Genomic DNA, 57,078 nt, shown 5'->3' with positions numbered 1-57,078 from the left:
ACGATTATCGGTAAACTGAAGGAACAGAACTACATCGACGACGCCAGCTTCGCCGCACAGTGGACGGAGCAGCGCATTTACTCGCAGAAGAAAGGGCGTCAGCTCATCAAGCAGGAGCTGAAGATGAAGGGAGTCGCTCCCGCTACCATTCAGACTACGCTGGATCAGGTGCCGCCGGAGGAAGAGGAACGTCTGGCGTATGAGCTTGGGCATAAGAAGTGGAAGGCGACGAGCGGTACAACGATGGACAAAAAACGCAAGACGGCGGCTTTTTTGATGCGGCGAGGCTACTCGTCCCGAATTACCGGCAACGTCATACGCCGGCTGGCGGATACGTACCGGGATGAGGCGGACGACAGCGACGCTGAAGATATGTTCGATTGGCCGGAGACGTAAGCGTCCAGGAGCTTAGGACGATTCAGGGTTTTGGGGCTCCCCGCAAAGTATGTGGAGTAACTTCGAAGTCCAGGCTTCACTTTGTGGGGTCATTTAGCGGCGAGCGGGCCGTCATATTCGATAAGGCGGAGGTTGGGCGAGTGACGAAAACGATACGTTGGGGAATCATCGGCTGCGGCAATGTGACCGAGGTGAAAAGCGGCCCCGGCTTTCAATTGGCCGAGCGTTCGGAGCTGGTTGCCGTCATGCGCCGGAACGGCGAGCTGGCGGCAGACTATGCGCGGCGGCATCAGGTCGGGAAATGGTACGATAACGCGGATACACTGATAAACGATCCGGAGGTGGATGCCGTCTACATTGCTACGCCGCCTTCGACCCACAAGCCGTATGCGCTTGAGGTAGCCAAAGCGGGCAAGCCGGTTTATGTGGAGAAGCCGATGGCGCTGAACGCCGACGAATGCGCCGAGATGATCGAAGCGTGCCGGGAAGCGGGAGTGCCTTTGTTCGTTGCTTATTATAGAAGAGCGCTGCCGCGTTTTCTGAAAATCAAGCAGTTATTGGACATGGGCACGATCGGTGACGTTCGCTTTGTAACGACCGTACATAAGAAGAAGCTGACGGAGAATCCGGACAGCTTGCCCTGGCGCGTGATGCCGGACATAGCGGGCGGCGGCCACTTTTTCGATCTGGCCAGCCATACGCTGGATATTCTCGACTTTTTACTCGGACCGGTCCGGGATGCGTCCGGACAATCCGGCCGTCAAGCGAAGGCGTACGAGGCGGAAGATATCGTAAGCGGATCGTACGTGTTCGAATCGGGAGTGCAGGGTACCGGCATCTGGTGTTTTACGGCCTACCAGGGCGGTGAAGTGAACGAAATTGTCGGCACCCGGGGCAAGCTGACGTTCTCCACGTTCGGCAGCGAGCCGATCCGGCTAACGACGGAGGATGGCATCGGCGACTATCAATTGGAGCAGCCGAAGCATATTCAACAGCCGCTGATCCAGTCGATCGTGAATGAGCTGTGCGGCATCGGCTCCTGTCCGAGCACTGGCGTTTCCGCGCTGCGAACGGCAAGAGTGATGGACGCGCTGACCAAGAGATAAGGCGCGAATACGAAGCGAGCTTCATATGAAGGATTCGGCCGGGGAGAACCTCCCGGCTTTTTTGTCGTTTCGTCCGAACATCAGCGCAACAATTCCAAGTTAAACGATATGATTACTAAAGTAAAATTCATTTTGGTTTAAAGATTGTCAGATAATTATGGAATTAGGGCGAATGTACCTGAAAAATGAAACGGAAACGAAATAAGGCCAACATCTTTATTCCGAAATGATATAAAGTGCGCTATAATGGATGTATCGAGGAATGAGGAGAGATCGTGATGGCAACCAAGGAAACGACATGGAGCGGGCTGTGGGCCATATTTTGGACGTTTTGCCGCATCGCCCCCATCACGTTTGGCGGCGGATACGCCATGATTCCGGTGCTGGAGCGCGAAGCGGTACATAAACGCCGCTGGATCAAGCAAGAGGATGTCGCCGACGTGTTGGCCGTCTCGCAGACGATTCCGGGCGCTGTGGCGCTGAATGCGGCATCGTTCGTAGGTTACCGCGTCGCCGGAGTGGCGGGGGCGATTACGGCTGTTATCGGGATGATGCTGCCGACTTTTTTGATCGTCATCGGGCTTTCGATTTTGCTGCTTACCTTTAACGATAACCCGAAAGTCGCGGCGGCGCTGCAAGGGATGAAACCTGCCGTTATTGCGATGATCGTATTTGCCGGATTTCGGATGGTGAAGACGTCGATTGTCGACAAATCGACGATCGTTTTTGCGGTTATAGCTGCCTTGCTGCTGCTGCTGACGACTCTTTCGCCCATACTCGTCATTGTGATCGGCGCGGCGGCCGGCCTTGGAGTAGGCACATGGAAGGTCAAGCACGGTATTCCGCAAACGGTGCAGCGCTATTACACGGAACCGGATTATTTTATCGGGGACGGCATATAAGAACGGACGGGGCGGATCAGAGCGAGGGAGCTCGCGTACACAGACTTTTTGCGTTGGGGGTGTAATCACCTATGCTATGGGACATGTTCCTTACCTTTATGCTGATCGGCTTCGTTTCGGTTGGCGGCGGTTATTCGATGGTGCCGGTTATCGAACGCGAGGCGCTTTCGCACGGATGGATGAACGCGCAGGCGTTTTCTGATATGATTGCAGTAGCGGGAGCATCGCCGGGACCGATTGCCACGAATACGGCCATTATGGTCGGTTATCATGCGGGCGGTTTTCCCGGTGCGGCCGTTTCCGCGATCGGCATGACGCTGCCGTCGCTGCTGCTCGTTATCGCAGCCGGCATGCTGTTCGCCAAATATCAGCATCATCCGCTTGTGGAGTCCGCGTTTTACGGCCTGCGGCCGTTTGTGACGGCACTGGTGTTTTATGCGGCTTACCGGCTGCTGATGGCGGGCGGCGTTTCGCTTGCGATCGATTGGAAAACGGGATGTTTCATCGCTATATTTGCCGGAGCTTTGATCGCCCTGATGCGCTTTCGGGTGCATCCGCTGGCGGTGATCGCGGTTTCCGGCCTGGTGGGTGTAGCGCTTTATGCCTAATGTGGAAGACTGGATCTCGAACCGGAAGGCGAAGCCTATATTCGCCGAAATCCGGCGTAGAGGCGTCGTATCCAAATTCGATTTGCTCGAATGGAGCGGTCTAACCTCCAGTACATTGACCCGGATGCTGGAGGAGCTGGCTACGAACGGATGGATCGCCGAGAGCGGCTTCGGCGAATCCTCGGGGGGAAGAAGGCCGCTGCTGTACCGCTTGAAGCAGGACCGGGGATACGCGTTCGGACTTGATATTTCCCGGTCGGCTACGAGACTTGTTTTATGCGATTTGCAGCTGGAAAAGCTTGATTCGGCTTCCTGGCCGATGACGGAGCGGATGACGCCGGAGATGCTGATAAAGGAAGTCGTGCAGGCGGTCAGGCGTATGGCGGCCAAGCGGGGCATCGAGCCCGATCGGCTGATCGGTATCGGCATAGGCGCTGTCGGTCCGTTGGACCGGACGACGGGCGTCATGCTTAATCCGCTCTATTTTCCGGCCGAGGGCTGGCATCAGGTGAATCTTGTGCAGAAGCTGGAGTCGGAGCTTGGCATTCCCGCCATGCTCGACAATGGGGCTAATACCGCTCTGCTCGCCGAATATTGGGCCGGAGCGCCGCAGCAATACAGACATCTGTTATACGTTCGCGCCGGTGTCGGGCTTCGTTCGGCGATGATGTCGAACGGCCAGCTTGTTTATGGCGCAGTCGACATGGAAGGCTCGGTCGGCCATATGATTATTCAAACCGACGGTCCCCCGCATCCGGAGCGGCCGCATGTGTTCGGCTGTCTGGAATCGTTCGTATCGATTCCCGTGCTCGAGAAACAAGCTGCGGCGCGGCTGAAGCAGGGGCGGCGAAGCGTGCTCGCCGACATGGTAGAGAGTCCGGACGAAATCGACTACCAGCATTTGCTCCGAGCGCTTTCTGCGGACGACCGGCTCGCGACCGAGCTTTTTACGCAGGCGGCGACTTACTTCGGCATCGGTTTGTCCAACCTGCTCAACATTTTGCATCCCGAGAAAGTGATACTCGGCGGACCGCTCATCACGACAAACGAGCTGTTTTATCAAATCAGCACCCAGGTAGCGCTCAAAAATACGCTTTACTATCCGACGTATCCGGTAACGTTTACACGCGGCAAACTGTCGGATGATGCGCTTGCCGTAGGAGCCGCCGCAATGATCGTGGACCGGCTTACTTCGTAGGCGCAAGACGAAGCGCTTTCTTGTTGCTTGACAAGCCTATTTTGCAAAAGCTAAAATGGGTGTGTACACCACTGTTTTCGCAGAATTTCGCAATCTTTTTCCTTCTTGCAGATTTTCGCTGCCGCGTACGGCCGAAATTCTCGCGAAACCGTTCCCGTGGGAGAGTACACCCGGAATTGGATTGAAAAAGTGGAAAGCAAACCGGAATAAAAAACCGAATATCCCAAGCTAACCCCTTGGAGGCTTCAACGAGGAGGTGAACAAGATGACTTACATCTGGATCGCGATCGTTCTCGTTGTTGGCGCAATATGCTTTGGGATTGGTTATTTTATCCGCAAGTCCCTCGCCGAGGCGAAAATTTCCAGTGCCGAAGAAGCGGCCCGCCAAATCATCGAAGCGGCGAAGAAAGAAGCGGACGCACAGAAAAAAGAAGCGGTGCTGGAAGCGAAGGACGAAATACACAAACTTCGCGCCGAAGCTGAAAAAGACATTCGTGAACGTCGGAATGAATCTCAACGGCAAGAAAGACGATTGTTGCAAAAAGAGGAAACGCTGGATAAAAAGCTGGAATCTCTGGAGCGTAAAGAGGAACAAATCGCCAACAAAGAGAAACGGATCGACGAGACGCAGGCACAAATCGATGGGCTGTACCGCAGTCAAGTAGCGGAGCTTGAACGGATCTCCAGTTTGACGATGGATGAGGCGAAACATATTATTTTGACCTCGGTCGAACAGGAAGTACGTTACGAGACAGCACAGCTGATCAAGGATATCGAGAACCAAGCGAAGGAAGAGGCGGAGAAGAGGGCTCGCGAAGTCATCACACTCGCCATTCAACGTTGTGCGGCGGATCATGTGGCGGAGACGACCGTTTCCGTTGTATCCCTGCCGAACGAAGAAATGAAAGGCCGGATCATCGGACGCGAGGGCCGCAACATTCGCGCGCTCGAGACGCTGACCGGGATCGACCTTATTATCGACGATACGCCGGAGGCGGTCATTTTGTCCGGCTTCGATCCGATCCGCAGGGAAATCGCCCGGACATCGCTTGAGAAGCTGGTGGCAGACGGCCGTATTCACCCGGCGCGCATCGAGGAGATGGTCGAGAAGTCGCGTAAGGAAGTAGACGAGCGCATTCGCGAATACGGCGAGCAGGCGACGTTCGAAACCGGCGTGCACGGCTTGCATCCGGATCTGATCAAAATTTTGGGCCGTTTGAAGTTCCGTACGAGTTACGGGCAGAACGTGCTGAAGCACTCGATGGAAGTCGCCTACCTCGCGGGACTTATGGCCGGCGAGCTCGGAGAAGACATTACCCTTGCCAAACGGGCGGGTCTGCTTCACGATATCGGCAAGGCGCTCGATCACGAAGTCGAAGGCTCGCACGTCGAGATCGGCGTAGAGATCGCCAAGAAGTACAAGGAGCATCCGGTCGTAATCAACAGTATTGCCTCCCATCACGGCGATTGCGAAGCGACGTCGGTTATCGCGATGCTCGTAGGCGCTGCGGACGCCCTTTCGGCGGCAAGACCCGGCGCACGCCGCGAAACGCTGGAAACGTACATCAAACGTCTCGAGAAGCTGGAAGAGATCACCGAGTCGTTCGATGGCGTCGAGAAGTCGTATGCGATTCAAGCGGGCCGCGAAGTGCGCGTCATGGTGCAGCCCGAAAAGATCGACGATACCGAGGCGTTCCGTCTCGCTCGCGATATTACGAAGAAGATCGAAAGCGAACTGGACTACCCGGGACATATTAAAGTTACTGTCATCCGGGAAACCAGGGCGGTTGAATACGCGAAATAAACGCGCAGCGACGTTTCAGAAATTGCGCCTTCGAGAAGTGGCTAACCGGCCACTTCTCCTTTGCTTTTGCGAAAGATGAGACATTCGAGGGGGAGACATCCATTCGTATCTTATTCATCGGCGACATTGTCGGGGGCTCCGGTCGGAGAGCCGTCAAGACGCTGCTTTCAGAGCTCAAAAAAAAGTATGACCCTGCCTTCATTATTGCCAACGGCGAAAACGCGGCAGGCGGACGGGGGATTACCCAGCAGATCGCCAAAGAGCTGTTCGAGCAAGGCGTCCATGGCATTACGATGGGCAATCATACTTGGGACAACAAGGACATTTTCAATTTTATCGACGATGAGGAGCGTTTGATCCGGCCGGCCAATTATCCCGCCGGTACGCCGGGCAAAGGTTTTACCGTACTCCGCAACGCCTCCGGCAAAGAGCTGGCGATCGTAAACATCATGGGACGCACGTTTTTGCCGCCGCTGGATTGCCCGTTCCAAGGCGTGGACGGTATCCTGGAAAAGCTGAAGAAGAAGCATAAATACATCTTCGTCGATTTTCACGCCGAGGCGACTTCGGAAAAAATCGCGATGGGCTGGCATTTGGATGGAAGGGCGTCGGTCGTAGTCGGCACGCATACGCATGTGCAAACGCATGACGAGCGGATCTTGCCCCGCGGAACCGGTTATGTGACCGACGTCGGCATGACGGGCGCGCGGGACGGCGTACTCGGCATGGAGCGCGAGGCGGTGCTGCAAAAGTTCAAAACGCAGCTGCCGGTCCGGTTTACGGCGGATGAAGGCCCGTGGCAGTTCCATGCCGTTGCGGTCACGCTCGACCCGGAAACGGGCATGACCCGGAAGATCGAGCTGGTTCGCCGCTTCGAAACGGAAGCGCTGTTCGACTAATTCGCGCCCGAGAATCAGGGGTGGCGGGGCCGGTCCGAGCGGAAGATGGAATGATTCCAGACGTGCACGAATAGTGTAATAGTGGAATTCATCCAAACATTCCCGAGGAGGTCTTGCCATGGAAGTATTAAAGGTTTCAGCAAAGTCCAATCCGAATTCCGTCGCTGGCGCACTGGCCGGCGTTTTGCGCGAACGTGGGGCGGCCGAGCTGCAAGCGATTGGCGCCGGCGCGTTGAACCAAGCGATTAAAGCCGTGGCGATCGCAAGAGGCTTCGTCGCGCCCAGCGGCGTCGATTTGATCTGCATCCCGGCATTTACGGATATAGTGATCGATGGAGAAGATCGGACCGCGATCAAGCTGATCGTGGAGCCGAGGTAATAACGCCGCAATACTTCCATAGCAGCCCCATTCGGATAAAGCTCCTGGCGCGGGAGCTTTTTTGCTTTGTTTCGGAGCCTCATAACTTCGGAGCAAAGACTCTACTTTGTGGGTGTTTTGCTTTGCCTGCCCGTATAAGCGCTTTAAATATGGGATAACATGGTAAGGCGACGTGCCGCTGAAAACGGATGAAGCATCTTTGCTAGACTGCCGAGAGCAGAATGCTAGTCGTGAAATCAATCTAATTTTGAGATAGATTCGATCTAAAATAACTATGTTTAAAATATGTGAATTTCCTTGCTTTTTCAATAGCCAAAGCATATGATCTTTACGAATGATAAGCATTTTTATACAAAAGAAGGCGCTTTCCAGATTCTAGGGGTGTCGTCTGTTTATTGACGCGCGACTATTCCTGTTTTCCTCCAAGATCTGATGATTGATCGTAATAAGGTATCGATTCTTGCGAGGGTCTTTTGCGGCGTTTGTTTTTTGGTTTGTCCGGGAAACGGGTTTGAAGACCGTTTGTCCAGCAAGCATGGCTTCGGCTTTGTCAGCAGGACGAATACCGGGGCGCTGCGACTCTACTTGCGAAAAATGACGGCCTTGTCATTTTTCTTTCATCCCTGTAAAACTTTTGTAACGCGTACAAATCGTTAGGACATAGTTCAAAGGAGTGGACGTTGTGATCGAGCAATTGTCATGGAAAGTCGGGGGGCAGCAAGGGGAAGGGGTCGAAAGTACAGACCGGATTTTCTCCACCGCCCTGAATCGTCTTGGCTACTATCTGTACGGCTATAGACATTTCTCTTCCCGGATCAAGGGGGGACATACGAATAATAAAATCCGTATCAGCACAAAGCCGAAGAGAGCGATATCCGACGATCTGGACATTTTGGTCGCTTTCGACCAGGAGACAATCGATTTGAACGCGCACGAGCTTCGTCCGGGCGGCGTTGTCGTCGCTGACGCGAAGTTTAATCCGACATTACCGGAAGGTATCGACGCGCGACTGTTCCCGGTTCCGATTACGGCGATCGCCGAAGATTTGGGAACGGCGCTGTTTAAAAATATGGCTGCATCCGGCGCATCCTGGGCTTTGCTCGGGTTGCCGCTCGAAGTGTTCAACAAAGCGGTGGAAGAAGAGTTCGGACGCAAAGGGCCTGCTGTCGTAGAGAAAAACGTCGAAGCGGTCAAACGCGCGGCCGACTATGTCATCGAGCTGGCAGGCGGTCCGCTTGAGGAGTTCAAGCTGGCTGAGGCTGACGGCGAGCAAAAGCTGTTCATCATTGGAAACGATGCGATCGGTCTTGGCGCGGTTGCAGGCGGCTGCCGCTTCATGCCGGCTTACCCGATCACACCGGCTTCCGAGATTATGGAATATTTGATCAAACGTTTGCCGAAATTCGGCGGCACCGTCATTCAAACCGAGGACGAGATCGCGGCCGTTACGATGGCGATCGGCGCCAACTACGGCGGCGTACGCGCGCTGACGGCATCCGCTGGCCCCGGCTTGTCGCTTATGATGGAAGCGATCGGTCTGGCCGGCATGACGGAAACGCCGGTCGTTATCGTCGATACGCAGCGCGGCGGTCCAAGCACGGGTCTTCCGACGAAGCAAGAGCAGTCCGACATGAACGCTCTTATTTACGGAACGCACGGGGAAATCCCGAAAATCGTCATCGCTCCGGCAACAGTTGAGGACTGCTTCTACGACACGATCGAAGCTTTCAACCTGGCTGAAAAATACCAATGTCCGGTCATCATTATGACGGACCTGCAATTGTCGCTCGGCAAGCAGTCGTCCGAGCTTCTGGATTACGACAAAATCGTCATCGATCGCGGTAACCTCGTTACAGGCACGGAGAAGATCGAGGATGGCAAGCTGTTCAAACGTTACGAATTGACCGAAGACGGCATTTCTCCGCGCGTACTGCCGGGCGAACTGGGCGGTTTGCATCACGTGACCGGCGTTGAGCACGACGAAACGGGACGTCCGTCGGAAAGCCCGATCAACCGTCAGCAAATGATGGATAAACGTTTGAACAAGCTGAAAAACCTGAAGCTTGTGAATGCGGTCCGTGTGGACGCTCCGCACGAGGATGCGGATCTGCTCATTATCGGCATGGGTTCGACGGGCGGCACGATCGACGAAGCGCGCGTGCGTCTGGCCGAGGACGGCATTAAGACCAACCATGCGACCGTCCGCTTGATTCATCCGTTCCCTGCGGAAGAAGTTGCGGCTCAAGTGGCGAAAGCGAAAAAAGTGCTTGTCGTCGAGAACAACGCAACCGGCCAGCTTGCCGATCAAATCAAGCTGCACGTCGGACACGATAAAATTACGAGCATGCTGAAGTATGACGGAACGCCGTTCCTTCCTTCGGAAGTCTACTCTCACTGCAAGGGGCTGAAATAAGATGGCTACATTAAAAGATTTCAGAAATAATGTAAAACCGAACTGGTGCCCGGGTTGCGGCGACTTCGCCGTACAAGCAGCCATTCAGAGAGCAGCCGCTAACGTCGGACTGGAGCCTGAAAATTTGGCGATCGTATCCGGTATCGGATGCTCCGGACGTATTTCCGGTTATATTAACTGCTATGGCTTCCACGGGATTCACGGTCGTTCGCTGCCGATCGCCCAAGGGCTGAAGATGGCGAACCGCGAGCTGACGGTCGTCGCATCGGGCGGCGACGGAGACGGCTTTGCAATCGGTCTTGGCCATACGGTTCACGCGATTCGCCGCAACATCGACCTGACCTACATCGTCATGGACAACCAAATCTACGGGCTGACGAAGGGACAAAACTCCCCGCGCAGCGCGAAAGGGTTCGTCAATGCAAAATATACGCCGCAAGGCTCGATCGAGTCCGAGCTGGCTCCGCTCGAAATGGCGCTTGCCGCCGGAGCAACGTTCGTTGCCCAATCGTTCTCGAGCAACCTGAAGCAGCTGACGCATGTAATCGAAGAAGGCATGAAGCACCAAGGCTTCTCCTTCATCAACATCTTCAGCCCGTGCGTTACGTTCAACAAGACGAACACGTACGAATGGTTCAAAGAAAATATCGTCGATCTCGAACAGTTCCCGGATTACAATCCGAACGATCGCGTCATGGCGATGACGAAGATTATGGAAACGAACGGGATGCTGACCGGTATCATTTACCAAAACAAAGAAAAACAAAGCTACGAGCAAATGGTTCCGGGCTTCAAACCGGAAGGGCTCGCGAAGCAAAACCTCAAACTTACCGAGGCGGAGTTCGAGAAGCTGGTAGCCGAGTTCAAATAAGGTTCACAATTCAGCGAAAGACGTGCGGTTTCCTGCCGCTCGTCTTTTTCTTTTGAAACCGATTCGGCTATAATGAGAGGAACCATCAAGAGAAGAGGCGATCAGATGAGTGATAAAATCGTTCCGGTAGGCGTGTCCGCCCGGCATATCCATCTATCGAAAGAACATATAGCCGCTCTATTCGGTGAAGGCTACGAACTGAAGCCGCTGAAGCCGCTCTCGCAGCCCGGACAGTTTGCTGCGGAGGAGACGGTCCAGGTGATCGGGCCGAAGGGACGTTTCGATACAGTTCGTATTTTGGGTCCGGCCCGCAAAGCTTCGCAAATCGAAATTTCCAGAACCGACTCGTTCCAGCTCGGCGTGTTGGCTCCGGTGCGGGAGTCGGGAAATATCGAGGGAACGCCGGGGCTGACGGTAATAGGACCGGCTGGAGAAGTGACGCTGGAGCGCGGCGTTATCGTTGCAGCGCGCCATATCCATTTCCATACTAGCGAGGCAGAGCGTTGGGGAATAGCCGATAAACAGCTGCTTCGCGTTCGGGTAGAGGGGGAGCGGGCGGTTGTGTTCGAGAACGTCATCGCTCGCGTGTCCGATCAGTTTGCGCTCGATATGCACATCGATACGGACGAGGCGAATGCTGCCGGTATCCGGAATGGCGATAAGGCCGTTATTGTAGAGTAAGGCAGTTGATTGGTCCAAGTTCCTGAGCAGCCGATAGGTAAACTATCGGTTTTCTTTTCGGCTGCAAACCTTTTGTCATGGAGGGGCTTGTAATGGTATAATGGTGAAATGACTGAATGCAGAAAGGAAGGTAATGAATGAAGGAACCACAAAATCCGACGGTCCAAAAGCCCAATAAGTCCGACAAGGATTATTCCATATATTTTCAACCCCCTTCCTTGAAGGACGCCAAAAAACGCGGCAAGGAAGAAGTGTCCGTCCACTACGAGTCCGCCATCCCTGACGAGATGAAGACGATCGGCGCAGGCAAACGTTATTTAATCCGGACATACGGCTGTCAGATGAACGAGCACGATACCGAAGTGATGAAGGGCATGCTGGAGGAAATGGGCTTTGCGTCCACGGACGAGAAGCTAGAGGCCGACATCATCCTGCTCAACACTTGCGCCATTCGTGAAAATGCCGAAGACAAGGTGTTCGGCGAGCTGGGCCATCTAAAGACGCTGAAGCAGGAAAAGCCGGGGCTTATTCTCGGCGTTTGCGGCTGCATGTCGCAGGAAGAATCGGTTGTAAACCGGATCATGCAAAAGCATGCGTTCGTCGATATCATCTTCGGCACGCATAACATTCACCGGCTGCCAGCGCTGCTGCGGGAAGCGTATTACAGCAAAGAGATGGTCGTCGAAGTATGGTCCAAGGAAGGCGACATCATCGAGAACTTGCCGAAGAAGCGCGAAGGCATGAAGGCTTGGGTTAACATCATGTACGGCTGCGACAAGTTCTGCACGTACTGCATCGTGCCGTATACGCGGGGTAAAGAGCGCAGCCGTCGTCCGGAGGACGTCATCGCCGAGATTCGCGAATTGGCGCGGCAAGGGTTTAAAGAAATTACGCTGCTCGGCCAAAATGTCAACGCATACGGTAAAGACTTTGCCGATATGACGTATTTGTTCGGCGACCTGATGGACGATGTGCGCAAGATCGATATTCCGCGCATCCGCTTTACGACGTCACATCCGCGGGATTTCGACGATCATCTCATCAAGGTGCTGGCGAAGCGCGGCAATCTCGTCGAGCATATTCATTTGCCGGTGCAATCCGGCAATACGGAAGTGCTCAAGCGGATGAGCCGCAAATATTCGCGGGAGCAGTATTTGGAGCTCGCGGCGAAAATTCGCACGGCAATCCCGGACGTCATGCTGACTACGGATATTATCGTCGGCTTCCCGGGCGAGACGGAAGAGCAGTTCCAGGATACGCTCACGCTTGTGAGCGAGGTTCGTTACGATTCGGCCTTTACGTTCATCTACTCCCCGCGCGACGGCACGCCGGCGGCGGCGATGGAGGACAATGTGCCCGAGGCAGTGAAGAAGGACCGGCTGAAGCGGCTGAACGATCTGATGACGGTTATCGCCAGGGAACAAAACGAGCTGCTGCGCGGCCAAACGGTCGAGGTGCTCGTCGAGGGCGAAAGCAAGACGAACCCGGATGTGCTGTCGGGGCGGACGAGAACGAACAAGCTCGTTCATTTTACCGGTCCGAAGGAGCTTGCCGGCCAGTTTGTGAACGTTATGATTACGGAGCCGCAAACCTGGCTGCTCAAGGGTGAGCTGATCGAGGAGCAGAAGGCCCGGGTCGTCTAATCGGCAAACGTAGATGCAGAAATCGCGTAGGAGTGAATAAAAGATGACAAACAGCCAAGAGGCGCATGTTCACGGACATGACCACGAGCATGGGCACGATTGCGACACGCATAGAAATATGGAGAAATATACGGCGACGGAACTGATCGTTCGCGCGGACATTATGGACAAAGCGATGGAGCTCGCCTCGCTGCTCTCGACCTCTGACGAAGTCGCTTTCTACCAGAAGGCCGAGAAGCAGGTGCAGTCGAACGCCGAAATCCAGGATCTGATCAAGCTGATCAAGAAACGGCAAAAGGAAGTTGTCGCATTCGAGAAGTTCCAAAATCAGAAAATGATCGATAAAATTAACGGCGAGCTTGAAGAGCTTCAGGACAAGCTGGACAATTACCCGATCGTATCCCAGTTCAAGCAGGCACAGGAAGATATCAACTATTTGCTCCAGCTCGTCGTCGGCGTGATTCGCGATACGGTTTCGGAGAAAATTCAAGTGGAAGATGCGGCTCCGGCAGTCGAAAGCAATTGCAGCGACTGACGAATCGGCCGATGCGGGAGTGACCGGACAGGCTGTTCGGATGTACAATGTTTTACGAGCGATCTAGCGGTGCTTAACGAAATATCCATCTGCTTTTTCTGGGGAGATTAGGGTGCCTTACGGGGTTCCAGAAAAAGAAAGGCATTTGATTTCGTTAAGCATCCGGACGCGTAAAGCATTGTACTTTTTTTGTGCTCGTAACATTTTCGAAGCCGGCAGGAGGCTGGGCGTATGATCTGGTTCGTGGTCAATCCAATGTCGGGCAACGGTAGAGGGATGCGGATATGGCAGCAGGTCGAGCGGGTCCTCGCGGAAAGGCGAATCGAATATGGCTGTCGATTGACCGAGCGGCCGGGACATGCCCGCCAGATCGCGGTCGAGTTGGCTGGAGGGGATCAAGCGGCGGCGATTGTGGCGGTCGGCGGCGACGGAACCGTGCACGAAGTGGCGAACGGCCTGATCGGGACGCCCGTAGCTATAGGCTTCATACCGGCCGGTTCAGGGAACGATTTCGCCCGAAGCCTAGGCATTCCGGCGAAGTGGCAAGAGGCGCTGGAGCGCGTGCTTTTGCTGCAGCGGACTCGCATCGATGCCGGGGCGGTCAACGGGCGGATTTTCGCCATATCCTCGGGGATCGGCTTTGACGGTGACGTAGCGTACTACACGAACCGCTCGTGGTATAAAAGATGGCTGAACCGGTTTGGACTTGGCAGTTTGTCGTATGTCGTCACCGTACTGCGCCTGCTGATCACCTACAAGCCTAGTGATATCGAGCTGGACATCGACGGGAACCGTTCGGTGCATCGCGGCGTTTGGCTGATCGCGATCGCGAATATGCCTTACTACGGCGGAGGGATGAAAATATGTCCGGAAGCCCGGCACAATGACGGCATCTTGCACATGTGCCTCGTGGCGAATATCGGCAGGCTGGAGCTGCTTCGTTTTTTTCCGCGCGTGTACAGGGGGACCCACACGACCCATCCGTCGGTCACGATGCTGGCAGGCAGCCGAATCCGGATCGAAGCATCCGTCCCGATGACGATCCATACCGATGGCGAATTCGGCGGATCGACGCCGGCGCATATAGTCGCGCTGCCACAGCAGCTTTATGTATTGTGACCTTGAATTTTGCCTTTACGGAAAGGAGAATGGCCGAACGTGATATCTGTGCTTTTTGTTTGTTTGGGCAATATTTGCCGTTCGCCGATGGCGGAAGCGGTATTTCGCCAGCAAGTGAAGGAGGCGGGGCTGGAGGATCACATTCGGATCGATTCGGCCGGTACCGGAGACTGGCATATCGGACATCCGCCTCATGAAGGAACCCGCAAGCTGCTGGACCAGAAACGTATAGCTTGGAGCGGAATGGTGGCCCGGCAAGTAACGCAGGAGGATATGCGGCAATTCGATTACATCGTAGCGATGGACGACAGCAATAGGCGCAATCTCCGCGCCATAATCGCCAAGCAGACTACCAGCTCCGATCAGCGCGGCGAGCTCGAAGCGAAGCTGTTCCGGCTTCTTGATCTGGTACCGGAGAACAAAATCGAAGACGTGCCGGACCCCTACTATACCGGCAATTTCGATGAAGTGTACGATCTCGTCGCGGCCGGCTGCGCGGCGCTGCTTCGCAAGATTAAGACGGAGCGGTTAAGCTGACGGTCCAAGTGATTCAGGCCTCCGCATCGTCGCGGTTTAAGGTGAAGATCGTCCACGGAAGTAAAGCCGCAAAGCAGCTCCAAAGCAGGTAGGGCATAATAAGTCCCGCCGCCAGCTTCGAGTAAGGGATCGTTTCGATCAGCAACAGGCAGGCGGATGCGGCAACTGCGAAGCTGGCGAGAAAGCCGGCGAACAGTTTCTTTTGATGAAACTCGAAGTAGTGGTATGCCTGGTTGCAGCCGTAGTTCGCGAACAACGCTATGATCCATACCGGGGCTATGTCCTGAAACGAATCCGACTTGACATACACCATCGCTACGGATGCGGCAAGAAGCGCGTACAGGACGACTTGCGCGATGCCGTTCCATTTGGCCGGAGGGGACCAGACCGGCTTGCTGAGGCTGGCGTACCAGGAACGATCGGCAGGCCAGAGCAGTCCGGATAGCGAAAACAGTCCGAGCGTAACGGCGAATACAATGTACGGGTACCACATGGATACTCCTCCTCGAGGCGGCTGAGCCTATAGTGGCGAAACGTGATCGATTTCGGCGGCATGTTTCGTCTCGTACATCCTATGCTTGACCTGCCCGTTTATACATGAAGCCGTACTGCTCCGAACGCGAACGTTCTCGGAAGCGGTACGGCTTGTGGTTTAGATAAGCAGCATGGCAACAATCGTCGTGACGACCAGACCGATTACGACCGGCTTCAGGTTGCGGCGGGCCAGTTCGAACGGATCGACACCGCATATGGCTGCTGCCGGGATGAGCGCCCACGGAACGAGCGTGCCGCCGCCGACCCAGATGGCGGCAATTTGCCCAAGCGCGGTCAAGGTGGCTATGCCGGAGCCGATGGCGGCGGCAAACAGGTGAGCGATCGAGCCGGCGAGCGAAATGCCGGAAAAGCCCGAGCCGTCGAGACCGGTAATGGCGCCGACAACCGTTAAGGTGACGGAGCTGACGCCGGTATTGATCGGCACGGTTTGCGCCAGGGCGAGGCCGAGATCGTTCACGATGCCGTGTGACGATTCGGGCAGCACTTTGCCGAAAATATCGATGAACGCCGAGTCGCCCAAATAAAAGAAGGCGGCAATCGGAATAACCGGACCGAACACTTTAAAGCCGAACAAAAAACCGTCGATCAAATAGGCGGTCGATTTCTCCAGACCGGCGTTTTTATGGGTGATGAGGGACAATACGATCATGATCATCATGGCCGTTCCGCCGATCAGGGCGGTCGCATCGCCGCCTTGCAGATTAAACTGGAACATGGCTACGATATCGAGTGCGAACAATAGCGGAATCACAATCGCGGCTCCAAGCCTGACGGAGGGCGAGAGCGCCGCGTCAGAAGAAGGGGAGGCCGCCGCTCCGGATTCCACTAGAGGGGACGCTGTTCTCCCCGTCGACACGATCAGCCTGCCGAGCTTCATATCTCTGCGCATAAGCCAGTAGGCAGCAATCGTCGTTACGAGCCCCATGACGATGACAAGCGGGATGCTGGCCGTAATGACATCGGATACGGGGATGCCAGCGGCGTCGGCGGTCAGCTTCGGAGCGCCCTGGATCACATAATCGCCGGATAAGGCGATGCCGTGCCCGAACAAGTTCATCGCCATCGCTACGCCAAGCGCGGGCAAGCCGACGCGCAGTGCGACGGGGAGCAGTACCGCGCCGACTAGTGCAACGGCGGGAGACGGCCAGAAAAACCAGGAAATAACCATCATCACGATCCCGATGACCCAGAAGGCGAGAGCGGGGGAGCGGATGAGCCTCGTAACGGGAGAAATCATCACTTCATTGATCCCGGTAGCGATTAGCAGCTTGCTTAAGGCTACGATCAGCGAAATAACCAGAATCGTACCGATCAGTTCCTTAATGGCATAAATCAAACTGGAAAAGACGCCGCCGACAGATTCGCTGAGTGAATGAGTGGACAAAAGACCGAGAGCGACGATGCCGACAACGCAGACGACAGTCGTATCGCGGCGCATAACCATGAAGCCGATGATCAGCAGCACAAACGCAAGATAGACGAAGTGCAGCGGTAAAAGCGAGACGTCCATACGGTACACCTCCAAGTAAGGGGTTACATGTGTGCTATAGTGTATGCGCGGGCAAGTATTGTGTGTTTGCGGATAGACTATAGCCTGCATTTGACTGATATTAAACGAAATTATATAATATCTATAATAATATAGACAAAAGGAGTATTCGTTTATGAAAATAACGGTTGAATCGTTTTGGCAGGCGAGTTTGGACGATTTGAAGAAAGGCTATCGGTATGAGCCGGATACGGAGCATTTCGTATGCCTTGTCTGCGGGGAACGGTTCGAGAAAGGCGCCGTTTATCCGGTCGAATCGCGGTTTTATGAAGCGGAGAAAGCGGCGGCGCTGCATGTGGCCGCAGAGCATGGTTCGATGTTCGATGTTCTGCTGCAGCTGGACAAGAAGCTTACGGGATTATCGGATTTGCAGAAGCAGCTGCTTCGCTTGTTTTATGACGGAGTAAGCGACCGGGATATCGTCGCTGAACTGAACGGAGGCAGCGCCTCCACGATCCGCAATCATCGGTTTATGCTGAAGGAGAAGGAGAAGCAGGCGAAGCTTTTTCTCGTGATGATGGAGCTGCTGCAAGAGAAAAAGGAATCGAAGGCCTCGGCTTCGCCGGGCGCCCGCTTCGCGCAGCGGCAAAACGATAGTATGGATACGGACGCTCAAGAGCGGGATGCGATCTTGGCGAAATATTTTCCGGATGGGCCGGAGGGCGGGTTGACCGAATTCCCGCGCAAGGAAAAGCGCAAGCTCGTCATCTTGGGCGAGATTGCGAACCGTTTCGAGGCGGACCGGACGTATACGGAGAAGGAAGTAAACGAAACGATCAAGTCCGTCTACCATGATTACGTGACGATTCGCCGTTATTTGGTCGATTACGGATATATGGACCGCAAGGAGGACGGAAGCGAATACTGGATCAAACCGGCTGCGACAAGCGGAAACGGGGAGCGGGGCGGCGCCAAGGGGAGAGGCAGAATGAAAGCGGAGCCGGTCGGCGACGGACATGCCGGCGTTTTCATGCTGCTTAACAAGGCAAACGGCAAAAAACTCGTCGAAAGCACGCCGAATATGCACGGCGCCTGGAATCGCATTCGCTTCGGGCTGCAAACCGGCTATGGCGACAATCCGCAGCTTCAGCGCGACTGGAACGAATACGGGGAGGAGCAGTTTGTTCTCGAGATACTGGAGACGTACGAGCCGGAGGCTGGGGTGAATCCTACCGGCAAGGAGCGGAGAGAACGGTTGAAGGAGATGGAGCGCCGTCATCTGGAGCGGTTGCAGCCCTACGGCGACAATGGTTACAACAAACAACCGAAAACGCCCGCGGGCACGTCCCGCAAGTCCGGCGAATAACCGGAAATGAAACCTTTGTCCGCCAATTTCGTCTAATGATGGGATAAGGTCTATATGGGGGCTGCTGTGTACCTTTTGCGGACAGTGAACGTTCAATAGCCGGACACAAGCGAAGATGCGGCAGTTACTTGGAAGGGGGACTTATGAAAAAGTTTGTTTTAACGGCGGTTTTGGCGTCCGTATGCCTTGGTCTGCTGGCCGCTTGCGAGGACAAAAAAAGCACGACACCGCCTCCGGTCGACTTGTCGAAGCCGGATGTGGTCATCGTCGGCTCAGAGGTCGAAGGCATGTATTTGGCCCGGGCTGCGAGAGACGAGGGGCTTGCCGTGGTCGTCATCGACCCGCGGGAGAAGCCGGGCGGCCAGCTCATTCAAGGCGAAATGCAATATTTGGACGAGCCGTCCGACGGCAGCGGGAAGACGCTGCTGCAAGGCCGGGTGAAGCAGCTGTTCGATTCGTACAAGAAGGGGACGATCCGCAAGAGCGGCGAGTTTCAGAGCTACTTCGATACGCTGACCGATGGCATTCCGATTGAGTCCGGCATCACGATCACGAATATCGCGATCGAGAAGCAAGCCGGATCGGACAAGCAAAAGATCGGTTCTGTCTCTTATCGGACGAAGGACGGGACGCAGAAAACCGTTACCGCCCGTTACTTCGTCGACAATACCGACTTTGCCGCCGTGACCAGCAAGCTCGGCTTGAAGCGGATTCCCGGAATCGAAACGGTATTCCCCGGATCGAAGCCGGTCGACCATATGGCAGCCTCGCTTATGATGAAATTTAAGGGCGTCGACTGGAGCAAGTTCCAGAAGGAGATCGGCAAGCTGAGCAAAAAAGAACGCGAGGAAAAGTACGGCTCGGAAACGACCGTTACCGATACGTTCACTTGGGGACTTGGCAACGTCGGCTCCAGATTCAAGCCTAGTTCTCCGGAAGTATTTTTGCGCGGGCTTAATACGATCAACCAGCGCGACGGCGATGTGCTCATCAACGCCTTGCTGCTGTATAACGTAGATCCCGCTAATCCGGAAAGCGTGAAGAAGGCGGTCGAGAACGGAAAAAAGGAAACGGACCGGATCGTCGCCCATCTGAGGCAGGAGCTGCCGGGCTGGGAGCAGGCCGAAGTAAACGGTTATCCTAACTATTTGTACATTCGCGACTACGATCGCTATGAAACGGAGTACGTGCTGCAAGCGACCGACTTGATGAGCGCGACGATGTATTGGGATAACGTCAGCATCGCCGGCTATCCGCTCGACCTGCAAGGCACGATGGAGCATACATGGGGCGAACGGAAGGGCGTTCCCGATAAATACGGCATGCCGCTTCGCTCGTTTATCCCTAAAGGTTATGCGAACGTGATTGTAGCCGGTAAAAATGTAGGCGCCTCCGCCGTCGCCTATGGCAGTGCGCGCATTCAGCCTAACACGTCGCTGGCCGGCGAGGTCATCGGCATTATGATGGCGAAGGCCGGCAAAGATCGGCTGCTGAGCGAAGTGACGGAGAAGGAAATGAAGGAGCTTCAGCAATACGTAGAGAAAAAGTACGACATTCGCATAACCGGAGTGAAGGGCAAAGACAAAATCGCCGGCTTGTCCGACGAACAGCGCCGCCAGTTCAACGAAGGCAAGTTGGTGCTGCCTTGACCGAGAGCCGCGGGCGGCAGGGGGAAGCGATGAAGCAGGTACTCATTACGGGCTTCGAGCCGTTCGGAGGCGAGAAGCAAAACGCCGCCTGGGAGGCGGTGCGGCGCCTTGCGGAATACGCGCCTGAAGGAACGAACGTTACGATCAGGCAGCTGCCGACCGTTTTCGTCAGGTCGGTAGAAGCGCTGAAGCAGGCGATTCGCGACATACGGCCGGACGTCGTTCTGTGCGTCGGTCAGGCGGCCGGACGCAGGCAAATAACGCCGGAGCGGATCGCGATCAATATCGACGATGCCAGAATACCGGACAACGACGGTCAGGCGCCGATCGATAAGCCGATCGTTCCCGGAGGACCGGCGGCATACTGGTCCACGCTGTCGATCAAAGCGATCGTGAAGGAGATTCGGGCAGCAGGAATCGAGGCGGCCGTTTCCAACTCGGCAGGCACGTATGTGTGCAACCATCTGTTTTACGGCCTCGCCCATCTGATCGCTACCGAGTACCCGCATATTCGCGGCGGCTTTATTCATGTCCCGCAGCTTCCGGAGCAGGTTCATGCCGATTCGGATTGGCCCGGTATGCCGCTGGACAGCATCGTCCGCGGGCTGGCCATCGCGGTGGAGACGAGCGTTCGCACCGAGCGGGATATCGAGCAATCGGGCGGGCTGGAAAGCTAGACTTCCGCTGTCACACGAACTCCGCGAAAGCGGAGCGGCGAAAAACAAGAAACTTCAAACGAATCAAACATGCGGGCCGTCGATACGTCGACGGCTTTTCGGTGTGATCATTTCCGCTCCGCCATTCGTCTGTACTGAGAAGGGGATAGGTGGACGGTTTGCTTGAAGACGCGATTAAAATGCGCCAGGTTTTCGAAGCCGACCTGTGCGGCGATCGAGAGCACGAGTTTGTCGGTTTCCCGAAGCAGGCGCTTCGCTTCGCCGATGCGGGCGTACGTCAAATACTGAACGAACGAGAAGCCGGTCATTTCCTTGAACACCCGGCTAATGTAATACGGGCTCCAATAAAACGTTTCCGATAAATGGGCGAGCGTGAGCGGGTACATATAGTTGGCGTTAATGTATGCCGCGATTTCCGATATTTTGCGGTGCAGATGCGATTCGAACGGGGAGACTGCGGCCTCGTACTTTTCCATCCGCCGGCCGACGAACAGCAGCAGATCAAGGACAAGCACTCTCATTTGCAGCGCCATAACGTCAGGCTGCTCCTTCAGATCCTGAACGATCCGGAATACGATGCTCTCCAGCGCCTGCCGGTCATCCGGCTCCAGCCTTACTGTATACAATCCCGCCCGGTAAGGGCGAAGCAAATATTCGGCATACCCGGTGTCCATAAACGTTGTCAGCAGCTCTTCCTTGAAATGGATGACGAGCCGGTCGTGCTGCGTCGTATCGGCGGCCAGCGTTCGGTGCAGCTCGTCCTTCGGCACGAAAACGAGGTCGCCTTTCCGAATCGGGTACAGCCGGTCCTTAATGAAGTAATTCCGGCGACCGGACATGAGGTAGTACAACTCGTGCGTGTCGTGAAGATGATTGTCGGTCATGTCGAACATGCCGAAGTATTGCGAATACCCGACAAGCAGCTCCGAATCCTCATAAACATAATGCTTTGGCTGCTGTTTCCCCGGCATGGCCACGGGTAATCCCCTCCTCAAGATTCAATGTACCAAATTTTCCCTCATCCGAACAGCAAGAATTGCAGGGGAGAAGTATACAATTGCAAGCTTGCATACAGATTCGTCCTGCCCGATCCAGTATGATCGTAGTGGAGAGGAAGTGAATGCGCTTACTATGAGAATAAGCTTCTCAAATCTTGCACCAGGAAGGCACCGAATGAATCCGGTCGGAAAGGGAGGGTCAACCATGAACAAGTGGACAAAAAACGCGTATTCCGTCTCAGGGATCGCCGCGTTGACGCTGCTTGCAGGGCTGCTAGGAGGGTGCGCCGCTAAAAGCGGAACGCCGGGAGGGGAGAGTGTACAGCCGCCTGCGACAGCCGATACAGTTAAAAAAGCGCCGGCGATTGACACAAGCCCGGTTACGCTCAAACTGTTTTTCACTACCGGCTTCGACGACAAGGACATTCAATCGTTAATCGTGGAGCCGGTTGCCAAGAAGCACCCGAATATTACGGTGAAGGTCGTTAAACCGGGCACGGGGACTACGATTCAGGAACTGGTTGCCGCCGGAGATATTCCCGATATCGTGTTTACATGGAACGGGGATTTGGGCTTGTTCAAGGAACTAGGTTTGCTCGAAGATTTGACGCCGCTGGCGGGTAAAATTGGACTTGACCTGAAAAAGTTCGATCCGACCGTTCTGGACGCGATCCGCATCGTCATGGACAATCAGCTGTCGGCGATTCCGTTTGCGGTTAATTTTAACGCTACCTATTACAACAAGGACATCTTCGACAAATTCGGGGTCGCCTATCCGAAGGACGGGATGTTCTGGGACGAACTGATTCCGCTGGCGGAGAAGCTGTCCCGGAGCGAAAACGGCATCCGGTATCGCGGGCTCGATCCGGAAAACATCAACCGGATGTCGATGCCGCTGTCGCTTACGATGCTCGATCCGAAGACGGACAAACCGGTTGTTTCGAGCGATTCGTGGAGAAGCGTCTTCGAGCTGGCAAAGCGGATATGGGACATTCCGAACAATAAGCCGGATAAGCTGAACGGGACGGGCAGAACGCAGTTTATGAACGATAAAAACGTAGCGATGCTGCCGGTGCAAAATATTTTGAATCTCGGTCTCGAGGCGGCGGAGAAAAACGGTTTGAACTGGGATATGGCCCAATACCCGAGCTACAAAAACAAGCCTAACGTTTATGGGCATGTGGACACGCATATTTTCGCCGTAACCAAGACGAGCAAATACAAGGACCAGGCAATGCAACTGCTGGGCGTCATTACGTCCGACGAGGTCCAGCGTCTGAGCACCCGGACGACGGCGCGCCTGTCGTCGCTGAAAGATATGGAGCTTCGCAAGCAGCTTGGAGCGGACATGGCGTTTTTGAAGGGCAAGCATCTCGAGGCCGTGTTCAAAAGCACGCCCGCTCCCGCTCCGGCGTTCTCGACGCTCGAAAACAGCGCGCGGCCGCTCCTGCATAAGGGATTTGAAGCTTATTTCAACGGTACCGACGTCAATACGGTCATCCGGGATACCGAAGCGGAAATGAATCAGCTGGTTTCGGCATCGCGGAAAAAAATAACGTCGGGAATCGGTCGATAACAGGATCTTGAAAGCTGGCCCAAGCGGACAGCTTCTTTTTTTGCAAAAAAAGGTTGTAAGTTTCGCTCGATGTGTTACTATTTGGAATATAGGGAGACTATGGTCATACCATAGTATTAATATAAATAAGAAGTGATTCGGATCGGCCAGAAAGCATTTTGTAAAGGGAGTCCTCACGGGCTCCTTGAAAGGATAACCACTAACAGTACCAGGAGATGAACCCGTATGATCCAAAAAGGAAAAATCGTTCTTGATCTGCGGCCCGGCGAAGGCAACCCGCGCAACAGCGAAGGCGCATTTATCGATCTCCGCGATGGACGTATCCTGTTCGTGTACAGCCGTTTTATCGGGACATCGTTTGACGATACGGCCAAGGCGTGCCTCGCCGCTCGCTACTCCTCCGACGGAGGCGAGACGTGGTCGGACGACCGCATTGTTGCCCAGCCGGAAGACTACAGCGCGCTCAACATTATGAGCGTCTCGCTGCTGCGGCTCGGTAATGGCGATATCGGCCTGTTCTATTTGCCGCGCTATGGCTGGCACGACATGCGTCTGAACTTGAGACGGTCTTCCGATGAAGGCGCAACGTGGAGCGATCCGGTCGTCTGCGTGCCCGGCAAAGGGTACTACGTCACGAACAACGACCGCGTTATTCGGCTCGCCTCGGGCCGGCTTGTCGTCCCGGCGGGTTATCACCGGATGAAGGCGGGCAGCGATACGGAGTGGGGCTCATTCGACGGCAGGGCGATCACGTTTTTCTTCTTGTCGGACGATGATGGATATACATGGCGAGAGGCGAAAAACTATTGCTCGACCGGGGTGCCGAGAACGAAGAGCGACATGCAGGAGCCCGGCGTCATCGAGCTGGCGAACGGGTCGTTATGGGGATGGGCGAGAACGGACCTCGGGTGCCAATACGAGGTATTCTCCCATGACGGAGGCGAATCCTGGAGCCAGCCGGCTCCCTCCGCCTTTACTTCGCCCTGCTCGCCGCTATCGATGAAGCGGAATCCGGCCAGCGGCGAGCTGCTTGCGATCTGGAATCCGATACCAGCCTACAATACCCGCCCCCTGGACAAACATAGCTGGGGCCGAACGCCGCTCATCGGCGCCGTCAGCAGCGATGAAGGGAAGACGTGGGGCCGCCATTTTGCCGTAGAGCGGGAAGAGGACCGCAACGGCTGCTGTTATGTCGCGATCCATTTTTCCGGGGACGACGTGCTGCTGGCTTACTGCGCGGGCGAAGCCGAGGACGGCATCTGCCTGTCCCGACTGAAAATCCGCAAAATCCGCGCTTCCGAGCTATAAGCGGCGGAGGGTTATACGAGCAGTTTAAGGCCGACGGCCGCGCACAGCACCATAGCGATGAACAGCAGCCGTCTCCAGTCCTTCGATTCGCCGTAGGCGAACATACCGAGCATGGCGCTGCCGACGGTGCCGATACCGGTCCATACCGCGTAGGCCGTGCCCATCGATATCGTGTTCATGGCGTAGGATAATAGCAGCAGGCTGAGCGTGAAGCCTCCGAACAATATCGCATAGGACAGTAGGCTTTTCGAGCGGTTTACGCGGTTAATGCCCGACACGCCGACGACCTCGAAGCATCCGGCCAATACGAGAGCGAGCCAATCCATCCTAGTGCACCTCCTTCGAGCCGGTTTCGCTCGTAATCACTTTGAGGCCGATGACGCCGGCCAGCAGCAGCAGAATGAGCAGCATTTTCGCTATTTTGAACGGTTCGCCGAATACGAGCATTTCCATCAGTACCGTTCCCGCAGTCCCGATGCCGGTGAATACGGCGTACGTCGTGCCGACGGGAAGCCGCTTCGATGCGCGAATGAGCATATCCATGCTAATGAGAATCGCTAGGACCGTACCGATCCAGGTCCAGACGTTATAAGCGTGCTTGAGGCCGCTGACCCAGGCGATTTCGAACAATCCGGCGACAAAAACAAGCGTCCAGTTACGATTCATGAACAGATCCACCTCTTTCTTGAAGTCTAGTATCCGCCAATCGCAGGCAGATTAATAAAAACGGAAAAGCCCGGCAGATATCATGGCAGCATGATATCCTCCCGGGCTTTTTTCCCTCCGTGTACGCAGACGTATCGGTCTGCGCGTTTTCTCTCGGACCAGGCCGGCCTTGCGCCGCGGAACCCTAGAAAACAGTAACGATACTAATCGTACGTGATTAGAGGGGGACAGTCAAGACATTTGTTCGTTTCATCCGCATATAAAGACCCAATTCGGTCTCTATTCGCTTGGCGCGTATGGTATAATGATGGGACACCCATTCTCGCAGCCGTGTGGCGGATGAAGGAGGAAGCAGTCATGTTTTCGATTCCGGATCATCTCGGTTACGACCTTGCGGTTTTATTTATTGGCTTTAACCCGAGCATACGGTCCGGCGAGACCGGGCACCATTATGCGAATCCGAGCAATCGTTTCTGGAAAATCTTATACGACGCCGGCTTGACGCCGCGCAAATACAAGCCGCAGGAAGACGGGGAGCTGCTGAAGCTGGGATACGGCTTTACGAATATCGTCTCCAGACCGACGAAAACGGCGGCGGAAATTACGAAGGAAGAGTACAAAACGGGCCGCCTGAAGCTGATGGCCCTGCTTCAAGAGTATCGCCCGAAAGCAGCTTGTTTCGTCGGCAAGGGCGTGTACGAGCAGTACAGCGGCCTGGGACGGATCGAGTGGGGCGAACAGCCGCATCCGCTCGTTCATGGCGTGGTCGAATTCGTCGCACCTTCATCCAGCGGGCTCGTACGGATGCCGACGGATGAAATAACGGAAATTTTTCGCGGTTTATTGCCATATGTTGAACAATTCCGCCAGGAAAAAGGTGGGAAATCATGATCGTCGGCGTGTTGTCCGATACGCATCTATCCGGCCGCTCTCGCGGGCTGCCACGCACTATGATGACCGCTTTTCGCGAAGTCGATGTCATTCTCCACGCAGGCGACTGGGTGACGTTGGACGTATACGAGGAGCTCTCGAAGCTGGCGCCCGTGTACGGAGTGGCCGGGAACGGAGATCCCGAGGCGATTGTCCAAAGGTTCGGGCTGAAAACCACGGTCGAATGCGGCGGGGTGCGAATCGGGCTCGTCCACGGCCATACCGGTCCGGGCAAAACGACGCCCGAGCGGGCGATCCGGGCTTTTGCGGACGACAAGCCGGATCTGATCGTGTTCGGTCATTCCCATATCCCGCTGCTGGAGAAATCGGGACAGACGGTGCTGTTCAATCCAGGCTCGCCGACGGCGAAAAGGCGGCAGCCGGCTTATTCGTACGGCCTCGTGACGATAAACGGAACCGCGTTCGAGGCTAAGCATGTTTTTTTCGCGGATCCATTATAACCCTACACCTACACATAGAGAGAGGAACGATCATCATGAACATTGTCCATTATTCGAAACCGAGTCCGCAGAAAAAAGAGGGCGAAGATGCGATCGTGCTCAATCCGGCCGCTCGCGTATACGGGGTCATGGACGGGGTGACTCCGATCGTCGATTACAGGGACGAAGACGGACATAATGGAGCTTATCTCGCCTCGAATACGATTCGGGTGTATTTGGAACGGCTGCAAGGCAGTATAAACTTGAAGGAGTCGATGGTTGCAGCGAACGGGGCGATCCGTCAGGCGATGCTGGACAGCGGCATCGATCTGAACGTCAAACACGGGCTGTGGGCGTCCTGCTTCGCCGCTGCGTATGTGGACGAAACGGGCGGCATCTCGTATGCCCAGATCGGGGATTGTATGGCCATCGCCCGGTATGCGGACGGCCGGGTTCAGGTGCTGACGGAAAATCGCGTATCGGGCGTCGCCGCAAGGGCGAAGGTGAAACGGGCGAAGGAGCGCGAGATGGGCAAGACTGTCGAGGACGAAAGCTATTTCGAGAACGTTCACGCCAGAATCGTTTACCACCGGACGTTTATGGCGAATACGGCGGAAGGTTACGGAGTGGCGAACGGAACGCCGGAGATGGAGTCATACATCCAGGCCGGAGTCGTTCCTGCGGAAGGGCTCACGCATCTGCTGCTCATCTCGGACGGCATGTTCCACCCGGGATTGCCGCTGGAAACGACGATGGAACGCATCGTTCAGGAAGGCTTTGAACCGTATGTCGAGCAGGTGGAGGCGGCCGAGAAGGAGAAAGGGATGAATCCCGACGACCGCTCCGCCGTTCTGTTCACTTTCTAGTGCGGTTGTAGCGATCCCGCAAATAAAACGGCAGAGGAGGTCGATTGCCATCAATCGCGATTTCATCAAGTTGAAGCCGCTCGCCGGGGAATTGAAAGTATCGCACAAAAAAACGAACTTCGGCATCTCCGTCTCCACGAAGGAAGTGGTACTGCACAAGCCTCATGTCAATTATTATATGAACTTTGAGGATATCGTCAGCATTACTCCTTTCGACACGACGGAGCTCAAGCAAATCCGCTTCGTAAGCCGCCATGTCGGCGGACACGAGGTCGTTCAAGCGGGAGACGGGATGCCGTATTACAACGTATACGCCAAGCAGGTAACGGTTCATAACCGCAGCGGCTTGTTCCAGCACGGCGCGATGCGGTTCATCATCCCGATCGACCCGGATTTGATGCGATCGATCGGAACGTATGGCGCCTGGGACGTTTCACTGGATATGTAGCGTTATGGCGAACCGAACAGCCGTCTGTCAGGCGTCCAGCTTCAGCGCTTGTTCCCAGATCGCTTCATCCACCGGTATGCCTTCGCGCAGGTTGCGCTCGCGTACGCGTAAGGTCTCCTCGCCGGGATAACGGGCTCTGCCGCCGTTCTCGTCCGGTGACGCCGCATGCAAATCGTCGATCATGGCCAGCACTTTGCGGTCCAGCTCGTCGCGGTCCGGCAGACGCGCCGCGTCTATGGCGATAAACACCTGGGACAAGTTCCGCTCGGCTCCCAGCTTGCCCATATCCATCGACGAATTGCCGCCGGACAGCATCGTCACGATCAGATCGAGCATGAACGACAGGCCGGAGCCTTTCCAGAAGCCGATCGGCATCGAGCGTCTCGTCTCGATAATGGCCGCGGCATCCTGGGTCGGGTTGCCTTCCCGATCAAAGCCGCCGTAGACGGGCAGCGGTTCGCCGCTCGCGGCATGAATGCCCATTTTGCCGTAGGAAAACTGGGACATGGCGATGTCGAGCACGATCGGCTCTCCGCCGGTGCGGGGGGCGGCGAAAACGACCGGATTGTTGCCGAGCTTGCTGTCCTTGGCTCCCCACGGAGGCATGTTCGGAATCGTATTCGTCCAGCATATGCCGACGCAGCCCGCTTCGGCCGCCTGCCAGCCGTAGCTGCCGGCGCGCATCCAATGGTTCGTGTTGCGGATCGCCACGCAGCCGACGCCGTGCTGCTTCGCCAGCTCGATCGCGCGAGTCATCGAAGCATGCGCGTTCAGGTTGCCGGGACCGGAATGGCCGTCCCAGCGCTCGAGAACGCCCATGCTTTCCGCCAGCTCGGGCTCGGCCTCCACGCGGACGTAGCCTTTACGGATGTAGTCGATAAAGGTGGGAAAGCGGTTTAGTCCGTGGGAATAGACGCCATCGCGGCTCGTTTCGGTGAACAGGCGCGCGCAAAGCTCGGCCCGGTCGGCGCGGAAGCCGTTTTTTACGAGAACGGACCGGAACAGCTCGAACATGGTTTCAAACGGAATTCTCAAATGCTATCAGCTCCTTTACTTTGCAGTATATCAAATCAGCCGGGCTTCGTGGCGGAAAGGGCGGAAAAAGCTTGGATTTTTCGAACAAGGTTGTGATTGTCACCGGCGCGGGCAGCGGAATCGGGCAAACGGTGTCGCGCGAATACGCCTTGCGGGGCGCTCGCGTCGTCGTAGCCGAACGGGACGAGGAAACGGGACGTCGTCACACGTCAGCTCTGGTAGATGCCGGCGGCTCTGCGCTGTTCGTCAAGACCGATGTCCGTAGGGAAGCGGATATTATATCGCTTGTGAACGAGACGGTGAATCATTTCGGTACGATTGACGTTTTGATCAACAATGCCGGCGTGTCCCGCTTCAAACCGATATACGAGCTGACGGCGGACGAATTCGACGATGTGCTGTTTACGAATTTGCGCGGAACGTTTCTGTGCGCGAAGGAAGCGGCCAAAGTGATGCGCGGCAATCCGTCAGGCGGCGCGATCGTGAATATCGGCTCGACGCGAGCGCTCATGTCGGAGCCAAATTCGGAAGCGTATGCCGCTTCCAAGGGAGGCATCGCAGCGTTGACGCACGCGCTGGCGCTTTCGCTCGGGGCGGATCGCATCCGGGTCAACTGCATCAGTCCGGGCTGGATCGAGAACGGCGATTACGGATCGCTTCGGCAGATCGATCACGCCCAGCATCCGGCAGGACGCGTAGGCAAACCGGACGATATCGCCAAAGCTTGTTTGTATTTGACCGATCCGGAAAATGATTTCGTCACGGGCGCCCATCTGGTTGTCGACGGCGGAATGACGCGCAAAATGATATACGAACCATAGGACGGAAGGTTGGACACTCGTTTGGAGTGTCCTTTTCGTCTCGAGTACTGCCTGTTGCAAGTAATGGCGCGATCCGGGAAAATGGAGCATAGGGATTTCGGGACAAAAGGAAGGAGCATCACAATATGAGAATAGAACGGATGAAAACGCCCCGTATGGAGAGAGCCGCGGACACAGGCGGCGCTTCCGGTTATCGCGAACCGGAGGGGGCGGATGCGATCCCGTATTTCGGACTGACGATGAAGCGATCGCATTTGCTGCACATTCCAAGCGCAGAGCTTCTGGAAGGTTACTCAATCCGTCCGTTCGTCTCTGGCGACGAGGCGCATTGGGCCCGTATCGAATGTCTGTCCGGCGAGTTCAAGACGGAAGAGGAGGCGCTGCGGCATTTTCGCAAAGAGTTCGGGGAGCATATAGCGGAGATGGAGTCCCGCTGTTTGTTCGTTGTCGATCAAGACGGGCTTCCGGTCGGTACGACGACTGCATGGTACGGTACGTTTGACGGCCGACCGATCGGACGCATCCACTGGGTTGCGGTCATTCCCGACCATCAGGGCAGGAAGCTGGCGAAGCCGCTCTTCACGGAGGCGCTGCGAACGCTGGCGTTGTTTCACGAGGAAGCCTATTTGACGACACAGACGACCAGCTATAAAGCGGTAGGCATGTATTTGAACTACGGCTTCGCTCCTGTGCACCAAAAGCCGGAGTGCCGCGAGGGGTGGGCATGGATCGAGCGGCTGCTGGGCAGAAGCGTCGAAACGGAAAGGATGAACGATCAATGACGGCGGAGCATAGCCGTAACCGGAAAAGCAGATGGTTCGTTATGACAAGCATCGTGCTGGCCGTTCTGATCTCTTCGATCGATTCGACGATTACGAACACGACGGTGCCGCACATCGTCAAGGAATTGGGCGGCTTCGAGCTGTACGCATGGAGCTTTGTCGCTTACATGATTACCTCAACCGTGCTGACTCCGATCGCCGGGAGGCTGTCGGATCTGTTCGGCCGGAAAAGAGTGTTCGCGACCGGCATGCTCGTTTTTATGCTCGGCTCTCTACTGTGCGGCAGCGCGCAAACGATGCTCGGCCTTGTGCTGTTCCGCGCCGTGCAAGGGATCGGTGCCGGGATCATGAATCCGTTCCCGGCTATTATCGCGGGCGACCTGCTTTCGGTGGAGAAGCGCGGATCGGTGCAGGCGCTGTTTTCCGCGATGTGGGGGATCTCTGCCGTGATGGCGCCGCTGCTTGGCGCCGTATTCGTCGAATACGCAAGCTGGCGCTGGATTTTTTACGTAAACGTTCCGGTCTGTATTGCCGCCATACTGCTGCTTATTCCGTACAAGGAAGTTTATGAGCCCAGACGCGCGCCTGTCGATGTAGCCGGGGCCGTTTTGTTTACGGCCAGCATCAGTTTGCTGCTGCTGCTCACGGTCGTGAGCAAAGGACTTCTGCTGTACGGTGCCGCCGGCATTTTGCTGCTCGCCGTATTTATCGCGTACGAACGGAAGCACCGCTCGCCGCTTATCCCGTTATCGTTGTTCCGCATAAGGAATGTGGCCTGGATGATCGGCAACATTTTTCTCGCTTGCGCCGCGTTATTCGGCACGTCCAGCTACATCCCGCTGTACATGCAAGAGGTGCACGGGTACGGACTGTTCATGAGCGGACTTCCGCTGCTTGGCCAGGCGGCGGGTTGGATGCTCGTCTCCGTGCCGGCCGGCAAATGGGTCATTCGCTACGGATACCGCCGCCTGCTGTTGTCCGGCAACGCACTGCTGATCGTGTGTGGCTTCGCAGCGTACATGCTTCATGCCGACAGCGCCTTCTGGTATGTGTTCATGATTATGTTCGTGCAAGGGCTGGCGTACGGACTCATCTTCACGGTCACTACGATCGGCGCACAAGAGCTTGTTGAGCCCCACCGGAAAGGCATATCGACCTCGATGATGTTTTTCTCGCGCAATATCGGGACGGCAGTGGGCACGACGCTCATGGGCGCGTTTTTGACCAAAGCGGCGGATACGATGACCGGCATTCATCAATTGCTGACGTATGGCTTCTGGATGTCGCTGCTGGCATTCGTATCGTGTCTGTTCATCCAGTCGGCCCAGGCGGCGAAACGGAGCGAGCGGACGGCTTAGCGGGTGCTGGTCAAAATCGATTACAGCGATTTTCGCCCTTACTTCATTACGGAGCTTTCCTCATAATGGAACTAGGATACACTTGTGTCCGAACCGAATGAAGTAAGGGGGAGGTTTATGAGCAAGCCGCATAATGCAGAGCTTGTTAAGTCAATGTGGGATCAATATCATCCGGTTTACATGGAGTGTATACTCAAAGATCGTCCCGATTACCATCAATTTTTTGCCGATGGAGGGGTAGACGATCAATTCGAATTCCGCTTGCTTGGCGATGTTTCCGGTCTGACGCTTCTGGATACCTGCTGCGCCTGCGACGCTTCGCAAGCTTTTTCCTGGACGAATCTGGGGGCTATAGTCACTGCCTGCGATATTAGTCCCGTTGCGATTCGAATCGCCGAGGAAAACGCCCGCAAAATAGGCTGCGACGTTCGCTTTCAGGTGGCGGATGCACAAACGCTGCTGCCGATAGCGGACAACGCGTTTGATATCGTATACGCAACCTATATTTGCTGGTATGCGGATGTTGAAGCGGCATTCCGTACTTGGCATCGAGTGCTCAAGCCCGGAGGGAGGCTGCTATTTACAAGCTCTCATCCGGTTACCAATTGTCTCGATGTGCAGGACGGAGCCATCACGCTTACATGGAACTACCATAATCGAGAGCCCGATTATTATACGTTTGATGCAACGCCGGCGGGGAGAAAGTATGGGATCGACATGAATCTGCCGACCGTGAACTTTCATCACACCCTGTCCGATATCGTAAACGGAATCGCCGCTGCCGGCTTTCGGATCGAGCGGATGGCGGAGTCGGAAGCGGAGCAAACCGGGGAGCCATTACATGGATTGCCCGGTGCTATCGCAATTGTTGCCAGAAAATAGACTGCGGGGCAGGAGCATAGAACCAGTAAGTAGTTTCTACTCGGCAGACATAGCGAAACGAAGCGGCAGTCCAGGAACTGAGCAGGTTCCCGGCTGCCGCTTCGTGTTGTTTCGCGCGGATGATAACAGCTATGCTTTTGGAATTTGAGACGTTTCTTGCCGGAAACCATGCCGCCCTGCAAAAGGCCCCGGACCCTACATTTTGCAACATAGTGCAAAAATACCGTACAATTTTGTACGTACTTGTGCAAAAAGTTCGGGCTAGACTACAAAGATTTTTCCGCCTGCAAGAGGTAAAATAAGGGCAAGATGTGAAAGCGGTTACATAAAAATGGAGGCGGAATTGATGGACGATCGTGCTAGTCAAGGCAGAAAGGGACATTCTAACCAATCCAGAGAAGAACAAGCAGTAGAATCGTCGTGGAGCGAGCTGAATTCGATTGCCGTGCAAAAAATGACGCGGCGCAAGCTGCTCATGCTGGCCTCGGTCGGAGCCGCCGGAGCGGCCGTGTCATTGTACGGAGCAACGAGTAGTATGGCGGGAGCGGGTACCGGCCAATCTACGGTTAACAGCAGCGTCTATGGAGCTGGAGCTTGCGACCCGGAGACAGGAAACGATTTTGTGAAAACGACGATCGAAAGTCTCAGAGCAAGCAGCGTTCCTTGTTCGGACGTGCTCTACTACGTAACGAATCCGGGACAGGAAGGGTTTTTCTACTACGATCCGGGCGATACGCTGTCGGCCGACAACACCGGGCTTATTCTCGTCTCGTCGTCGGGCGCCCGCTACAAGCGTATTGTCGAGAACGACCGCTACAGCGTGAAATGGTTCGGCGCGAAGGGCGACGGAGTGACAGACGATCTGGATATCATCCAGGCAGCGATTGATGTCGTCTTTGCTCTTGGCGGAGGAATTGTCTTTTTTCCGAAAGGGACGTACATCGTCTCGCCTCTGCTGCAAACCCGCCGGATCGTACCGAAAAATAACGTCCATCTGCTCGGGGAAGGACCAAACTCCGTCATCAAGGTCAAAAACGATGCGGGCGACTACTGGACGATCATCGGCAACTTTCAAACTTGGCCGAAGGTGAAGAACGTTTCGATCCGCGGCTTGCGCTTCGATCAAAATCCGTCCGGCAACACGACGTGTAATATCGACCATCGCCGCACCGACTATTACTGGACCCAGTACTGCATCGGATTGTTCGATTATGAGAATATTGTCATTGAGGACTGTACGTTCGATCCGATCTGCGGCTGGAACACGGTCGTACTGAATAACGCATCGTCGACGGGCGCGGTCGTACGCAATTGCTCGTTTAACTTCGTTCATGCAAGAGGCTTCGACGGTTACGATAACTCCGCCGTTTATGTGAACGGCAAATCCCATATCGTGAGCAATAACCGATTTTATGCCGCGCCCGGCGAGAAGGCGATGGGAGCGATCGAGACGCATACGGGCAAGAGCGTCGTGTCGGGCAACGTCTCCGACGGTTATGTGACCGGCGTACATATTCAATCCAGCGAGACGAGCGGCGAAAACGGGGATATGAGCGTTACGGGGAACACGTTTACGAATGCCGTGCACGCGATCCAGTTTTGGCCGTACAAGCAATATTCGCTAAAAAATGTAACCGTTTCCGGCAATACGATCAGCCTCGCCAACGCTCAAAAGCAGCGCGACATGATGGTCGGCATCGGAGCGTTTCCCGGCTATTTGCCGCCCGATCATACGGGGATGTTCGAGAACATTACGATTACGGGCAATACCATTACGTGCGAGGAAGAGTTTACGAAGCGGTCGAATCTGCTGGAAGGATTCTGCTACGGCATCGGTTTCGTTCGAGATACGAACGTGAAGAACGTAATCATCAGCAACAATGTGATCAAAAATGCGCCGATCGCCGCGATCCATATCGGCAACACGAGCAAGGTCGGGACGATGTCGAACTTGCGCATAACGGATAATATCATCGTCAACGCCGGACATTACCCGGCCGGCAACGAGGCGTACAAAGCCGCGATTTTGCTGCGCTCCACCGTTGTCGGCGCCGTCGTATCCGGCAATACGATCAATGAAACGTACGATACGTCGCTCGGGCTGTACGCCATTCGGATGAACGCCGCCGACGGAACGTTCACTGAGGTCGAAGTGAAGGATAACCTGATTACGTCGAAACAGGGCGGGTTATGGCTCGATCTGCATAGTACGGTGCGGACGGACGAGGCTGAGAAATATATGAAGTTCACGGCCAAAACGTTCGACGATCCGCTTATGGAGGCCGGAACGACGTACCAGCCCGGAACGATCGTGCTCGTGAACGGCGGGGCCATTACAGCCGGGGCAACACAGGTCGGCTACCGCATTCTGAACGGCGGCACCTTCGGTACGCTAACAGGCGTTACCGCGACGGGGACAGTCGGCACTTACAAAGTAACGGTGAACGATTCGTCGAAGCTGAAGGTCGGCCAGTGGATTCAATTTGCATCCGGCAGCCAGGTTCGCCGCATTAACCGGATTGCCGGCAACGAGTTGAGAGTGAACGCGCCGTTAGCGGCGACGGTTACGGCGAGCGGAGTCTCCTACTTGCCTCCGGTCTACGAGCCGTTCGGCCGGATCGGTAAGCTGCCTGCGCAGGCGGATACGACGGGACTCACGGTCGATCAGTTGGAGACGGAGGTTAATGCTTTGAAGCAAGCGCTGCGCAATTTCGGCATCATTCAGCCTTGAGGGGAGCCTAACCGTCCGCGGTCTGCACGGTAAACCGTATAATGGCATTTTGCGCCCCGGAGCGGCAGTTCCGGGGTTTTTGCTTGCCCTTAGCTAGCCCGATAACCGATTGACACCGGTATCGATCCGTGTTACTGTATTAAGTAATTAATACAGTAACACTGTGTTAGTCCGTGGAGGTTGCAATGGAGTTCAATCAGAAGGAGCCGATCTACGCTCAGATCATCGATGACATCAAGCTCAAGTTTTTGAACGGTACCTATAAGCTTGGACAAGAAATCCCTTCGCGGCGCGAGCTGGCGAGAAGCCTCGGCGTAAATCCGAACACGATTCAGCGGGCGTACCGGGAGATGGAGGATATGAAGCTGATCGTGACGGCGAGAGGCCAGGGAAGCTTCATGACGAGCGATGTCGGCATGCTCGAGGCGCTTCGCGAGGAAGCTCTAGAAACGGCGGTCCTTCACTGCATCGGGATGCTGCGCGGCTTCGGGAAATCGGATGAAGAAATTTTAGCGTATGTAAAGAAGGTATTGGAGAGGGGGAAGTCGAAATGATCAGAGTGGAGCAGGCTATCAAATCATTCGGAAGCAGAAAAGCGTTAAACGAGCTTAGCTTCACGATCGAAGAAGGGAAAATGGTCGGGCTGCTCGGCGCGAACGGGTCGGGGAAATCGACGGCTTTGAAAGCGCTAGCAGGACTCGTCCAACTCGACCGGGGCGAGATCCGGATTGACGGCATGCCCCCTAACCTATCGACGAGAGCGAAGCTGTCTTACTTGCCGGATGTAGATATTTGGAATTCATGGATGCGTTTATCGGACGCCATGCTTTATATGAGAGACGTGTACTGGGATTGGAACGACGAGAAGGCGAAGCATCTGCTGCACTATTTCGAGCTGAACCCGGACTTGCTGATCCGGGACGTCTCCAAAGGTACGCGCGCCAAGATGAAGCTGCTGCTGGCACTCAGCCGTCATGCCAAATATGTGCTGCTGGACGATCCTTTTGCCGGCATCGATCCATTTGCCAGAAGGCAAATTGCCCAGGCTATCGTGGAAGATTTCATTAATGACGGGCAGACGATTATCATCACGACGCATGAGGTAGCCGAAGTGGAGCTGATCATCGACGATTTTTTGTTCGTACACGATGGGAAGCTGCTGCTGGAAGGCCATGTCGAGACGGTCAAGCAGGAGCGGAACCAGTCTTTGGCGGATGTATTGAGAGAGGTGTACGAGCATGCGCGCCTTTAGCCGCTTAATCAAAACCGAACTGCGGGATCGCCGCAATGCGCTCGTCGTTTCGCTAACCGTAATCGCCATCATTCAAGCCGCTCTTGCCGTCCTGACTGCGACCCTCTCTGTTCCAGGGGCGCTCGATCTCATTAGAACGCTCAATAGCGGGGTGCTTCTATGCGGGTTTTTGCTTCCGCTTATTCGTTGTTTTACAACGTGGATCGAGGAATGGAAGCAGCATTCGATCTATAAGCTGATGATTTTGCCGGTCTCCCGGCTGCATCTTATAGCCGCTAAATATATAGCGATTATGCTGGAATTGCTGCTGATTCTTGCGGTTATCATCGCGGGATTTACGATTCAGAACACGATTGCGGACGGCAGCATGTTTCGTTCGGAGCCGCTCCTGGCATTCGATTGGCCGAAGCTGCTGCTGCTTGTAAGATGGCTGCTTGCCGCAACGTCTATCATCCTGCTGTCGTTTTTCAGCGTCTTTATTGGAAAATGGCAGGGAGCGTTTTCCGTTCCGATCACCTTCATCAGCTTTATCGCAGGATTGTTCGTACTAACCGGCATTTCTTCCGTTCTGCCGTCCCTATTCACCTTTCTGGCGGCGGATGTGCTTTTAGCATATGGCAGCTTGTATTTATTGGATAAGAAAGTTGGTGTCGCATGAAAAAGGTTTCGTTTCTCGGCGAATTTTTGACGAATACGGCTCAGGTCGGAAGCGTAATCCCAAGCTCGAACTTTTTGGCGCGCAAAATGCTCCCGCCTACGGTTCCCTGGCATAAGCTGCAAATGATTGCGGAGCTCGGACCCGGAACCGGCGTCTTCACCCGGCATATTGAAGAGAAGAGAAGCGGAACGAGCCGGTTTATTCTGTTCGAGAAAAACGAGGCGTTTCGCCAAAACTTGCAGCATCGGTATCCGGACTTGACGATTTTGGACGATGCGCTGAAGCTTGGCACCGTCGTCAAAGAAACGGGACGCCCGTTCGACTTGATCATTTCGGGGCTGCCGTTTGCGAATTTTCCGCCCCATTTGCAACACGAGCTGTTACGTACGATCCATGATGCGCTCGCTCCCGACGGCACGTTCGTCGCTTTTCAATATACGCTGCTGCTGAAGAAGAAATTTCAGGAACATTTCCCGTCCTTTGAGCTCGGATATACGTGGATGAACGTCCCGCCAGCCTGGGTGTTCAAATGCAAAAGAAGATGATACGGACTATCCGGCCCGGCGGCTTGCGGGCTTGGCCTTGTCTTCACATGAAGCTCCCGAAACTGTTGTTTCGGGGCTTTTTTTGCCGTTTGCGATAAAAAGTACAAATGCGCTGAACGATAATACTAGCCGTAATGCAAAAAGTGCGAAGAATCTTCCAAAGCCCCGATGCGCATCTCCGCGTTATGATTACAGTAATGCCGCTTTGAAAGCGGTTGCAGTTTGATTCGTCTGCCGCAAGCTCCGAGACTGGCCGCCCTGAATGGCAGACGACACATTAAAGGGAGGGAATCGATGATGGACAAGGAACAGATCCAGACCAAAAGCGAAACGGAGCAGGCTCGGAGCGGGAACGCGGAACAACAGGCGATCAGCCGGCGAAAATTGCTTCTCTCGGCCGGTATGGCCGGAGCGGCCGCCTTGTTGTACGGGGCCGTAGGAAATGCGGCGAAAGGCGGCGAGAACGTATCCGGCGCCGTTTATGGGGCGGGCAACCGCGGGGGCATCGCAGGACAAGTGGACAGTTTGACGGCGCTCGAGTATGTTATCGCTACGACGATAGCGGAACTGCGGGCGATGACGGCCCCAGAGCCGGATTATGTGTATCTCGTGACCGATAAAGGACAGGAAGGCCACTTTAAGTGCGACCTGCTCGATACGTTATCGGCGGACAATACGGGGACGGTGGTCGTCGCCGCATCCGGCGCCCGTTTGAAGCGGCTGATGGAAGTTCCGTATTGGAACGTGAAATGGTTCGGCGCCAAGGGAGACGGAACAACCGACGACATGTCCACCATCCAAAAAACGATCGATGCGGCAAGCGCAAACGGAGGCGGAACGGTTTATTTTCCGAAGGGGACGTATATCGTCTCTCCTTCCGGCAGTACGAAGATCAACCTGCGAAACGATGTTCACCTGCTCGGCGAAGGCACCGCTTCGATCGTCAAGGTGAAGGACAATGCCGGCGATTACGGGATGATGTTCGGCTCCGCAAACTCCGGCGTTCCGCTCAAAAATGTGCGTATCGCGAATTTGCGCGTCGACCAAAATCCGCAAAATAATACGACATGTAATATTAACTTGACGCGCACTGACAGCTACTATTGGCAATTTGTCGTCGCTTTGTACAACTACGAGAATATCGCCGTCGATAACGTCACGTTCGATCCGACGTGCGGCGTCAATACGATTACGCTGAACAACGAGCGGGGCAAAAATGCGACGATCACGAACTGCCGGTTCCATTTCGTCATGGCTAAGGGAGATCCGGCCTATGACAACTCCGCGATTTATTTGAACGGGCAAAACCATACGGTGACGAACTGCCTGTTCTATGCCGGGCCGGGGCAAAAGGCGCGCGGGGCGATCGAAACGCACGGGGGACAAAGCGTCGTAACGAACAACGTCAGCGATGGTTATTATACGGGCGTCAACGCCCAGGCGAATGGCGTATCGGTCGAGCACGCCGATATGACGATAGCGGACAATACGTTCAGCAATGCGAATCAGGGCATTCAGCTGTGGCCGTGGAAAACGTATCCGCTCCGCAACGTAACGGTCAGCGGCAATACGATTTATCTCGCCAATACGGTTCATCAGCGGTATACGACAACGGGGATATCGAGTGCGGGAGGCGCGACCGAAACCGGAGCCTTTGAGAACATTACGATTACCGGCAACACGATCGTATTTCAGGAGGAATTCACGGTCCGCTCCGGCTTCAATGATCTCGGCTACGGTATCGGTCTCGTGAAAGAGAACGATATCTTAAACGTAGTCATTAGCAACAACCTGATCCGAAACGCTCCCGCCGCGGGCATACGTATCGGAAGCAACAGCAAAATCGGCAAAGCCCGCAATATCCAGATTACCGGCAACTCGATTATGAACAGTGGCCATTATCCGGCTCCCAGCGAACTGTATCGGGCCGGCATCCTGCTCCGCTCGACGGTCGACGGCGCCGTCGTTACCGGCAATTTCATCTCCGATACGTACGATCAGGCGAAGGGACTGTTCTCGATCCGAGTCAACGACTTCGACGGGACCTTTACGAATGTATCCGTTACGAACAATCTGATTACCTCGAAACAAGGCGGACTTTGGTTCAGCGTCAGCCCGTCGGTGACGACCGATCTGCCATCCATTAAAACGAGCGCGTCCTTCCCGCCGATGTCGGGCACGTTTAATCAAGGCGAAATCGTGCTATATACGGGACTTGCCGTAACGTCGGGACAGTCGCCCGCCGGATACAAGGTGACGGCGACCGGAACGGCCGGCACGCTGACTGGGGTTACGGCGACAGGAGCGATAAACACGCCGTATATAAACGTAAACGATTCATCCGCGCTAAAGCCGGAGATGTGGGTTCGCATCCAGACGGGCAACCAGTTGAGACGAATCGTGCGTATATCCGGCAATCAGGTGAGGCTGAATGCGAATCTCACGTCCGACGTTCCTTCCGCAAGCCCGGTAACGTATGCCCCGCCGTCCTTCGCAACGTTTGCGTCGATCGGGACGCTGCCCGGAATCGCCGATACGAGCGGTTCGACGCTTGGGCAGTTGGAGACAGAAGTGAACTTGCTGAAGCAGTTGCTTCGCAATTACGGCATTATGAGCTGAGCGCTTGGCAAACAAACGGCTTTCGCTTCGAGCGGGCCGTTTCTTTTATTTGTCCGCGAAGCGAAAGTAAATGCAAATTTATCGAATGATTGTCCAAATACGGGTGCAAAATGTTCGGCCAATCCGCTAAATCTTTTGCCGCTCGCCTTGCTGTATCATGAGGATGAGAGACTGTATGCGCGCGGCTTGCGCTGCTGGCGGTCAACATCATGGAACTATGGGGGACAACGGCATATGGCAATGCGATTTGGCATTTACGGTTGCCAGCACGGGCATATCGCTGCTTTTATCGGCGAGATGACGGCGCTTGGCGCGGAATGCGCCGGCATATACGATCGGGAGGAAAATGCGCTGGCAAAGCGGTTGTCCGAGCAGTACGGCATCCCGCTGCTGCGGAGCGCGGAGGTGCTGCAGGACGATTCCATACCCATCATCGGCTCGTCGGCGATCAATAGGGAGAAGATCGACGTCATCGAATGGTGCGAGCGCCACGGCAAGCATATTATGCTCGACAAGCCGATCGTGACGAGCAGAAGCGGGCTGGAGAGGCTGGAGCAGGTGTTCGCTCGCGGGCATATCCAGATCGGCATGTTGCTTACGGAACGTTTTCGTCCCGCGATCGCCGCCCTTAAGCAAACGATCGAGTCGGGCCGTCTCGGCCGCATCGTCAGCATTACGATGCGTAAGCCGCATAAGCTGTCGCCGGCATCGCGTCACGCCTGGCATTTCTCCAAGGAGCAGAACGGCGGCCTGATGATCGACTTGTTCGTACACGACTTCGATCTGCTGCGCTGGCTTACCGGTCAGGAGATCGCTTCGATCCAGAGCTTGCTGGCGAAAAACATCCTGCCGGAATATCCGAGCTTCTACGATACGGCGTGCGCGCAGGTGCTGCTCACCGGCGGAACAATGGCTCAACTGTATACGGACTGGCATACGCCGGACAAAAGCTGGACGTGGGGAGACGGCCGCCTGTTCGTGACGGGGACGTCGGGGGCCGCGGAGCTTCGCCTCAGCGGCGATCCTTCTTGCGGTACGAACGAAGAACTGTTTTTCCAGATTACGCACGACGAGCCGTTCGTCCGGGTGGAGACGACCGCGCTTTCGAGCACGGTAACCGGAGACTTTATCGACCGTATCCAGGGGAAACATTCGATATTGACACATCACGATATTTTGCAAACGTGCCGAGCCTCCGTTGAAGCCGATGAAAAGGCGACTATTATTAATACAGTTAAAGATAAGTGTTATTAATCATGTAGAACGGATCAGAAGCGAAGGGTGAGGATGAGCATGAGCGAACGCAAAGTGCGTTTTGCCGTTGTCGGCTGCGGGGGCATATCCGGCAGCCATTTTATCGGAATTGAGCGGGCGCCGGAAGCCGAGCTGGCAGCCGTTTGCGATGTTAATGAGAAGCGGGCCGAGGAATATGGAGCGAAGTACGGCGTCAAAGCGTATTCCGATTACGCGAAGCTGCTGGCCGATCCGGACATCGATGTAGTCTGTCTGTGTACGCCAAGCGGCATGCACGCGGATCAAACGATTCAAGCCGCGGAGGCGGGCAAACATATCGTCTGCGAAAAGCCGATGGCGACCCAGCTGCACGATGCCGAACGCATGGTCGAGGCATGCGAGGTAATCGGCGTCAAGCTGGCAACCATTTTTCCGCGCCGGATGTCTCCGTCGTCGCAATTCGTCAAGAAGCTGGTGGAAGAAGGGCGGCTGGGCAAGCTGAGCCTGTGTTCGGGTTACGTCAAATTTTACCGCGATCAGGCTTATTATGACAGCGCAGGCTGGCGCGGCACATGGGCGATGGATGGCGGCGGCGCGATGATGAATCAAGGCATTCATACAGTCGATCTGCTTCAGTGGCTGGCCGGCCCCGTCGATTCGCTGCACGGTTATGCGCAGCACGTTCTGCGCGACATCGAGGTGGAGGATACGGCGGTCGTCTCGCTGCAATTCCAATCTGGGGCGCTAGGCTCGATAGAAGCGACTACAACCGCCTACAAACAGCCGGAGCACCGGATCGTGCTGCATGGCGATAAAGGAACCGTGATCCTGACGGGCGATGACATAACTACGCTCGATATACTCGGGGAACAGGTCGAGATTCCGGCCTTCGAGCCGTTTGCAGTCGTACCCGACGGCCATGCCGCGCAGATTCGCGATATGGCGCTCGCCGTGCTGCACGATCGCCAGCCTGTCGTCACCGGCCGCGACGGCAAGCATTCGCTCGAAATTATTCTCGGCACCTACGAATCGCAGCGCAGCCATCGCGAAATTTTATTCGGATAATCTAGCGGTCCGATACATAAAGCCTCCTTTTCCAAACGTTTGTTTGGATAGGGAGGCTTTGATGTTTCACAGCTATCATTCATTTCGTAACGCGCGTATAACCGCCGGACAACGTCTTCGCATATTCCGAAGGCGTCATGCCGGTCGATTTCTTGAAATGCCGCGAGAAGTAATGGACGCTGCTGTAGCCGAGCAGCTCGGAAATTTCCGTCAAGTTGAATACGTCCTCGCGGATATACGTTTTCGCCCGGTCGATCTTAAGCGTGTTCATATATTCGATGACGCCGCAGCCGACTCTTTTTTTGAACATGATGCTGATCTGGGTCCGGCCGATGGCGAAATGGTCGCATAAATCGTCCAAGGTCAGGTTGTCGCCCAAGTGCTCGTTCATATATTGGATCACCCTGTCGGCGAGGCCGCTTTCCTGGCCCTCTCGCGGCACCGGCGGAGGCGAAACGGTCTGAGCTTCGTTACCGGCGCGGATCAGGTGGATAAGCAGCGTTTCCAGATGCACCTTGAACAGCTGCTCGCAGCCGAACGGGGCGTTTTCGCGCGGAGACAAGATCCGGCCGCTGCCGAGCGGAGGGGTCGCGAACGAGTTCCAGCCTTCCTCCATCATATGAGCGAGCACGGATTTTTCTTTTTCGTTCAGATGGAACAGCTTGTTGCGCAAAAAGAACGACATCGGCTCGGATTCGCATTCGAAGGTGACGATGAACACGTTCGGCGATATTTTGCCGTTGCTCTTCGGACTATGGAATTCATTCGGCTCATGAAAGAGCAGGTCGCCTTGCTTCAGGTTAAAATGACCGAAGTCCGTGTCGATCGCGATCTCGCCCTTGTCCACGTAAAAAATTTCCCAGAAGTCGTGTTTCTCTCCCGCGTATTTGTAATTTTTGGACAGCTCGAAATAGTGGCACGAGATTAGCTTGCGAATAAGGATGTCTTCGCGTATTTCGTATCGGGGGAATCGCATAGCCGACAATCGCCCTTTCTGCTCGGAAACTTTTAGTTTCGTCTTCATTTCAACAAAGAGGTCGAAAAATCCTTTCGGCCATTATGCGCTTTGGGCCGGATCAGGTGAAAATGCAAATTTTACGAACGATTGTGCAAAAGAGGGTGCAAAAAAGTCGTTTCATCGTCTAAAGATCGACCCCGGAATCCACGTTATGATGAACTTGTAAAACGTCACAGAAAGCGAGGGCACAAAGATGGAGATCGGTGTCGTCAATATACTAAAAAATAACGGAAATTGCTTCGAGCATGTAAGCCAGTTCGGCGTAAACGTCTGCCAATTGATCGGCTGGGAGCCGGCGCTGTGCACGACGGAAATCGCGGACAATGTGCTTCGCGAATCGCAAGCGCACGGCGTTCGCATCTGTGCCATGTGGGGCTGGGTAGCGGGGCCGGGCAAATGGAACTTCACGGAAGGGCCGGTTACGCTCGGCCTCGTTCCGGAGCAGTATCGCGAGGAGCGCGTGCAAACGCTTAAAAACTGGGCCGATTTCGCCAAGCGGGTCGGAGCTCCGGCGCTCGTGACGCACTGCGGCTTCATCCCGGAAAATATGACCGATCCGAATTACGAAGGTGTCGTCGCCGCGATCCGGGAAGTCGCCGCTTATTGCGAGAAGCTCGGTCTCGGCTTCTGGTTCGAAACCGGTCAGGAAACGCCGGTTGTGCTGCTGCGGACGATTGAGCGGGTAGGCACGTCTAATCTGGGCATTAATTTGGACCCTGCCAACCTCATTTTATACGGCAAAGGCAATCCGATCGACGCGTTGGACGTCATCGGGTCTTATGTCCGCAACGTCCATGTGAAGGACGGGCTGTATCCGACGAACGGCGATTTGCTGGGCAAGGAAGTGCTGGTCGGCACCGGCAAGGTGCGTTTTCCCGAGTTTCTGGCGAAGCTTCGCTCGATCGGATACGACGGCGAGCTGATCATCGAGCGCGAAATAGCGGGCGACGAGCAGGCGCGCGACATCCGCGCCACCATCGACAACTTGAACAAGTGGCTGGCATAGCCGCCGCGTTAGGAGGAGAACGAGCATGAATCTGTTCACGACGATCAAAGGTTCGCTGATGGAGTCGTTTTTTCCGTCCGGCTGGGATCTGAACAAAATCGACCGCTGCGCGTCCGTATCGCCGCAAGAGGCGTTGAATCGGGAGGCGCACTGGAATGACGGCTTTCAGCCGATCCCATGCACGAGCCTCGAGCAGTTCGATACGTTTATGGGCCATGAAATCGCGCTGCTTATCAAGCAAACGAGAGATCGCGGCGAGAAGCTGGCGCTTATTTTGCCGGTCGGCCCGATGGGTATGTACAAGTGGACGGTTTACTTCCTGAAAGCGTGGAACGTGAGCGCTTCCCATGTGTCCGGCTTCAATATGGACGAATGGAGCGACGCCGAAGGCAACACGCTGCCGGCCTCGAACCCGGGCGCGTTCCAATACGCCATGGAAAACAGCTTCTACAACCAACTCGGCGACCTGACCGTTCCCGAAGCGCAGCGCAATTTTGCCACGAAGGAAAACTTGCCGACCTACGGGGAGAAAATCGCCAAGCTGAAAAGCGAAGGCGCCAAGCTCGCTGTCGTTTACGGCATCGGCCGCGTGTTCCATATCGCCTTTTGGGAGCCGCACTTTGCCGGGGAATACGCAACTGAAGCCGAATGGCGCTCGGACACGCACCGGATTGCGGCGAAGCTGCACCCGCTGACGATCGAGCAAAATGCGATCACGAGCTTCAAAAGCCGCACGACGCTTGTTCCGTGCTACGCAAATACGATCGGTCCGGGACTGTTCCTGCAGGCCGATTATGCGATCGGCGGCGCTGACGGCGCGCTCGGGCGCGGCATGATGTGGCAGGGCATGTCGCTGCTTACGACACTGAGGTATGGTCCCGATCCTTGGGTGCCATCGAGCTATATGCCGACGATCCCCGGGAAGCTGTTTTTCCTCGGCGAGCTGGCCGGGCCGCTGGAGCCTGAACTGAACTGATTTTCCATTGCGAAAGGAGCAGCTATAGATGAACATTTTGGCCGTTGGCGCCCATCCCGACGATATCGAGATTTCTTGCGCGGGAACGTTGTCCAAGTTGAAGCAGGCCGGCCATCACATCGTCATTTGCCACGCGTGCAAGGGCGATAAGGGCCATTATACGATACCGCCCGAGGAGCTTACGGAAATTCGCCGCAAGGAAGCTCAGGAGGCCGGCAGTGTTATCGGCAGCGAAGTGATCTCGCTCGGCTTCGGCGACGGGGAAATTATCGCGGAAAATCAGGAAAACCGGATGATCTTCATCGATCTCGTCCGGTATGCGAAGCCGGATATCGTCATTACGCATGCGCCGAACGATTATATGCCGGACCATATCGCGGTCAGCCAGCTCGTGTTTCACGCGACGTTTTTCGCTACGCTGCCGTGGTTTAAGACGAACAATCCGGCTGCGGAGAAAGTTCCCGGCCTGTATTATATGGACAACTTGTCCGGACTCGGCTTCGAGCCTACCTTTTACGTCGATGTGACCGATCATCTGGATACGAAGCTGGATATGCTGAGCAAGCATCAGAGCCAGCTCGTCTGGCTGAAGGAGCACGATAACGTGGACATCGTCGATTTCGTCCGTACGCTGGGCAAGACGAGAGGCATACAGGCGGGCTGCAAGTATGCGGAAGGATTCGTCCAGCATCTCGTCTGGACGAGACCGAACGCCGTCCGCTTTCCGGTTTGATCTGACAGGGCGGCAACATTTTACGCAGGGGAGAGAACGGCGATGCTGAAAGTGGGCTTGGTTGGGCTCGGATTTATGGGCCGAACGCATTTGACGAATTACAAGAGGCTGGAAGCGGAAGGATTTCCGATTCAAGTTACGGCGATTTGCGATACCGATGAGCAAAAATTTCAGGGCATCTTCACGCCGGGCAACATTGCGTCGGCCGGAAGCGACCTGGATTTGTCAGGTTATAAGCAGTATCACAACTTCGACCAAATGCTGGAAAACGAACAGTTCGATATCGTCGATATTTCGATGCCGACCCATCTGCATGCGGAGATGACAGTGAAAGCGATGGATCGCGGCATTCACGTGCTCTGCGAGAAGCCGATGGCGCTGCACACGGACGAAGGACAGCACATGATCGAGGCGGCGTTGCGGAGCGGCAAAAAGCTGATGATCGCTCAGGTGCTTCGTTTCTGGCCGGAATACGAATATTTGAAGGAAACGGTCGATAGCGGCCGTTACGGCAGTGTGTTGTCCGCACATTTTTTCCGGGGCGGGCATCCGCCGAAATGGACGTTTAACGACTGGATGGTGCGCAAGGAAACGAGCGGCGGCGGCCTGTTCGATCTGCATATTCACGATATCGATATGATTAACTGGCTGTTCGGCAAGCCGCAATCGGTATCCACCTTCGCCCGCGACGTGCTGCCGGGCAGTTCGTTCGACATCATTTCTACGAATTATTCGTATCCGGACCGGAAAATCGTCAGCTCGCAATGCGACCGGGCGCTGACCGGAGATTTCGGCTTCGAAATGTCGTTCCGGGTTAATTTCGAAAAAGGCAATCTCATCTATGAAAAACGCGTATTGCGCGACAATCCGATGGACGGCAAGTCGTTCGTACCCGAGCTGTCCGCCGATTCCGGTTATTACCGCGAAATCAAATATTTCGCCGAGGCGATTATGCAAAACCGTCCGATCGAGCGTGCGACACCATACGACACGCTCGCTACGCTGACGATCGCCGAAGCGGAAGCCCGTTCCGCGTTGTCGGGCGGCGTGCTTGTCGATATCGCGTAAGGCAAGTTTACGTAAGCTTTAACCGAAAAAACATACAAAAAAACGAAAGATGACCCGCCCGGGGGATTGCTCATGGGCGGGCTGTCTGTTATGGTTAAGAGGAGAATTAACCAAAGGAGGGAATCGCATGCCGTTTAATATTGGCTGGACCGGACTTATCCTGGTCATCCTCATTGCCTTGCTGCTTTTTGGACCATCCAAGCTCCCTCAGCTGGGACGTGCCGTAGGGGATACGTTCCGCGAATTCCGCAAAGGAAGCCGTCAAATGATCGCTGAAGCAGAGGAAACGAACGCTGCCGAAGGCAAGCGCGAGACAGAACGCAAGTCGATCAACTGACCAGTCCGCCAGGACAGCGCAGTCCGTATAGATGACCGAATTTGTCTACCGACGAATTCGGTCTTTCTATATTTTGTAAGCGCTACCTCGCTTCCTTCGTTTTCGCTTCTGGCGTAGAAGGGGGCGGGCCTTTCCAGGTACGCTGAGCTGCTCCCGGCTCGGCGAGGCGGTCTGTTTCCGGGCTACGGAACGTTTCCCGATTACGGCCGGTCCGATCGCAATTATGTCAACGACGTCCCGGTCACTGAAATAATACCGGTTGCGCGTGGAGGTTCCGTTCGAAATCTGCTGTCCTGTTTGCGTTTTGGCAAACGATCCCCAGAACGAGGCGTTGTTGTTTCCTACAAAAACGCCGCTGTTCGACCCCATCTGATCGACGCGGATTTGCTTCACTATAATTGAGGACTGTGCCAATGGTTCTTGCCCCTTTATGTCCGTTTCGGGATAAGACCCGTAAGCTATTGTAAAGTATACGCAGCGCCGAATCGATCGGGTTGGGCGGAAGCTATCGCTTGGCGGATGGGGGAGGGGACGCTCTGAATGAGTAGCCCGTCTCGGTTCGTTTAAGCTCCACGGCGGAATCATCCGTCGCAGTGGATGCAGGTTCGGCTGTTTGCCCGGCCGTTTTCGGTCTTCCCGCCGCCTTTGCGTCCCTGCCGCCTTCTTGTTTCGCCTTGCCGTCTTTGTGCCCCGCCCCCTTGAATAACGAGTTCGGATCGAAGTTCACATCGAAGTTGTTGCCCAAATTGAGAGAACCGCTCAATTCCTCGATATCGAGCGCATCGAGGCGGAACGTCACGTTTTCTACGACCGGATTGTGGACGTGGAGCTGCTGCACGACGACGCTTTGCTTCTTCATTTCCTTCGCAAGCTGCTGCATCGTCTGCTCCATCTGTTCGATTTTCCGCTCCAGCCGGATCGTTTCCTCCGCAGACCGGGAAACGGATGGAGCGCTCTCGCGTCTCGGCGACCAATTGATCATGACCATACCTCGCTCTTCCGGTTTCATAACCCGTCTCGTACATTATATGGGCGAGCCTCTCCAAGCATTCGTTCCGTGTTCCGAAAGGCGAATAGGACACCTTGCGTACGGCATATATATGGTTTATTACGACGGACTGGAGGGGACACATGTGCCGGGTACGATTATATTCAACGGGATTTACGTGAACAGCCAAGGTCCGAACGGAGCCGTATTCGTCGGGGAAGCGTCGGCGCCGGGCTGGGATTCTCACAATAAAAACCAGACTGCGAGCGGACAAAATAATATCGCGTTCGGCAGTGTAGACAGCATTGCGGGCAATTTGTTCCTGTTCTCGGACAACGATTTCCTGGATACGCTCATCCTGGACGGCTTCGAGCGAGACGGAGGACCGAGCATACAATCGTAACGGGAGGGGCTGCCGTCATGCTGGACACGAAATTTCTCGTGCAGTTCGACAAAATTGTGGTCAACTCGATCGGTCCGAACTCCGGCATTTTCGTCGGTACGAACTTGCAGTACGGCTGGAGCTCGCATAACAAAACAAACGCAAGTATCCAAGGCGTCGAGAACGGAACCGTATCGGGAAATATTAACGTCTTCTATGATGACGACCTGATCGATATGCCGGTCGACGATCGCGACATCTTCCTCAGCGCGGGCAAAGTCGCCAAAGCTTCCTAAGCTTGCCCAGGCTGGAAGGCGGCGGCGACTCCAACTGCCGCAAATGAGAACGAATAGGAGGGATTCCCGTGGGAGGCAGCGATGAGGAGGCTTCTCCCGGTCAGGGCCCGGGGGTATTCAATTGGGAGCAGTTCCAGAACAGTTTTTTCGGCGGGGCCGGGTGGAAGCAGGTAATTAACGAAAACGGGACCGGGTCGATTCCGTGGCTCGATCGGTATGTGAAAAGCATACTCGTCGATACCGCGCCCGGAGCATCGGCCGTACCTTCCCAGCCGGTTCAGCCGTTTACGTCCAAGACGTCTTCTTTTACTTATAATGTATTCGAGACGCACCGCAGCTTGATTGTCAGAATCCGCTTGTCCTCGGAAACGAATCCGAGAACGGTTCGCATTGTTGCCTCCACCACCGAGGTCAAGGTGACCGGTTTGCCGGATGGGGAAGACAAAACGGTGAAGCTTCCGATGCCGGTCCGTATCGACGGCGCCAAGGCGCTGTGCAAAAAGCAGATTATCGAAATCACGCTGCCAAAGGATGAACTACCTCCGGTTAAGGAAATACCGCTCCGTTTTATGGAAGGGGAGTAACCGTCACAGAGCCAGTCTAGCGACCGCCGGGGCCTATTGGGCCGGGCGGTCCTATTTTCTTTTCCAGGGCAAACCGTCCGCATCTTCGCTGCATAGTATATGCCGACAGCTATGTACGGAGGCGAAATGCGATGGCGGATGCAGGCGAAAAAGATCCGTGCGTGCGATGCGGGCACCAGCCGGATAAAGCCGACAAATATTGCGTAAGATGCGGAGCGCCGCTCGTCAACAAATGTTCGAAAAAAAGAAGCCCTCTGCATAAGGGCTGCTCGAAGGTTAATCGCCAAGATGCCGCTTTCTGCTCGGACTGCGGGGCGCCGACCGTATTTCGCGAGTCGGGGCTGCTGTAGAATGCCTTGTTCATCTCACTCGCTTTTCTCCAGCCCGGCTTGCAGCGAAGAGGAGCGGACGAGCTCAGTAAACCATTGCCGCACCGGCTCGGGAATCATCCCGGCTTCTCCGCCCGCCATCCACTCGAGGAAATCCGAGTCGTCGAGCGTCGACTTCGTGCCGGATAGCTGATTGTTGTTGCCGCTGACGTCGCCGAAGCCTTGGTTGTGCTTCTTGTTGCTCTGAAAGTTGGAGGGGAAATTGTTCCCCATATTGACGCAAGAAGCGCCTTCCACAGTGCCGATCTCGATATGGCCGATGACGAAATTCGGGGAAAACCATGCTGCTGCCATCCTGCTGGCCTCCTGTCCGTATGACTTAGAATAGAGGAGGATAGACCTAAGGAGCTGCAATTACGGACGCTTCGAACCGGTACGGCCGACGGACTGGCCCGATTCGACCCGATTGTCGCTGCCGGCTACCGAGCCCATCGCTTCGTTTCGCTGCTCGCTGCTCCGTCTTCCGATTATGACGTTTAAGCCTTTATTGACAGACGAGCTGCCCGATATCGTGTCGATCTTGATGGAATCGAAACGGATGCGAACCATCTGCGGCACTCCTCCCGATTGTTATTCGCGGTCTTGCGGTTCGCTGCCAGGGGCTGTATCCAGCGTATCGATCGCGATATCGATAACGGTATCCGGCTGTTTCTGACGAACAAATTCGATCGTCAGCAGTCCGTCCCGATAGCGGGCTCTCATGCCTTCCGCGGACGTTCCTTGCGGAAGCGCAACTTTGCGGTGGAATTGCCCGAAGAAGCGCTCCGAGACGAGGAGTTGATCGTCCTCTACGGGATAACGGTACGGAATGTCGCCTTTAATATGCAGCGTATTTTTTTGTACGGACAACTTGACCGATTCGTCCACTTTGCAGCCGGGCAGCTCGATGACGACGATAAATCGGTCTTCGGTTTGGAAGACGTCGGCTCGGGGCTGCGCATTTGGAATCAGGCCGGAAATATCGTTCCAAAATTGTTCGCCGAGCGTGCGATCTGCCTGAGATCGGAGCTTTTTCCAGAAGTGCTGGGGAGTTTCGCTCATGAGCGGCCTCCTTTCGGCGAAAGACCGTCAGCGTTCTCCTATATGTGTATGAGCCGAGTACCCGGTGCATGACGTTATCGTGCTTCGCCCGAAACAATCAAACGACCGGCGGCTCCGAGGAGCGCCGGTCGTGCGCAATGCCAGTTTCGCCGATCCCCTAGATCAGCTTGATCAAATGAACGATCTGGGCATCGGTCCAAACCCGTATCAGATGATTGGTGGAGTCGTACTGCACCTTGCCTTCGCCGACCGCGATGAGCGGCTCCGACCCGAGTCCGTAAAAAATGTCGTCGGCGAGCGTTTGCAAATATTCGATCTGCTCCTCGCGACCGAGCTGTTCCCATTCGCTTCGTTCCATCTCGAATGTTTCGTGGCAATTGTCGATCTGTCCCAGAGCGGCTCCGAAATCTTTAATAATATCCCGGTATTCGCGATTGAAGCGGACGCCCATTTGTTGGTCACAACCTTTTTGTAAGAGGAATGTACAACTATATTACCAAATGTGCGGCGCTGGAATCCACTGGATACGGCCATTAATTTTTGCGAGGCGCAGGTATGGGCGTTTTGCGGTTAGGGGTTGCGGCGGAAAAACGGTATAATGGCAGTACGGGGTGTTTCATAGCCGCCTAGAAGAAAGGATGAACGTTTACATATGGACGATCGGGCCAAACCGTTTTTGATGGAGCTTCTGTCCACGCCTTCCCCGTCCGGGCAAGAGTGGACCATTCAGCGCAAATGGATCGATTACGTGAAACCGTTCGCGCAGCAAATACGCACCGATATGGCCGGCAACGCCATCGCCATTCTAAATCCGGAGGCGCCGTTCAAGGTGCTGCTGGCCGGACACTGCGACGAAATCGGGCTGATCGTGAGCCGGATCGACGAACAAGGCTTCGTATACGTCGATGCGCTTGGCGGCATCAGCCAAAAGCTGGCCGTCGGCATGAAGGTCGACCTGCTCGGATACGGCGGACGGCTGACCGGAGTCGTAGGGGCAAACGCCCAACATCACGGAGGGCTGAAGGAAAATTTCGAGTTCTCTGATCTATGCATCGATTGCGGCGCGAAATCGAAGGAAGAGATTGCCGGCATCGTCCAAGTTGGCGATATGGCTGTTTATAAAAGAGAGCCGGAGCTGCTGCTCGGCAACCGGATCAGCGGCCGCGGCCTGGATAACCGGACCGGAGCGTTTATCGTCGCCGAGACGCTGCGCCGTGTAGCGGAGCGGGGGACGCAGGTCGGCGTGTACGCAGCCAGTACCGTGAACGAGGAAACGAATCTGGGCGGCGCCTACTTCGCAGCCGCAGGCACCGCGCCTACGATGGCGATTGCGATCGACGTGACGTTCGCCACCGACTATCCCGGCTCGGACTCCAAGCACGAAACGGTCAAGCTGGACGGCGGACCGGTTCTGGCGAAAGGCGCACCGATCAATCGAAAAATCAACCGGCTGCTGACGCAAAGCGCGGAAAGAACCGGCATCCCGATCCAGCTCGAGCTGACTCCCCGCAAAACCGGTACGGATGCGGATATGATGCGCTTCACCGGCCGGGGCGTCCCGATCGCGCTGGTCTCGCTGCCGCTGCGTTATATGCACTCGCCCGTGGAAACGGCCAGCCTGAACGACATCGAGCAGGAGATTGAGCTGCTGACGGATATGATCGTCCACCTGACGGGCCATGAAAATTTGAACCCGCTGGACGACGAGCTGTAAGCCCGCCCGGCGGAGGAACGGGATATGGACAGAAGGACTTTTTTCAAACGAATGCTGGCTTTCGGCGTTATGGCGATGGCGACCGCAGGCGGCATTTGGAAATATAAGCTGGATCGCAAGGCCGGGCGAACCGAGCCGGGCTTAGCTTCAACCGATGAAGTAGGGGCACCGGGAGACGGGGCGGTAGCGGCAATCGGCAATCCGAATGACGCTTCCGGCGCTTTGTTTTCGTTCATGATCTTGAGCGACCTGCATATTAACGGCGGCGCCTCCGAACAAAGCGAGAAGTTTCGCCATACGCTCGACGACATGCTCGCCTTCGAGTCGAAAATCGAAACGATCGTGATTACCGGCGATATTACCGAATCCGCTACGGAGCGGGATTACGAGGAGTTTCGCCGCATCCTGAAGCGTTACAATTTGCCGCGGATGTACGCCAACATGGGCAACCACGACTATTACAACATCTGGATCAGCAAGGATGGGGCATGGAGCAAGGAGACGATGCCGAACGGCAAGACCGACGCCGGTTCCAGAGAGGCGTTCATGAAGCAGTTTCGGCTGGAGAAGCCGTATTCGGAAGCGGTTGTGAACGACTATACGATCTTGCTGCTGTCCCAGGAAGCATACGTTCAGGAGAAGCCGAACGTCGGCGAAGGGGCCTGGTACTCGGACGAACAGCTGGCCTGGCTGAAAGATCGTCTCGCCCGGCGAACCGATAACAAGCCAGTGTTCGTCATGATTCATCAGCCGCTTCCGCCGAGCGGCCAGGACGGGGGCAGTCATACGCTTATCCGCGCCAAGGAGTTTCGCAGCATTTTGAAGCCCTATGCCAATGTTTTTGTATTTTCCGGGCATAATCATCAGGATTTTAATAACGGCCGGGCGCATTATGTGAAGGAAACGTTCCACTGGTTTCAAAATTCGTCCGTGGGGCGGGTCATGGATGTACGCTATAACCCGGTTCCGGATAACATTGCGCAGGGGCTTTACGTTCAGGTATTTGCGGACAAAGTCGTGCTCCGCGGCAGAGAGTATGTCGGACGCAGCTGGATCAAGGAAGCGGCATGGACCGTGCCGCTCGCAAATAGATAACGATCTCTATCATACAAAATTTCGGATGGGAGCTGGGTCAGGTATGGAACTTTTCGAGGCGATTCGCGGGCGCAGATCGGTCGGGCTCGTCAAGGACGAACCGGTAGACAAGGAACGGATCGAACAAATGCTGGAGGCGGCAAACTGGGCGCCGTGCCATCATTTGACGGAGCCGTGGCGGTTTTACGTGATGACGGGCGAAGGACGCAATGTACTCGCGAAAGCTTTTGCGGATATAGCGGTGGAACAGGCGATGGCTGCAGGGACACTAACGAATGAGCAGGAATTTCGGACGAAGCAGGGGGCAAAGGCGTTTCGGTCGCCTGTCGTGATCGCGGTCGCCGTTTCGCCGAGCGACAAGCCCCAGGCGGTTCGGATCGAGGAGCTTGCGGCGGTTCATGCCGCTGTTCAGAACATGCTGCTGGCCGCTCACGCCCTCGGTCTCGGTGCGGTATGGCGTACGGGGGAACCGGCGTATCATCCGACGATGCGGGGCGCCTTCGGCCTGAAGGAAGGCGAGGAACTGGTAGGGTTCGTCTATGTTGGCGTTCCGCAGCTGCCGCTTCCAGTGAAGAGCAGAAGCCCGGTGCAGCCAAAAACGGTGTGGATCGAGTCGAACGGCTAAAAGCCGGATGTCTCGCGATCGCGGCTGCCGCTTTTTTTTGAAAATAATAATTTCATAGCCTAGCAGGATGTCCAGTCCGTCTCCGTTTTCTATCATAAGTTGATAGAGACGGAGGGGGATTCAGGCATGCCTAAACTTGCTCAAACTTTTCCCAGATCGGCACTGTGGACTGAAGAAAATTTCCGGGGGCATGTGCGCGTATTCCGGATTCGCCGGACGGGAGATCTCCCAAGCGGCTTTCGGAGAAAATAATCGGTGAGGCTATAGAATAAGGTCCCAAAATAAAAAGGCTGGGCGAGAAAACGTAAAGTTTTCTGTCCAGCCTTTTTGTGTACCTGCTTTTGCAGGGAAGTAGCGGGGCGGATCAGAGGTCAGTCTTCACTGACCCTGTTTTTTCGATGGCTTGTCACGCCTAACGCCATATGCAAGGTTTGCAAATAGAAGCCTTTTGAGCCTTCTATCTCCTCGGAAACTAGTGTTTTTGGAAAAATAGAGTGCTTTTGAGCCTCCTATAGCCGGTGTACCTGGCTCCAAAAGCAATTATGTCACGAAATAAGCGTCTTAAAAGACTGCTATGCCTGCGCACGGCCCAAGTAAAGGTAGGATAAGACGCCTCAAAGACACTAGCGTTGCAAAGAAGATAACATGAAAAATACAATCTCTTGTATTTACTATATCTGTTAAATTATGATGTTTTCATGGCCCAAACCAAAAAAATCTCCTATTGTAAAAAGGTAGGCGCGTTATCCATACCTTCCTACAAAGGAGACCCTCATGGATAACATATCAGATGTAACCGTCATTGGTAAATACCTTTCTTTACTTTCTTTGGACGAATACGATCTTTCCATCTTCGACCCCTACAAACAAAAATTGAAGACGGCAGACTGTATCCGGTTGTTTATCGCGGCATACCTGTTGGAGCATAAGTCTTCGAGAGATATCGAAAAAGCGGTTCGGGCGGAAAAGACTTTGCAAGACTGGGTCAAGGCTGAAAGCATCAGTCACTCGCAGCTCACTCGGAAATTGCCGCAAATCCCTACGGAAATGCTGGAGCATCTACTCCTGCGTACGGTCCAACGCATCCGTGACTTGACCCGCCCCCGGTTCGGGATCCCGATGACCGAAAAGCTGGCGATCGTGGACTCGACAACACTCCTGATTCCAGCAGGACTTGGTGAATGGGCCCGTGTCAACAAGTACCAGACCATGGTGAAAATGCACTTGCGTCTGGTCACAGATTCGCCGGATGTGCTCGTACCAGAAGCCATCATTCCAACCACCGGGAATGTTAGCGATCATACCGTTGCGGCAGAACTCGTCGTAGCCAAAGACGTTCTGTACGTCATGGACCGCGGCTACGTGAAATACCGTCGTATGGATGAGTGGATCCAGCAGGGGCTTCACTATGTCATCCGCGTCAACGAGAAACATACGGCCACCGTATTGGAATCCTACGCCGTCGAGCCGACTTCACGAGTTGTCCGCGATGCGAAAGTACGGCTGGGGAGCGCGTTTGTCTCGATGGAACGGGCCGTTCGCTTGGTCGAATACCGCGATGAACAAGGCCGGCTGTACCGAGTCGTTACGACCCGGTTCGATCTCCGCGCGGAAGATATTGCGGAAACCTACCGAAAACGTTGGATCATAGAGCTGTTTTTCAAGTGGTTGAAACAGCGAGCTGCGCTAGTAAAACTGTATAGTTACAAGCCGCAAGCGCTTTGGAACACGATGTACCTGTGCCTGCTGGCATACAGTCTGATGCTACTGGTCAAACTGTCCAACT

At 55.2% G+C, this 57,078-nt stretch carries 62 protein-coding genes and 1 riboswitch (1 of these 63 only partly in view); of the genes, 49 read left to right on the top strand and 13 right to left on the bottom strand.

Annotated features, from left to right (window positions below):
* The 15 genes from D7M11_RS00310 to D7M11_RS00240 form a co-directional block, all read left to right on the top strand.
* Positions 1-396 carry the 3' portion of a regulatory protein RecX gene (locus tag D7M11_RS00310; RefSeq protein WP_120745157.1) on the top strand. The gene continues 297 nt to the left of window position 1, outside the view, so only the last 396 of its 693 coding nucleotides appear in the window; its start codon lies beyond the left edge, outside the window; the stop codon is at positions 394-396.
* Between the two features lie 140 nt (positions 397-536).
* The gene (locus D7M11_RS00305) at positions 537-1,502 is read left to right on the top strand and encodes a Gfo/Idh/MocA family protein (protein ID WP_120745156.1); all 966 of its coding nucleotides are present in this window, start codon (positions 537-539) and stop codon (positions 1,500-1,502) included.
* Between the two features lie 278 nt (positions 1,503-1,780).
* Complete coding sequence (locus D7M11_RS00300) at positions 1,781-2,404, top strand: chromate transporter (RefSeq protein ID WP_120745155.1); 624 nt, start codon at positions 1,781-1,783, stop codon at positions 2,402-2,404.
* Positions 2,405-2,475: 71 nt separating this feature from the next.
* Positions 2,476-3,012: a chromate transporter gene (locus tag D7M11_RS00295; RefSeq protein ID WP_120745154.1), complete on the top strand. Its 537-nt coding sequence runs from the start codon at positions 2,476-2,478 to the stop codon at positions 3,010-3,012.
* A complete protein-coding gene (locus D7M11_RS00290; protein ID WP_120745153.1) occupies positions 3,005-4,210 on the top strand; it encodes an ROK family protein in 1,206 nt (401 codons plus the stop codon). Before D7M11_RS00295 ends, D7M11_RS00290 begins: the two co-directional genes overlap by 8 nt.
* Before the next feature lie 265 nt (positions 4,211-4,475).
* Positions 4,476-6,014, top strand: coding sequence for a ribonuclease Y (rny, locus tag D7M11_RS00285; RefSeq protein WP_120745152.1), 1,539 nt, complete (start codon positions 4,476-4,478; stop codon positions 6,012-6,014).
* Positions 6,015-6,115: 101 nt separating this feature from the next.
* A complete protein-coding gene (locus tag D7M11_RS00280) occupies positions 6,116-6,913 on the top strand; it encodes a TIGR00282 family metallophosphoesterase (protein WP_120745151.1) in 798 nt (265 codons plus the stop codon).
* A 118-nt stretch (positions 6,914-7,031) separates the two neighbouring features.
* Entirely contained in the window at positions 7,032-7,292 is a 261-nt protein-coding gene (locus D7M11_RS00275; protein ID WP_006286829.1) for a stage V sporulation protein S, read from the top strand.
* A 682-nt stretch (positions 7,293-7,974) separates the two neighbouring features.
* Entirely contained in the window at positions 7,975-9,705 is a 1,731-nt protein-coding gene (locus D7M11_RS00270) for a 2-oxoacid:acceptor oxidoreductase subunit alpha (RefSeq protein ID WP_120745150.1), read from the top strand.
* A gap of 1 nt (position 9,706) precedes the next feature.
* Positions 9,707-10,576 (top strand): 2-oxoacid:ferredoxin oxidoreductase subunit beta, encoded by an 870-nt coding sequence (locus tag D7M11_RS00265; protein ID WP_120745149.1) that lies wholly within the window; start codon positions 9,707-9,709, stop codon positions 10,574-10,576.
* Between the two features lie 105 nt (positions 10,577-10,681).
* Positions 10,682-11,257, top strand: a complete 576-nt coding sequence (gene pduL / locus D7M11_RS00260) for a phosphate propanoyltransferase (RefSeq protein ID WP_120745148.1) — start codon at positions 10,682-10,684, stop codon at positions 11,255-11,257.
* A gap of 137 nt (positions 11,258-11,394) precedes the next feature.
* On the top strand, positions 11,395-12,900 hold the full coding sequence (gene miaB, locus D7M11_RS00255; RefSeq protein WP_120745147.1) for a tRNA (N6-isopentenyl adenosine(37)-C2)-methylthiotransferase MiaB: 1,506 nt from the start codon (positions 11,395-11,397) through the stop codon (positions 12,898-12,900).
* Between the two features lie 118 nt (positions 12,901-13,018).
* Positions 13,019-13,435, top strand: a complete 417-nt coding sequence (locus D7M11_RS00250) for a YlbF/YmcA family competence regulator (RefSeq protein ID WP_120745696.1) — start codon at positions 13,019-13,021, stop codon at positions 13,433-13,435.
* Positions 13,436-13,666: 231 nt separating this feature from the next.
* On the top strand, positions 13,667-14,554 hold the full coding sequence (locus tag D7M11_RS00245) for a diacylglycerol/lipid kinase family protein (protein ID WP_120745146.1): 888 nt from the start codon (positions 13,667-13,669) through the stop codon (positions 14,552-14,554).
* Between the two features lie 39 nt (positions 14,555-14,593).
* Complete coding sequence (locus D7M11_RS00240) at positions 14,594-15,091, top strand: low molecular weight protein-tyrosine-phosphatase (RefSeq protein WP_120745145.1); 498 nt, start codon at positions 14,594-14,596, stop codon at positions 15,089-15,091.
* A 13-nt stretch (positions 15,092-15,104) separates the two neighbouring features.
* Here the strand turns inward: D7M11_RS00240 and D7M11_RS00235 are convergent, their stop codons facing one another.
* Both D7M11_RS00235 and D7M11_RS00230 read right to left on the bottom strand, forming a co-directional pair.
* Positions 15,105-15,584 (bottom strand): TspO/MBR family protein, encoded by a 480-nt coding sequence (locus tag D7M11_RS00235; RefSeq protein WP_120745144.1) that lies wholly within the window; start codon positions 15,582-15,584, stop codon positions 15,105-15,107.
* Between the two features lie 159 nt (positions 15,585-15,743).
* A complete protein-coding gene (locus tag D7M11_RS00230) occupies positions 15,744-17,156 on the bottom strand; it encodes a hypothetical protein (protein ID WP_120745143.1) in 1,413 nt (470 codons plus the stop codon).
* 154 nt (positions 17,157-17,310) lie between these two features.
* On the opposite strand from D7M11_RS00230, the gene D7M11_RS00225 reads away from it, so the two are divergent.
* From D7M11_RS00225 to pcp, 3 genes are all read left to right on the top strand, one after another.
* On the top strand, positions 17,311-18,501 hold the full coding sequence (locus D7M11_RS00225) for a DUF2087 domain-containing protein (RefSeq protein WP_120745142.1): 1,191 nt from the start codon (positions 17,311-17,313) through the stop codon (positions 18,499-18,501).
* 143 nt (positions 18,502-18,644) lie between these two features.
* Complete coding sequence (locus tag D7M11_RS00220; RefSeq protein ID WP_120745141.1) at positions 18,645-20,150, top strand: FAD-dependent oxidoreductase; 1,506 nt, start codon at positions 18,645-18,647, stop codon at positions 20,148-20,150.
* Positions 20,151-20,179: 29 nt separating this feature from the next.
* Positions 20,180-20,827, top strand: a complete 648-nt coding sequence (gene pcp, locus D7M11_RS00215) for a pyroglutamyl-peptidase I (protein WP_120745140.1) — start codon at positions 20,180-20,182, stop codon at positions 20,825-20,827.
* Positions 20,828-20,934: 107 nt separating this feature from the next.
* Here pcp and D7M11_RS00210 read toward each other — a convergent pair whose 3' ends face one another.
* Positions 20,935-21,798, bottom strand: a complete 864-nt coding sequence (locus tag D7M11_RS00210) for an AraC family transcriptional regulator (protein WP_120745139.1) — start codon at positions 21,796-21,798, stop codon at positions 20,935-20,937.
* Between the two features lie 232 nt (positions 21,799-22,030).
* On the opposite strand from D7M11_RS00210, the gene D7M11_RS00205 reads away from it, so the two are divergent.
* A complete protein-coding gene (locus D7M11_RS00205; RefSeq protein ID WP_158606367.1) occupies positions 22,031-23,401 on the top strand; it encodes an ABC transporter substrate-binding protein in 1,371 nt (456 codons plus the stop codon).
* Positions 23,402-23,626: 225 nt separating this feature from the next.
* Complete coding sequence (locus D7M11_RS00200) at positions 23,627-24,709, top strand: sialidase family protein (protein ID WP_120745137.1); 1,083 nt, start codon at positions 23,627-23,629, stop codon at positions 24,707-24,709.
* A gap of 11 nt (positions 24,710-24,720) precedes the next feature.
* Here D7M11_RS00200 and D7M11_RS00195 read toward each other — a convergent pair whose 3' ends face one another.
* Positions 24,721-25,035, bottom strand: a complete 315-nt coding sequence (locus tag D7M11_RS00195; protein WP_120745136.1) for a DMT family transporter — start codon at positions 25,033-25,035, stop codon at positions 24,721-24,723.
* A 1-nt stretch (position 25,036) separates the two neighbouring features.
* Positions 25,037-25,375 (bottom strand): DMT family transporter, encoded by a 339-nt coding sequence (locus D7M11_RS00190; RefSeq protein ID WP_120745135.1) that lies wholly within the window; start codon positions 25,373-25,375, stop codon positions 25,037-25,039.
* A 96-nt stretch (positions 25,376-25,471) separates the two neighbouring features.
* Positions 25,472-25,574, bottom strand: a riboswitch (guanidine-I (ykkC/yxkD leader).
* A 158-nt stretch (positions 25,575-25,732) separates the two neighbouring features.
* Here D7M11_RS00190 and D7M11_RS00185 point away from each other — a divergent pair.
* The 4 genes from D7M11_RS00185 to D7M11_RS00170 all read left to right on the top strand — a co-directional run bounded on the left by D7M11_RS00185 (position 25,733) and on the right by D7M11_RS00170 (position 28,059).
* The gene (locus D7M11_RS00185; protein WP_120745134.1) at positions 25,733-26,266 is read left to right on the top strand and encodes a mismatch-specific DNA-glycosylase; all 534 of its coding nucleotides are present in this window, start codon (positions 25,733-25,735) and stop codon (positions 26,264-26,266) included.
* Entirely contained in the window at positions 26,263-26,766 is a 504-nt protein-coding gene (locus tag D7M11_RS00180; protein WP_120745133.1) for a metallophosphoesterase family protein, read from the top strand. The genes D7M11_RS00185 and D7M11_RS00180 overlap by 4 nt, the downstream gene beginning before the upstream one ends.
* Before the next feature lie 35 nt (positions 26,767-26,801).
* Positions 26,802-27,611, top strand: a complete 810-nt coding sequence (locus D7M11_RS00175; RefSeq protein WP_120745132.1) for a protein phosphatase 2C domain-containing protein — start codon at positions 26,802-26,804, stop codon at positions 27,609-27,611.
* Positions 27,612-27,681: 70 nt separating this feature from the next.
* The gene (locus D7M11_RS00170) at positions 27,682-28,059 is read left to right on the top strand and encodes a hypothetical protein (RefSeq protein WP_240040906.1); all 378 of its coding nucleotides are present in this window, start codon (positions 27,682-27,684) and stop codon (positions 28,057-28,059) included.
* A 27-nt stretch (positions 28,060-28,086) separates the two neighbouring features.
* Here the strand turns inward: D7M11_RS00170 and yiaK are convergent, their stop codons facing one another.
* Complete coding sequence (gene yiaK / locus D7M11_RS00165; protein WP_120745130.1) at positions 28,087-29,094, bottom strand: 3-dehydro-L-gulonate 2-dehydrogenase; 1,008 nt, start codon at positions 29,092-29,094, stop codon at positions 28,087-28,089.
* Positions 29,095-29,165: 71 nt separating this feature from the next.
* Here yiaK and D7M11_RS00160 point away from each other — a divergent pair, with 71 nt between their 5' ends.
* From D7M11_RS00160 to D7M11_RS00105, 12 genes are all read left to right on the top strand, one after another.
* On the top strand, positions 29,166-29,915 hold the full coding sequence (locus D7M11_RS00160; RefSeq protein ID WP_120745129.1) for a glucose 1-dehydrogenase: 750 nt from the start codon (positions 29,166-29,168) through the stop codon (positions 29,913-29,915).
* 125 nt (positions 29,916-30,040) lie between these two features.
* Positions 30,041-30,697, top strand: a complete 657-nt coding sequence (locus tag D7M11_RS00155) for a GNAT family N-acetyltransferase (RefSeq protein WP_240040905.1) — start codon at positions 30,041-30,043, stop codon at positions 30,695-30,697.
* Positions 30,694-32,055: an MDR family MFS transporter gene (locus tag D7M11_RS00150; RefSeq protein WP_120745128.1), complete on the top strand. Its 1,362-nt coding sequence runs from the start codon at positions 30,694-30,696 to the stop codon at positions 32,053-32,055. The genes D7M11_RS00155 and D7M11_RS00150 overlap by 4 nt, the downstream gene beginning before the upstream one ends.
* Positions 32,056-32,172: 117 nt before the next feature.
* Positions 32,173-32,937, top strand: a complete 765-nt coding sequence (locus tag D7M11_RS00145) for a class I SAM-dependent methyltransferase (protein WP_120745127.1) — start codon at positions 32,173-32,175, stop codon at positions 32,935-32,937.
* 346 nt (positions 32,938-33,283) lie between these two features.
* Positions 33,284-35,668, top strand: coding sequence for a glycosyl hydrolase family 28-related protein (locus D7M11_RS00140; protein ID WP_158606366.1), 2,385 nt, complete (start codon positions 33,284-33,286; stop codon positions 35,666-35,668).
* A gap of 185 nt (positions 35,669-35,853) precedes the next feature.
* Complete coding sequence (locus D7M11_RS00135; RefSeq protein WP_120745125.1) at positions 35,854-36,222, top strand: GntR family transcriptional regulator; 369 nt, start codon at positions 35,854-35,856, stop codon at positions 36,220-36,222.
* Positions 36,219-36,920, top strand: coding sequence for an ATP-binding cassette domain-containing protein (locus D7M11_RS00130; RefSeq protein ID WP_120745124.1), 702 nt, complete (start codon positions 36,219-36,221; stop codon positions 36,918-36,920). Before D7M11_RS00135 ends, D7M11_RS00130 begins: the two co-directional genes overlap by 4 nt.
* Positions 36,907-37,578, top strand: a complete 672-nt coding sequence (locus D7M11_RS00125) for an ABC transporter permease (RefSeq protein WP_120745123.1) — start codon at positions 36,907-36,909, stop codon at positions 37,576-37,578. The genes D7M11_RS00130 and D7M11_RS00125 overlap by 14 nt, the downstream gene beginning before the upstream one ends.
* The gene (locus D7M11_RS00120) at positions 37,575-38,123 is read left to right on the top strand and encodes a class I SAM-dependent methyltransferase (protein WP_120745122.1); all 549 of its coding nucleotides are present in this window, start codon (positions 37,575-37,577) and stop codon (positions 38,121-38,123) included. The genes D7M11_RS00125 and D7M11_RS00120 overlap by 4 nt, the downstream gene beginning before the upstream one ends.
* Before the next feature lie 294 nt (positions 38,124-38,417).
* Positions 38,418-40,742 carry a glycosyl hydrolase family 28-related protein gene (locus tag D7M11_RS00115; RefSeq protein ID WP_120745121.1) on the top strand — a complete coding sequence of 775 codons (2,325 nt, stop codon included), beginning with the start codon at positions 38,418-38,420 and terminating at the stop codon, positions 40,740-40,742.
* 234 nt (positions 40,743-40,976) lie between these two features.
* Entirely contained in the window at positions 40,977-41,996 is a 1,020-nt protein-coding gene (locus D7M11_RS00110; RefSeq protein ID WP_120745120.1) for a Gfo/Idh/MocA family protein, read from the top strand.
* A 39-nt stretch (positions 41,997-42,035) separates the two neighbouring features.
* Positions 42,036-43,040, top strand: a complete 1,005-nt coding sequence (locus D7M11_RS00105; protein ID WP_193556067.1) for a Gfo/Idh/MocA family protein — start codon at positions 42,036-42,038, stop codon at positions 43,038-43,040.
* Between the two features lie 79 nt (positions 43,041-43,119).
* On the opposite strand, the gene D7M11_RS00100 is transcribed toward D7M11_RS00105, so the two are convergent.
* Entirely contained in the window at positions 43,120-44,064 is a 945-nt protein-coding gene (locus D7M11_RS00100) for an AraC family transcriptional regulator (RefSeq protein ID WP_120745118.1), read from the bottom strand.
* A gap of 187 nt (positions 44,065-44,251) precedes the next feature.
* Between D7M11_RS00100 and D7M11_RS00095 the strand changes: the two genes are divergently transcribed.
* The 5 genes from D7M11_RS00095 to tatA all read left to right on the top strand — a co-directional run bounded on the left by D7M11_RS00095 (position 44,252) and on the right by tatA (position 48,178).
* Complete coding sequence (locus D7M11_RS00095) at positions 44,252-45,064, top strand: sugar phosphate isomerase/epimerase family protein (protein ID WP_120745117.1); 813 nt, start codon at positions 44,252-44,254, stop codon at positions 45,062-45,064.
* 25 nt (positions 45,065-45,089) lie between these two features.
* Positions 45,090-46,040: a sugar phosphate isomerase family gene (locus D7M11_RS00090; protein ID WP_120745116.1), complete on the top strand. Its 951-nt coding sequence runs from the start codon at positions 45,090-45,092 to the stop codon at positions 46,038-46,040.
* 28 nt (positions 46,041-46,068) lie between these two features.
* Positions 46,069-46,773, top strand: coding sequence for a PIG-L deacetylase family protein (locus tag D7M11_RS00085; protein ID WP_120745115.1), 705 nt, complete (start codon positions 46,069-46,071; stop codon positions 46,771-46,773).
* A gap of 42 nt (positions 46,774-46,815) precedes the next feature.
* Positions 46,816-47,841: a Gfo/Idh/MocA family protein gene (locus D7M11_RS00080; protein WP_120745114.1), complete on the top strand. Its 1,026-nt coding sequence runs from the start codon at positions 46,816-46,818 to the stop codon at positions 47,839-47,841.
* 127 nt (positions 47,842-47,968) lie between these two features.
* On the top strand, positions 47,969-48,178 hold the full coding sequence (tatA, locus tag D7M11_RS00075) for a twin-arginine translocase TatA/TatE family subunit (RefSeq protein WP_120745113.1): 210 nt from the start codon (positions 47,969-47,971) through the stop codon (positions 48,176-48,178).
* A gap of 66 nt (positions 48,179-48,244) precedes the next feature.
* Here the strand turns inward: tatA and D7M11_RS00070 are convergent, their stop codons facing one another.
* Positions 48,245-48,592 carry a hypothetical protein gene (locus D7M11_RS00070; protein WP_147433378.1) on the bottom strand — a complete coding sequence of 116 codons (348 nt, stop codon included), beginning with the start codon at positions 48,590-48,592 and terminating at the stop codon, positions 48,245-48,247.
* A 91-nt stretch (positions 48,593-48,683) separates the two neighbouring features.
* On the bottom strand, positions 48,684-49,187 hold the full coding sequence (locus tag D7M11_RS00065) for a hypothetical protein (protein ID WP_205127013.1): 504 nt from the start codon (positions 49,185-49,187) through the stop codon (positions 48,684-48,686).
* Positions 49,188-49,278: 91 nt separating this feature from the next.
* Here D7M11_RS00065 and D7M11_RS00060 point away from each other — a divergent pair, with 91 nt between their 5' ends.
* The 4 genes from D7M11_RS00060 (at position 49,279) to D7M11_RS00045 (ending at position 50,778) form a co-directional block, all read left to right on the top strand.
* Entirely contained in the window at positions 49,279-49,569 is a 291-nt protein-coding gene (locus D7M11_RS00060; protein ID WP_193556066.1) for a hypothetical protein, read from the top strand.
* A 17-nt stretch (positions 49,570-49,586) separates the two neighbouring features.
* Entirely contained in the window at positions 49,587-49,844 is a 258-nt protein-coding gene (locus D7M11_RS00055) for a hypothetical protein (protein WP_120745109.1), read from the top strand.
* Between the two features lie 68 nt (positions 49,845-49,912).
* Entirely contained in the window at positions 49,913-50,428 is a 516-nt protein-coding gene (locus D7M11_RS00050) for an Hsp20/alpha crystallin family protein (RefSeq protein ID WP_120745108.1), read from the top strand.
* A 131-nt stretch (positions 50,429-50,559) separates the two neighbouring features.
* A complete protein-coding gene (locus D7M11_RS00045; protein ID WP_120745107.1) occupies positions 50,560-50,778 on the top strand; it encodes a double zinc ribbon domain-containing protein in 219 nt (72 codons plus the stop codon).
* A gap of 15 nt (positions 50,779-50,793) precedes the next feature.
* Here the strand turns inward: D7M11_RS00045 and D7M11_RS00040 are convergent, their stop codons facing one another.
* The 4 genes from D7M11_RS00040 to D7M11_RS00025 form a co-directional block, all read right to left on the bottom strand.
* Positions 50,794-51,111 carry a hypothetical protein gene (locus D7M11_RS00040; protein WP_120745106.1) on the bottom strand — a complete coding sequence of 106 codons (318 nt, stop codon included), beginning with the start codon at positions 51,109-51,111 and terminating at the stop codon, positions 50,794-50,796.
* 60 nt (positions 51,112-51,171) lie between these two features.
* Entirely contained in the window at positions 51,172-51,366 is a 195-nt protein-coding gene (locus D7M11_RS00035; RefSeq protein WP_120745105.1) for a hypothetical protein, read from the bottom strand.
* 21 nt (positions 51,367-51,387) lie between these two features.
* Complete coding sequence (locus tag D7M11_RS00030) at positions 51,388-51,858, bottom strand: Hsp20/alpha crystallin family protein (RefSeq protein WP_120745104.1); 471 nt, start codon at positions 51,856-51,858, stop codon at positions 51,388-51,390.
* Positions 51,859-52,015: 157 nt separating this feature from the next.
* Positions 52,016-52,309 (bottom strand): DUF7167 family protein, encoded by a 294-nt coding sequence (locus D7M11_RS00025; RefSeq protein WP_120745103.1) that lies wholly within the window; start codon positions 52,307-52,309, stop codon positions 52,016-52,018.
* A gap of 201 nt (positions 52,310-52,510) precedes the next feature.
* On the opposite strand from D7M11_RS00025, the gene D7M11_RS00020 reads away from it, so the two are divergent.
* The 4 genes from D7M11_RS00020 to D7M11_RS00005 form a co-directional block, all read left to right on the top strand.
* Positions 52,511-53,572 (top strand): M20/M25/M40 family metallo-hydrolase, encoded by a 1,062-nt coding sequence (locus D7M11_RS00020; RefSeq protein ID WP_120745102.1) that lies wholly within the window; start codon positions 52,511-52,513, stop codon positions 53,570-53,572.
* A 24-nt stretch (positions 53,573-53,596) separates the two neighbouring features.
* A complete protein-coding gene (locus tag D7M11_RS00015; protein WP_120745101.1) occupies positions 53,597-54,667 on the top strand; it encodes a metallophosphoesterase family protein in 1,071 nt (356 codons plus the stop codon).
* 43 nt (positions 54,668-54,710) lie between these two features.
* Positions 54,711-55,292 carry a nitroreductase family protein gene (locus D7M11_RS00010; protein ID WP_120745100.1) on the top strand — a complete coding sequence of 194 codons (582 nt, stop codon included), beginning with the start codon at positions 54,711-54,713 and terminating at the stop codon, positions 55,290-55,292.
* Positions 55,293-56,066: 774 nt separating this feature from the next.
* A partial coding sequence (locus D7M11_RS00005; protein WP_120745099.1) for an IS4 family transposase occupies positions 56,067-57,078 on the top strand: 1,012 nt, incomplete at its 3' end.

Source organism: Paenibacillus ginsengarvi, assembly GCF_003626695.1.
Classification (GTDB): Bacteria; Bacillota; Bacilli; order Paenibacillales; family NBRC-103111; genus Paenibacillus_AB; species Paenibacillus_AB ginsengarvi.
This window is presented reverse-complemented; position numbering and strand designations above follow the sequence as displayed.

Coding starts and splice junctions, on each gene's coding strand:
- D7M11_RS00300 (WP_120745155.1), top strand. CDS start 1,781: ATGGCAACCAAGGAAACGACATGGAGCGGGCTGTGGGCCATATTTTGG.
- D7M11_RS00295 (WP_120745154.1), top strand. CDS start 2,476: ATGCTATGGGACATGTTCCTTACCTTTATGCTGATCGGCTTCGTTTCG.
- D7M11_RS00290 (WP_120745153.1), top strand. CDS start 3,005: ATGCCTAATGTGGAAGACTGGATCTCGAACCGGAAGGCGAAGCCTATA.
- rny (WP_120745152.1), top strand. CDS start 4,476: ATGACTTACATCTGGATCGCGATCGTTCTCGTTGTTGGCGCAATATGC.
- D7M11_RS00275 (WP_006286829.1), top strand. CDS start 7,032: ATGGAAGTATTAAAGGTTTCAGCAAAGTCCAATCCGAATTCCGTCGCT.
- D7M11_RS00265 (WP_120745149.1), top strand. CDS start 9,707: ATGGCTACATTAAAAGATTTCAGAAATAATGTAAAACCGAACTGGTGC.
- pduL (WP_120745148.1), top strand. CDS start 10,682: ATGAGTGATAAAATCGTTCCGGTAGGCGTGTCCGCCCGGCATATCCAT.
- miaB (WP_120745147.1), top strand. CDS start 11,395: ATGAAGGAACCACAAAATCCGACGGTCCAAAAGCCCAATAAGTCCGAC.
- D7M11_RS00250 (WP_120745696.1), top strand. CDS start 13,019: ATGGAGAAATATACGGCGACGGAACTGATCGTTCGCGCGGACATTATG.
- D7M11_RS00245 (WP_120745146.1), top strand. CDS start 13,667: ATGATCTGGTTCGTGGTCAATCCAATGTCGGGCAACGGTAGAGGGATG.
- D7M11_RS00235 (WP_120745144.1), bottom strand. CDS start 15,584: ATGTGGTACCCGTACATTGTATTCGCCGTTACGCTCGGACTGTTTTCG.
- D7M11_RS00230 (WP_120745143.1), bottom strand. CDS start 17,156: ATGGACGTCTCGCTTTTACCGCTGCACTTCGTCTATCTTGCGTTTGTG.
- D7M11_RS00225 (WP_120745142.1), top strand. CDS start 17,311: ATGAAAATAACGGTTGAATCGTTTTGGCAGGCGAGTTTGGACGATTTG.
- D7M11_RS00220 (WP_120745141.1), top strand. CDS start 18,645: ATGAAAAAGTTTGTTTTAACGGCGGTTTTGGCGTCCGTATGCCTTGGT.
- pcp (WP_120745140.1), top strand. CDS start 20,180: ATGAAGCAGGTACTCATTACGGGCTTCGAGCCGTTCGGAGGCGAGAAG.
- D7M11_RS00210 (WP_120745139.1), bottom strand. CDS start 21,798: ATGCCGGGGAAACAGCAGCCAAAGCATTATGTTTATGAGGATTCGGAG.
- D7M11_RS00205 (WP_158606367.1), top strand. CDS start 22,031: ATGAACAAGTGGACAAAAAACGCGTATTCCGTCTCAGGGATCGCCGCG.
- D7M11_RS00200 (WP_120745137.1), top strand. CDS start 23,627: ATGATCCAAAAAGGAAAAATCGTTCTTGATCTGCGGCCCGGCGAAGGC.
- D7M11_RS00195 (WP_120745136.1), bottom strand. CDS start 25,035: ATGGATTGGCTCGCTCTCGTATTGGCCGGATGCTTCGAGGTCGTCGGC.
- D7M11_RS00190 (WP_120745135.1), bottom strand. CDS start 25,375: ATGAATCGTAACTGGACGCTTGTTTTTGTCGCCGGATTGTTCGAAATC.
- D7M11_RS00185 (WP_120745134.1), top strand. CDS start 25,733: ATGTTTTCGATTCCGGATCATCTCGGTTACGACCTTGCGGTTTTATTT.
- D7M11_RS00180 (WP_120745133.1), top strand. CDS start 26,263: ATGATCGTCGGCGTGTTGTCCGATACGCATCTATCCGGCCGCTCTCGC.
- D7M11_RS00175 (WP_120745132.1), top strand. CDS start 26,802: ATGAACATTGTCCATTATTCGAAACCGAGTCCGCAGAAAAAAGAGGGC.
- D7M11_RS00155 (WP_240040905.1), top strand. CDS start 30,041: ATGAGAATAGAACGGATGAAAACGCCCCGTATGGAGAGAGCCGCGGAC.
- D7M11_RS00150 (WP_120745128.1), top strand. CDS start 30,694: ATGACGGCGGAGCATAGCCGTAACCGGAAAAGCAGATGGTTCGTTATG.
- D7M11_RS00145 (WP_120745127.1), top strand. CDS start 32,173: ATGAGCAAGCCGCATAATGCAGAGCTTGTTAAGTCAATGTGGGATCAA.
- D7M11_RS00140 (WP_158606366.1), top strand. CDS start 33,284: ATGGACGATCGTGCTAGTCAAGGCAGAAAGGGACATTCTAACCAATCC.
- D7M11_RS00135 (WP_120745125.1), top strand. CDS start 35,854: ATGGAGTTCAATCAGAAGGAGCCGATCTACGCTCAGATCATCGATGAC.
- D7M11_RS00130 (WP_120745124.1), top strand. CDS start 36,219: ATGATCAGAGTGGAGCAGGCTATCAAATCATTCGGAAGCAGAAAAGCG.
- D7M11_RS00125 (WP_120745123.1), top strand. CDS start 36,907: ATGCGCGCCTTTAGCCGCTTAATCAAAACCGAACTGCGGGATCGCCGC.
- D7M11_RS00120 (WP_120745122.1), top strand. CDS start 37,575: ATGAAAAAGGTTTCGTTTCTCGGCGAATTTTTGACGAATACGGCTCAG.
- D7M11_RS00115 (WP_120745121.1), top strand. CDS start 38,418: ATGATGGACAAGGAACAGATCCAGACCAAAAGCGAAACGGAGCAGGCT.
- D7M11_RS00110 (WP_120745120.1), top strand. CDS start 40,977: ATGGCAATGCGATTTGGCATTTACGGTTGCCAGCACGGGCATATCGCT.
- D7M11_RS00105 (WP_193556067.1), top strand. CDS start 42,036: ATGAGCGAACGCAAAGTGCGTTTTGCCGTTGTCGGCTGCGGGGGCATA.
- D7M11_RS00100 (WP_120745118.1), bottom strand. CDS start 44,064: ATGAAGACGAAACTAAAAGTTTCCGAGCAGAAAGGGCGATTGTCGGCT.
- D7M11_RS00095 (WP_120745117.1), top strand. CDS start 44,252: ATGGAGATCGGTGTCGTCAATATACTAAAAAATAACGGAAATTGCTTC.
- D7M11_RS00090 (WP_120745116.1), top strand. CDS start 45,090: ATGAATCTGTTCACGACGATCAAAGGTTCGCTGATGGAGTCGTTTTTT.
- D7M11_RS00085 (WP_120745115.1), top strand. CDS start 46,069: ATGAACATTTTGGCCGTTGGCGCCCATCCCGACGATATCGAGATTTCT.
- D7M11_RS00080 (WP_120745114.1), top strand. CDS start 46,816: ATGCTGAAAGTGGGCTTGGTTGGGCTCGGATTTATGGGCCGAACGCAT.
- tatA (WP_120745113.1), top strand. CDS start 47,969: ATGCCGTTTAATATTGGCTGGACCGGACTTATCCTGGTCATCCTCATT.
- D7M11_RS00065 (WP_205127013.1), bottom strand. CDS start 49,187: ATGAAACCGGAAGAGCGAGGTATGGTCATGATCAATTGGTCGCCGAGA.
- D7M11_RS00060 (WP_193556066.1), top strand. CDS start 49,279: ATGGTTTATTACGACGGACTGGAGGGGACACATGTGCCGGGTACGATT.
- D7M11_RS00055 (WP_120745109.1), top strand. CDS start 49,587: ATGCTGGACACGAAATTTCTCGTGCAGTTCGACAAAATTGTGGTCAAC.
- D7M11_RS00045 (WP_120745107.1), top strand. CDS start 50,560: ATGGCGGATGCAGGCGAAAAAGATCCGTGCGTGCGATGCGGGCACCAG.
- D7M11_RS00040 (WP_120745106.1), bottom strand. CDS start 51,111: ATGGCAGCAGCATGGTTTTCCCCGAATTTCGTCATCGGCCATATCGAG.
- D7M11_RS00035 (WP_120745105.1), bottom strand. CDS start 51,366: ATGGTTCGCATCCGTTTCGATTCCATCAAGATCGACACGATATCGGGC.
- D7M11_RS00030 (WP_120745104.1), bottom strand. CDS start 51,858: ATGAGCGAAACTCCCCAGCACTTCTGGAAAAAGCTCCGATCTCAGGCA.
- D7M11_RS00025 (WP_120745103.1), bottom strand. CDS start 52,309: ATGGGCGTCCGCTTCAATCGCGAATACCGGGATATTATTAAAGATTTC.
- D7M11_RS00020 (WP_120745102.1), top strand. CDS start 52,511: ATGGACGATCGGGCCAAACCGTTTTTGATGGAGCTTCTGTCCACGCCT.
- D7M11_RS00015 (WP_120745101.1), top strand. CDS start 53,597: ATGGACAGAAGGACTTTTTTCAAACGAATGCTGGCTTTCGGCGTTATG.
- D7M11_RS00010 (WP_120745100.1), top strand. CDS start 54,711: ATGGAACTTTTCGAGGCGATTCGCGGGCGCAGATCGGTCGGGCTCGTC.